This is a genomic window from Veronia nyctiphanis, assembly GCF_004116385.1.
Taxonomy (GTDB): Bacteria; Pseudomonadota; Gammaproteobacteria; order Enterobacterales; family Vibrionaceae; genus Veronia; species Veronia nyctiphanis.
In genome coordinates this window covers 1-57,671 of record NZ_PEIB01000025.1, presented here as the reverse complement: position 1 = coordinate 57,671, position 57,671 = coordinate 1, and the positions used below count along the sequence as shown (strand labels likewise).

Below are 57,671 nucleotides of genomic sequence, written 5' to 3'. Positions count from 1 at the left end.
TGTCAGAAAATGTTTCTTCACTTGGCCAAAAACGGATTCTCGTACCGGTTTCTTCTGTATCACCGATAGCTGAAAGCGGTTTTTCAGGTACACCCATTTTATAAATTTGTTGATGGATGTTACCGTGACGCCAGATAGTCAGTTCGAGTTTCTCTGACAAAGCATTTACAACAGAAACACCAACGCCGTGCAGACCGCCAGACACTTTATAGGAATTGTCATCAAACTTACCACCTGCGTGTAACACAGTCATGATAACTTCAGCGGCTGATATGCCTTCTTCTTCGTGGATATCAACAGGGATACCGCGACCGTCATCGCGGACTGAGACGGAACCATCTTCATGGATAGTGACAAGAATGTCGTTACAATGACCAGCGAGTGCTTCATCGATCGAGTTATCGACGACCTCAAAAACCATGTGGTGCAGACCAGTGCCATCGTCCGTGTCACCGATATACATCCCTGGACGTTTTCGAACGGCATCAAGGCCCTTTAGAACCTTGATACTTGATGAATCGTAATTGTTGGACATTGAGTTACTCTCGCTTAGTTTATCCTGCGGTTATTTTACCGTTTTCGACAACAAACATCTTACTATTTTCGTCGCACATTTCAGCGACTGATCAGCACTAATCGCACTGACAAAGACCTGTGCGCCTGTTATTTTGAGTTGCTCAGCAAGCAACGCTCTGCGGCTACTGTCGAGCTCAGACGCAAAATCATCAATAAGGTAGATACTTGCTTGTTAGTATCTTCTGTAAGCTGAAGTCCCTGCGCCAAACGTAATGCACAGACAAGCAGTTTTAACTGCCCTCGAGACAATACATCTTCAACGGGAGTCCCCGAGACACGTAGACGAAGATCAGCTTTGTGCGGGCCACTGACTGTGTAGCCCAATTGCTGATCACGCGAAAAGTTATCTCTTAATAACTCGGCATAATCAGCGTCTTTTTCCCACCCACGGGAATAAGACAGTGTAATTTCGTATTCAGGCAGAAACGCCCGGCAAAGTGTCTCAACACGCTCAGACAGTTTTTCAACGTAGCTCTGCGCCACATATCTATCTGAGTACAAAGAGGAACTAACTCAGCGTCCCAATAACTCAGTTCGCGATAACTTTTAGCCGTCTTCAACAGGGCGTTGCGCTGTTTGGTTAGGCGTTTAACACGAGACCAGCACGCATAAAACGTCTGTTCCACATGAAACACTCCCCAGTCAATAAATGGACGACGGCATTTAGGCCCGCCGGTTAAAAGCTCAAAGCCTTCAGGCGTAATGAGTTGCATGGGCAGTATTTCAGCAAGCTGAAATAGCTTTTGGCCCTTTTCTTCGCCAATTTTAACGTCAGTAGTACCATCGCGGTGTTTACGGAGGCCCACAGGCAACAAAGCACCGGACTGACTGACGCGTCCATGAACGGTAAGACTATCCTGCTGATGGCGGATCACCCTCCCCGTCAGCTGACTGCGAAATGAGCGGCCATGACCAAGGTAGTATATAGCTTCTAATACACTGGTTTTTCCGCTGCCATTGGCACCAATAAGAAAGTTGAAGCCTGATGACAGGCTAAAGTCACAGGCTTCGATATTTCTCAGATCATGTATCGTTAAACGGGACAACGTCATATTAGAGACGGTGTGGCATCACCACATACATGGCATCTTCATTATCACAATCTTCGATTAGCGCAGCAGAGGCGCTTTCTTTCATTGAGAAGCGAACATTTTGGCATTTAAGTGTATTAAGCACATCCAACACATAGCCGATATTAAAACCAATCTCGATCTCTTCGCCCTGATAATCCACATCTACCAGCTCTTCCGCTTCTTCCTGTTCAGGGTTATTGGCAGAAATACGAAGTAAGCCATTACTTACATTCATAGTCACGCTACGAAAGCGCTCGTTGGAAAGAATAGCTGCACGACTGAGTGCCTGCCTTAGTATCTCACAATCCGCGAGCATGACTTGCTCAGCGCCTTGCGGTAACACACGGCGATAATCAGGAAAGCGCCCATCAACAAGCTTTGATGTAAACACATACTGGCTAAGTTCAGCACGGATATTCGACTCGCCGACCTGCAACACGACAACTTCATCGGGCTCATCCAATAAGCGCATTAATTCGGTAATACCCTTACGTGGCACAATCACTTGCTTGATGTCGACCGCAGTATCCAGGCGAACTTCGGCAATCGCAAGTCGGTGACCATCTGTCGCCACTGAACGCAGTGTTTCCCCTTCTGTTTGCAGCTGCATGCCGTTTAAATAATAACGGACATCCTGATTGGCCATTGAAAAATGCGTACGTTCAATCAGCTGACGCAGCGCACCCTGTGTCAACGTCAAATCGATATCGCTTTGCCAATCTTCAATGTTTGGAAAGTCGTCAGCTGGCAAAGTAGAAAGGGTGAAGCGACTGCGTCCAGAACGAATTAACACCCTGTCCCCTTCGACAGAAAAGGAGATTGACGCTTCGCTCGGTAAACCGCGGCAAATATCAAGAAACTTACGCGATGGCACAGTAATTGCGCCTTCAACCGCATCGGCATCGACTGCGATACGTGCGATAAGCTCAACCTCGTGGTCAGTACAAGTAAGTGTTAACTCACCGCCTTCCACTTTGAGTAATATATTACCCAGGATTGGCAGTGATGGCCGTCCACTGATCGCACCTGCGACCTGCTGGAGCGGCTTCAATAATAATTCACGGCTGAGAGAAAATTTCATATTAGGATGACAAGGTCCGAATGAGGTTTGAATAGTCTTCTTTTATATCGTGGCTCTCTTCCCGCAGTTGTTCAATTTTTCTGCAGGCATGAAGCACGGTTGTGTGGTCTCTGCCACCAAATGCGTCTCCGATCTCTGGGAGACTGTGGTTTGTCAGTTCCTTTGAAAGTGCCATCGCGACCTGACGAGGACGCGCGACTGAACGGCTGCGACGTTTTGACAGCAAGTCTGCCATCTTAATTTTGTAATACTCGGCGACCGTCTTTTGGATGTTATCAATCGTCACAAGCTTCTCTTGCAAAGCAAGCAAGTCACGGAGAGCTTCACGCACAAAATCGATGGTGATCGCACGACCAGTGAAGTTAGCGTTCGCTATTACCCTATTTAACGCACCTTCAAGCTCACGAACATTTGAACGCAGGCGCTTGGCGATAAAAAATGCCACTTCGTCGGGCAGACGAATGGAGTGGTCTTCTGCTTTTTTCATCAAAATCGCAACACGGGTTTCCAGCTCAGGTGGTTCAATCGCCACCGTCAGACCCCAACCAAAACGGGATTTTAGCCTGTCCTCTACCCCACTGATTTCTTTTGGATAGCGGTCTGAGGTGAGAATAATTTGCTGATTGCCCTCGAGCAATGCATTAAAAGTGTGGAAAAACTCTTCCTGAGACCGTTCTTTATTGGCAAAGAATTGGATGTCATCGATAAGCAGTGCATCGACACTCCGGTAATACCGCTTGAATTCCTCAATGGCATTATTTTGCAGCGCTTTGACCATATCCTGAACAAAACGCTCAGAGTGCATGTACACAACGCGGGCATCTTTTTTGCGATCGCTTATGGCATTGCCCACGGCATGCAATAAGTGAGTTTTACCGAGGCCTGTTCCACCATAAAGGAAAAGCGGGTTATACGCTGCACCGGGGTTATCAGCTACCTGACGCGCTGCTGCAAGTGCGAGTTGGTTAGACTTACCTTCAACGAAGTTAACAAACTGGTGTTTCGGGTTCACATTTGAGCGGTGATTAACATCAGATTGCACAGGTGACGGCGCAGGCTCCCATGTTCTGCCCACTGGTTTTTCCACCGCAGGTGCCACAGGCGCTGCCGTGCTCGGAATGTTGGGTGGCGCCGTGGCAGCAATAGCTTACTGCCGACTTCAAAACGCAACATGGGAATATCAACACCACAGAACTCATTCAACAGCTGGTTAATGCTATTGAGGTACTTGTCACGCACCCAATCCAATACAAATCGGTTTGGGGCAAACAATGTCAGGGTATTGTCATTCAACTCCGCCTGAAGCGGTCGAACCCACATGCTAAATTCTGTTGCAGGAAGATCTTCCTGAAGGCGCTGAAGGCACTGCAACCAAAGCGAAGATGACACGTCTGACTCCACACTCATAAAAAGTTTCTGAAAAGGGGGTTAATTTTATACCGCTCGCCAGCGGATAGCTAGCGCCAAGATCCCTCTATCGGTGAATAAGATCGAAGTTATACACACACTTCACACAAAAATGGGTCATTAGGACACAGAATTCCCTCTAATTACTCACAGTTTTATTCCTAGATCGCCATCAATTTAAGATCCACGATCACACAAAGATGAAATATCACCCACATTCTCTTGGGGCCTACCGACTCGACAGATCGACGAAAAATGATCAGACAACGTGGATCAATTCACAGTTACACATTAATTGATCACAAAAAATTCACAGCACGCTAAAGGCCCGATCGGCGAAGGATCCTTGCGCTTATTTTCGTTAACCGTATAATTGCGCGCCCGGAGACTGGATAACAACCCACGGGTTTATGATTGACTAATCATCAGCCAGTGATTACAATCCGGCCTCTTTGTTGAGAGGCGTCGGACGAACAGTCCCACGTCGGGTTAACAAAACCTAAAAACTGATCAGTAATAAGGTAGAAACCATGAAACGCACTTTTCAACCTTCAGTTCTAAAGCGCAAGCGCACTCACGGTTTCCGTGCTCGCATGGCAACTAAGAACGGTCGCAAGGTTATTGGCGCTCGTCGCGCGAAAGGCCGTAAGCAGCTTTCAAAATAATCCATTGCGATTTTGAATAAGCTAGCTTTTCCTCGGGAGTTACGTCTGTTAACTCCCGAACACTTTAACTCTGTCTTCCAGCAACCTCATCGCGCTGGCAGTCCGCACTTAACTATTCTCGCCAGAAACAACAAACTTGGTCAGGCCCGACTCGGTCAAGCTGTGCCTAAAAAACAAATTAAGCTCGCTGTTGACAGAAATCGGTTCAAACGCCAGGTGCGGGAAAGTTTCCGTCTGCGTCAACATGAATTGCCTTCAAAAGATTTTGTGGTGATCGCTAAAAAAAGTGCCAACGACCTCAGCAACGACGAATTGAGGACGCTGCTCGATAAGTTATGGTTACGTTTATCACGTCCGCCGCGAAAACGCTGATAATCGGCTTCATCCGCTTTTATCAGTTGGCCATCAGTCCACTCATTGGACCACGATGTCGTTTTCATCCCACCTGTTCTCATTACGCGATAGAAGCGGTCAACCGTCACGGTGTGATAAAAGGTGTTTGGTTAGCCAGTAAACGTCTATTAAAATGCCATCCTTTAAACGCTGGTGGTTACGATCCTGTGCCACCTAACGAAAATGATAATCGAGACAATTAACAATGGATTCCCAACGTAATATCCTGTTGATTGCCCTACTTTTCGTCTCTTTCCTGCTTTATCAGCAGTGGAATGTCGAAACATCCCCTCAACCACAGGGACAGGGCGTAACACAGCAAGCACAAACCAGTGGTGATGTTCCAGTCGGCTCGGATGCCGTTCAGCCTATGGCCGACGCCGCAGTATCAGAAGATCTCATTACCATTGAGTCTGATGTTCTTAAGCTGACAGTGGATACCGAGGGTGGTGACGTTGTGCGTGCTGAATTGCGCCAGTACGACGATGAGCTGAATTCTGAGAAAAAATTTGTTCTGCTCAAATCTGAACCGGGTCATACCTTTACGGCACAAAGCGGCCTGATAGGCGCCAGCGGTATTGATACTCCACAAGGCCGTGCTCAGTTCAACGTCAGTGCTAAAGAGTTTGTGCTAGACAATGGACAAGACGAGCTGCGCGTTCCGATGACCATGGTAAAAGATGGCATCACTTACACCAAAACCTATGCGCTCAATCGTGGCAGCTACGCCATTGATGTGACTTATACCGTCGATAACCAGTCAGCTGAGACAGCAAGCGTAAAAATGTATGCTCAGCTAAAGCAGACCTTAATGGACGACGGTGGCAGCCTGACCATGCCAACATACCGTGGTGGCGTTTACTCGGCAGACAACCAGAAGTACGAGAAATACAGCTTTGATGATATGCAGGACAAGAATCTGAACCTGACTATCAGCGTGAACCCGTCTACCAAAGAAGAAGGCTGGGCTGCAATGATGCAGCACTACTTCGTCAGTGCTTGGATACCGCGCGAAGAGGGTGACACCAATCTGTTTACCCGTACCGAGAATGGCCAGGGTTTCATTGGTTTTCTTATGCCTCCGGTACAAATCGCACCAGGCACAGAAGACACCCTGAAAACTACGCTTTGGGTAGGTCCGAAGCTGCAAGACGAAATGAAAGCAACCGCGACTAACCTTGAGCTGACCGTAGACTACGGCTGGTTGTGGTTTATTGCCAGACCGCTGCACAGCCTGCTGACATTTATTCAGTCGCTTGTCTCTAACTGGGGTGTGGCAATTATCCTGATGACCATGGTTATCCGTGGTCTGATGTACCCACTGACAAAAGCGCAATACACGTCAATGGCGAAAATGCGCATGCTGCAACCTAAACTGCAGGAAATGCGTGAGCGCATTGGCGATGACCGTCAGCGCATGAGTCAGGAAATGATGGAGCTGTACAAGAAAGAGAAAGTAAACCCACTCGGTGGTTGTTTACCTCTGATACTACAGATGCCAATTTTCATTGCGTTCTATTGGTCGTTGATGGAGTCAGTCGAACTGCGTCATGCACCGTTTATGCTTTGGATTCAAGACCTGTCAGCACAAGACCCATACTACGTGCTGCCAGTCCTGATGGGAGCATCTATGTTCTTGATCCAGAAGATGAGTCCAAGCACCATCACAGACCCAATGCAGCAGAAGATCATGAACTTTATGCCAATCATGTTCACAGTATTCTTCCTGTGGTTCCCGTCAGGCCTGGTACTGTACTGGCTGGTGTCTAACATCATGACACTTATCCAGCAGTTTTTGATTTATCGCTCACTGGAGAAAAAAGGCCTACACAGTAGAGCTTAACCTTCTATGAGCCAGAAAAGGCGGCCATCGGCCGCCTTTTTTCGTATATCTCTGTGTATTGAATATGCTGTTGAGCACCGCATTACGATACACTTAACCGCAGTTTTGAATTGAACAGGTAATTAGCATGTTAGAGCACAATGACACCATCGTGGCGCAAGCAACACCGCCAGGACGAGGTGGTGTCGGGATCATTCGCGTGTCTGGCCCAAAAGCACGCGACGTTGCAGCGCAGGTTGTAGGCAAAGAACTCTCAGTCAGACACGCCGAATACCTCTCTTTCAATGATGCTGACGGCAAGGCTCTGGATCAGGGAATTGCCTTATACTTCCAAGCTCCCAACTCGTTCACTGGTGAGGATGTTCTCGAGCTTCAGGGACACGGTGGTCCTGTGCTTATGGACATGTTAATAAAGCGTATTGTGGCCATAGAAGGTATTCGCACGGCACGCCCGGGTGAGTTCTCTGAGCGCGCATTCCTCAACGATAAACTGGATCTGGCTCAGGCTGAAGCCATTGCCGACCTCATTGACGCTAGCTCAGAGCAAGCCGCAAAATCAGCGCTGCAAAGCCTACAGGGCGCCTTCTCTGGCAAAGTTAATGAATTGGTCGAAGGGCTGATTCACCTCCGCATGTATGTGGAAGCAGCCATTGATTTTCCGGAAGAAGAAATTGACTTTCTCTCCGACGGAAAAGTGTCCAACGACCTTAATTCGATTATCGAACAGCTTGAAGCCGTCCGCCGAGAGGCAAATCAGGGCGCTATCATGCGCGAAGGCATGAAGGTGGTCATCGCAGGCAGACCAAACGCAGGTAAATCCAGCCTGTTGAACGCACTGTCCGGAAAAGAGACCGCTATCGTCACTGACATTGCAGGCACAACACGTGATGTGCTTCGAGAACATATCCATATCGACGGTATGCCGCTTCACATCATTGATACCGCAGGTCTTCGTGATGCGTCTGACGAGGTGGAACGTATTGGTATTGAGCGTGCTTGGGATGAAATAGCCAATGCTGACCGGGTTTTATTTATGGTTGATGGCACCACGACCGATGCCTCTCGCCCCGAAGAGATCTGGCCTGAATTTATCGACCGTTTACCTGCGTCAGTCGGCATTACCGTGATCCGTAACAAAGCGGATCTGACCGATGAAACGCTCGGGATCTGTCATGCAAACAACCCTACGCTGATCCGGCTCAGTGCCATGACAGGAAAAGGGGTGGATGATCTTCGTGAACACCTTAAAGCCTGTATGGGGTTTTCAGGCGCAACAGAGGGTGGCTTTATGGCCAGACGTCGACACCTTGAAGCACTCGAAAAAGCGGCATCACACGTTTACACAGGAAGAGATCAGCTAGAAGGCTACATGGCTGGAGAAATCTTGGCAGAGGAACTTCGTCTCGCTCAGCAGCACTTAAATGAAATCACCGGTGAGTTCAGCTCAGATGATTTGCTGGGAAGGATATTCAGCTCATTCTGTATCGGTAAATAATTTCCATATCTGAGCCCTCAATGGGCTCTTTTTTTAGCACAAAGCACTGACCGCTTGTAGCCAAAAAACCGTCCGATTCGTTACCAATCATTGGGTTAGTTTTTATTTCAATAACAGAGTTGCCAATAAAGTTATTCACAGGTCGATATTTTATTCTGCCACAAAGATCTTCCCTTAAGCCCAGTAATCTCAGTAACTAACAGGATCTAGTTAAAATCTTCTCAAACTCTATAAACAGATCCATCCACAGATAAAAGTACGATCTTAATACAAACATATGGGTAAATACGCCTTTGCTAAACTCAAGCAAAGCTCATGTGATCGAGGCCTAGTTATGCAAGGCGTTCTGGATCCGATTACCAATATCGGTATCAAAAAATGTGATCGACAAGAATACGTCCATCTTCGGCTCACTAATCTCGTGGCTCTGATGAGTGTATTTATCTCGCTGATCATCAGTGCCGCGCTTCTATTAGCTTTCGGAAGCCCACAGGCAGCAATGACAAATGGCCTATTTCTTCTCCTCTATCCCATTACATGGATATTGAATTTAGAAGGATTGCGGAAACTGGCGTCGGGTTGGGTGCTGGTGGTTTTTTACAGCCATATAACCTGTCTCGCCCTACTTGTCTTTCCTCAGCAACTGCATACAGAACTGTTACTCGTTATTGGTCCAGTCGTAACAATGATTGTGTTCGGTAAATCACAGAAAGAATTGCTGTTTATTTCAACGGCTGCCACGGCGATATTGATGTTCTATTTATTCACCATGACAGACAATACCAAACTGCTTCCCCTCTCAGTAAAACCAACAAGCTTTGCGCTGTTTGTCGGTCTCTATCTAGCTTTTATGATTTTTCTTGTCTACTCCCATCTTTCTGAGCTTAACCACTTCCATCTCAGCGCTGAGCGAAATCTAGAGCGTGATCCACTCACAGACACGTTAAATGGCTATGAAATATATCGAAGAAGCACCACGCTGATAACTGGCCTCAACAGCACACTGTCAGTCATTGTCATTGATATCGATAAATTCCAGAACATCAATAACGAACATGGATGGGACAAAGGCGATTTGACCTTGGTGGACATAGCAAACCAACTGAGAGCGGACCTGGCTGATATCAACTGCCACATAGGAAGACTCCATGCCGACAGGTTCGTCATACTGCTTCCAGAACAAACACTTAGCGACGCGCTTGAACTCGCTGAAGCACTGAAAACCTCGATCAGAACCCGAACCTTACTTTTCGAAACAGGCGCGATTCAATTTAGCGCAGGTATTGGCGTGGCAACGCGCCAGACAGATATTGTCGACGGATACCGACTAATAGATGCGGCAAACAGCGCAGTCAGGCAGGCAAAGAAGTATGGCGATGGAAAAGTTAGCGTCGCTTCAAAACATCAGTTACAAAAAGCAGTGTCACCACTGTATCAGCCACACAGCTTGACTCCCCTTTCTAATAGACGGAATACTAGCCCACGTTACTAATCACACTTAGGGAAAGCGATGAAAGGAATAACCCTCATTACCGGTAGCACACTAGGTGGTGCCGAGTACGTGGCTGATCACTTATCAGAGATCCTTGAAAAACAAGGACTGAATACAGAGGTAATCAACGAAGCAGAGTTAAAAGATCTGTCTCTCAACGATCAATTACTACTCATTACATCAACACATGGTGCAGGCGATTTCCCAGATACCTTGGCGCCAATGATGGAAGAGTTAGAAAGCCAAAAACCAGATCTCTCAGCACTTAATTTTGCTGTCATTGCCATCGGCGATTCGAGTTACGACACGTTTTGCGGCGCAGGAAAAAAAGCAGATTCACTATTAGAGCAACTCGGCGCAAAACGCGTGGCTGATAGGCTCGACATCGATATCCTGGAAAACCCACTTCCAGAGGAGCCTGCCGAAGCATGGTTATCTCAGTGGAAATTAAAGATATGTGAATAACTCTCGAGAGTGCTGTTATAAAAACTTATTCAATTTAAAAAATCATACTGTGGATAACTATAGATCTAAACGGTGATCAACCTATAGTTATCCCTTTAATAGATCTAGTCCCTCTAACCCCCTGTGTATAAATAGCCATTTTGATCCCAAGCGATACAGTAGTTGATCCAAGCTCCCCCACAGAAAGTGATCCTTCTTAAATGCATGATCATGTTGATCAAATAACACTTATCCACATGGATCGCCTCCCTTAATAAAAGATCTAATAGAAGATCTATCTAAAAGATCTTTATATATTTTAAAGAGAAAAGGGTTCGATCAAAGATCACACTTTTTGTTCTCTCATGAAAGCAAACAGGGTAGAATATCCACCCTTTTGAACAAACCAATCGATCAACCTATTCCTTCGAGGTAACAACATGTTTTACCAGGATAACTTTGACGTCATCGTTGTTGGTGGTGGTCATGCAGGCACAGAAGCAGCGCTGGCCGCTGCACGTATGGGGCAACAAACCCTACTGCTGACACACAATATTGATACGTTGGGGCAAATGTCATGTAACCCTGCTATCGGGGGGATCGGAAAAGGACATCTGGTAAAAGAAGTCGATGCGTTGGGCGGTGTCATGGCTAGTGCTATCGACAAAGGCGGCATTCAATTTCGCACCTTGAACTCATCAAAAGGCCCAGCTGTTCGAGCCACACGGGCACAAGCTGACAGACTGCTGTACAAATCAGCCGTTCGTGAGACATTGGAAAATCAACCCAACCTCATGCTGTTTCAACAAGCAGTTACCGATTTGATCGTTGAGAACGATCAGGTCATGGGTGTTATCACTGAAATGGGGCTCAAATTCCGCGCACAAGCCGTTGTATTGACCGTGGGTACCTTCCTTGGTGGAAAGATCCATATCGGTCTAGAAAACTACTCAGGAGGCCGCGCAGGCGATCCTCCGTCGATTGCGCTTGCAGATCGTCTCCGAGCTTTGCCATTCAGGGTTGATCGATTAAAAACAGGTACACCGCCTCGTATTGATGCACGCACTGTTGATTTCTGCGTCATGCAAACACAACACGGTGATGATCCACGCCCGGTATTTTCATTTATGGGTGACAAGTCAGAGCACCCGAAACAGTTGCCATGTTTTATTACCTATACCAACGAAAAAACGCATGATGTGATCCGCAGTAATCTCGATCGTAGCCCCATGTATGCGGGTGTGATTGAAGGCATAGGTCCTCGCTACTGCCCATCTATCGAAGACAAGGTCATGCGGTTTGCGGACAAGGACCGCCACCAGATTTTCGTTGAGCCAGAAGGACTAACAACCCATGAGTTGTACCCAAATGGCATTTCAACCAGCCTGCCCTTTGATGTTCAAATGTCGATCATTCATTCGATCGAAGGTTTTGAGAATGCAGGGTGATCCGACCGGGTTATGCCATCGAGTATGACTTTTTCGATCCGAGGGATCTCAAGCAAACGTTTGAAACCAAATATATGAGTGGCCTCTTTTTTGCTGGCCAAATCAACGGTACAACGGGTTATGAAGAGGCAGCAGCGCAAGGCTTGGTTGCTGGCTGTAATGCTGCGCTGTTCTCGCAGGGCAAAGAGGGCTGGAGTCCACGTCGTGACGAGGCATATATGGGTGTCTTGATTGATGATTTATCGACCATGGGCACGAAAGAACCTTATCGGATGTTCACATCGCGCGCCGAATACAGACTGTTATTGCGTGAAGATAACGCTGATATTCGTCTAACAGAAACTGGCCGTAAACTGGGTCTGGTTGACGATGCTCGTTGGCAACGCTTCAGTGAAAAAATGGAAAATATTGAGCAGGAAAGGCAACGCCTGCGTGATACGTGGATCCACCCGACGTCAGAACATGCCGAGGCCATGAACAGCCATCTTAAATCTCCGCTCACGCGAGAAGCGAGCGGTGAAGATTTGTTGCGCCGCCCCGAGATGACTTACGATCAACTGGTCAGTAATCCTACCTTCGGGCCCGCTCACAACGATCAGCAAGCTCGCGAGCAAGTTGAGATTCAAGTTAAGTATGCGGCTATATCGACCGTCAGAAAGACGAAATCGCCAAATCACAACGTCATGAGAACACACAGTTGCCGACAGGGCTGGATTTCAAGCAAATCAAAGGACTGTCAAACGAAGTCGTTGCCAAGCTTGAAGATGCACGTCCAGAGACGATTGGCAAAGCATCACGCATTTCAGGCGTGACACCTGCCGCTGTCTCTATCCTTTTGGTTTACATGAAAAAACAAGGCATGCTCAAAAAAGGAGCGTGAACGTAAGTGAAAGAATATCTCGCACAACTCATTGAACAAGCAGAGATCGAGATCCCTGCACCGCAACAACAACAGCTGCTTGGCTATGTTGAAATGCTCAACAAGTGGAACAAAGCGTACAATTTGACGTCGGTACGCGAGCCAAAAGAGATGGTGGTCAAACATATTCTCGACAGCTTGGTCGTCAGTGAGCACTTGGATGGACAACGATTCATTGATGTTGGCACAGGCCCCGGATTACCGGGTATCCCGCTGGCAATCGTAAACCCTGAAAAATCGTTTACTCTTCTCGACAGTCTCGGCAAGCGGATCCGATTCATTCGACAGGTTATCCATGAGCTGAACATCGATAATGTCACGCCCGTTCAGAGCCGGGTTGAAGAATTTCGCCCAGAGTTAGGTTTTGATGGCGTGCTGAGTCGTGCATTCGCTTCAATTGACGATATGGTCAACTGGTGTCGCCATCTACCGGGCGAAAATGGGCGTTTTTATGCGCTGAAAGGCCAGTTGGATAATCTCGAGCTTGATAACCTTCCTACTGATTGTTCCGTGACCGATATCAAATCTTTGACTGTTCCGGCACTTGAAGGTCAGCGTCATCTAGTAATCTTGTCTTCAGAGGACTAAAAGACGAGGTGCTTGTGGGAAAGGTCATTGCGATAGCTAATCAGAAAGGTGGTGTAGGGAAAACCACAACCTGTGTCAATCTTGCCGCATCACTTGCAGCAACGAAAAGAAACGTATTGGTGATTGATCTGGACCCTCAGGGGAACGCGACCATGGCCAGTGGTGTGGATAAGTATAATGTTGCAGCGACGGCCTATGAGCTGCTTGTTGAAGATACGCCTTTTGAGCAAGTGGTGGTGACAGAAACATCAGGTGGCTACCACCTTATCGCTGCGAATGGCGATGTGACGGCCGCTGAAATCAAGCTCATGGAAGTGTTTGCCCGCGAAGTCCGCCTGCGAAATGTTCTAGAAAGCGTCAGGGATAAATATGATTTTATTTTCATTGATTGCCCGCCCTCGCTTAACCTATTGACCATCAATGCGATGACTGCCGCGAATTCAGTGCTGGTTCCAATGCAGTGTGAGTATTTTGCACTGGAAGGATTAACTGCCTTGATGGACACCATCAGTAAATTGGCTGGTGTGGTCAATGAAGACCTCCATGTTGAGGGCTTACTTCGTACCATGTACGACCCTCGCAACCGCCTGTCGGTTGAGGTCTCTGAACAAATCAAAAAACACTTCGGTGATAAAGTTTACCGGACGGTTATTCCCCGTAATGTTCGTCTTGCAGAAGCGCCAAGCCATGGACGCCCGGCAATGTATTACGATAAATACTCCAGCGGTGCCAAATCTTATCTGGCATTGGCCGGAGAGATGCTGAGGCGGGAGGAAATAGCCCGTCAGTCAGCAGACGTGCTAAATGCTTCTTAAGGACACACCATGAATGCAACAAAACGAGGTCTTGGAAAAGGCCTGGACGCCCTGCTCGCCACCAGTACCAAGGCGCAGGCGCGGGTTCACTTTGAAGCAGAGCCGCAAAAAAACACCGATTCTGAGAGTGAGCTGCAGTACTTACCTGTGCAACAACTCCAGCCTGGTGCTTATCAGCCAAGACAGGACATGGTCGAAGAAGCGCTGGAAGAATTGGCTGAGTCTATCCGCGCTCAGGGGATCATCCAACCGTTGGTGGTTCGCAAGCTGTCTGACAGCAACTACGAGATAATTGCAGGTGAACGACGTTGGCGTGCAGCCAAGCGTGTTGGTCTATCTGTTGTCCCGTGTCTGGTTCGGACACTGGACGATAAAGCGGCCAGTGCCGTGGCGTTGATTGAGAATATTCAACGTGAAGATCTTAACGCAATGGAAGAAGCGCAAGCACTGGAGCGTCTTGTTGCTGATTTTACCCTCACCCACCAACAGCTTGCCGATGCCTCGGTAAGTCCCGTACCGCGATCAGTAACCTACTGCGCCTGAATGGACTGGAGTCTGATGTTAAAACCCTGCTGCTTGAGCAGCAGCTCGATATGGGGCATGCTCGTGCCTTACTCGGACTTGAAGGCGAAAAGCAGGTAGAAGCGGCAAAAGAATCTGTTGAACGAAAATTAACCGTTAGGCAAACGGAGGCGCTGGTTAAGAAATACCTGACGCCACAAAAGCCCGCTCAGCCCGAAGAAAAGTCGCCTGAGCTGACAAAAATGGAAGATCGGTTCAATGAAAAGTTCGGCACACCCGTCCAATTGTCACAACGCAAAAACGGAAGTGGTAAACTAGTGATTAACTTCGAACAATCGCAGCAATTGATGCAAATTCTTGCAACGCTGGGTATAGAAGTGTGAACATGCATGTTTTAAGCTTTGTTACATTAATTTGCTAACTGTGATCAACCATACCTGTTGTAAAATTTAGTCTCCATTTTTGAGATGTTCAGATTGCATTCAATAATGTGAAACGTATAATTTTCGCAGTTTTCCCAGCACGGCAATTTTTTGTGCTAAGTGGAAAGGAATCGAGGAACTAATACATGGTATCGACGCTCGCACGATCTGGTCGCAGGCTCGCGAAAAGATTATTGCTTCTGCAGGCGTGCGTCGTGTTAGCAACGGCAATCACGATGGCTATGGTCATCAATGTCGACTGGGGAATATCAGCGCTCATCGGAGGAGGGATATTTGTTGTTGCAAATACCGCTTTTGCTGTGTGTGCTTTCCTGTTTAGTGGGGCTAGAGCTGCCAAATCGGTAGTGACATCATTTTACGGTGGTGAAGTCCTCAAAATCCTGCTTACAGTCAGCTTGTTTTCCGTTGTTTACCTGTATGCCGAGGTGGAACTCGTTCCCCTCAAACTGACCTATTTGCTGGTACTTGGGGTCAACATCCTTGCACCAGTTTTATTCATTAACAACAACAAATAGGATGAGTTATGGCTGCGTCAGGTGATGCGCTTACGTCAGAAAGTTACATCCAGCACCACTTACAACACTTGTCGACTGACAAGCTTGGTCTTGTGGAGCCAGGAAGTTTCTGGACGTTACATATTGATAGCCTGTTTTTCTCTGTCCTGCTCGGGCTCGGCTTTTTATGGCTGTTCCGTTCAGTAGCAAAGAAAGCAACCACAGGAGTCCCGGGTAAGCTTCAGTGCGCGGTTGAAATTCTGGTAGAGTTTGTGGATGAAAACGTCCGTGACACCTTCCAGGGCAAAAACCCGTTGATAGCGCCTTTGGCTCTGACGATTTTCGTTTGGATATTTCTGATGAACTTAATGGACCTCGTGCCCATTGATTTCCTTCCGTATCCAGCGGAACTGGCAGGCATTCCATACCTTAAAGTTGTTCCTTCAGCAGACGTCAACATCACTATGGGTATGGCCCTGAGTGTCTTTGCTTTGATGGTGTACTACAGCATCAAAATGAAAGGCCTTGGTGGCTTTGCAAAAGAGCTTGCTCTTCACCCATTCAACCATCCGATTGCTATACCTTTCAACCTGATGCTGGAAGTGATCTCGCTACTTGCGAAGCCACTCTCCCTCGGCATGCGTTTGTTCGGTAACATGTTTGCGGGTGAGGTGGTGTTTATCCTGTGTGCAGCATTGCTGCCATGGTGGGGACAATGGCTGGGATCATTGCCTTGGGCAATATTCCACATCCTGGTAATTACAATCCAGGCCTTTGTATTTATGATGCTTACCATTGTGTACCTGTCTCAGGCACACACAGTGGATGACCATTAATAATTTTAACTTTTTTTCTACTTTTCCGGCATAGTGCCGACAACAAGAAACTGGAGATAGTGATGGAAACTTTATTAGGCTTTTCTGCAATTGCCGTTGGCGTCATTGTAGGTCTTGCTGCACTGGGTACAGCAATTGGCTTTGCAATTCTGGGCGGTAAATTCCTGGAAGGTGCAGCGCGTCAACCAGAGATGGCTCCAATGCTGCAGGTGAAAATGTTCATCATCGCAGGTCTGCTGGATGCAATCCCAATGATCGGTATCGTTATCGCTCTGCTTATCATCTTTGCTAACCCGTTCGTTGGCCAACTTGCTTAAGTCGCTTGAACTTTTACCTGAAGCTAACTAGAAGGGAGGCGCTGTTGTGAATATCAACGCTACTCTGATTGGCCAGGCGATCGCATTCTTTATGTTCGTGGTGTTCTGCATGAAGTATGTATGGCCACCACTTATGCAAGCGATTGAGGAACGTCAGAAGAAAATTGCTGACGGTCTAGCGGCGGCTGATCGTGCCGCAAAAGACCTGGATTTGGCCCAGGCTAATGCTTCCGACCAACTGGCAGAAGCAAAGCGCGCTGCAACTGAGATCATCGAGCAGGCGAATAAGCGTAAAGCACAAATTATTGATGAAGCTCGCGATGAAGCAAATGCTGAACGTGACAATATCCTGACTCAGGGTAAAGCTGAAATCGATGCTGAACGCAATCGTGCTCGCGATGAACTGCGCAAACAAGTTGCAACTCTAGCCGTTATCGGTGCTGAGAAAATTCTGGAGCGCTCAATTGATGAGTCTGCTCATAAAGATATTCTCGATAAAATCACTGCAGAACTTTAATAAGGAGGGGCCGCCATGTCTGAACTGACAACTATTGCACGCCCCTACGCTAAAGCAGCATTTGATTTGGCGGTGGAGCAAAACGAGCTGGACCAGTGGTCTGAAATGCTCGCTTTCTCTGCCGAGGTTACTAGAAATGAAACCATTGCTGATTTACTGAGTGGCTCTGTCACTGCGGATAAATTAGCCAATATTTTTGTTTCAGTCTCTGGTGATCAGCTCAACGAAAAAGGTCAAAACCTTATTAAGGTATTGGCTGATAATGGCCGTTTAAAAGCGTTGCCGGAAGTGTGCACTCAGTTTATGGCGCTTCGCCGTGAACACGAAAAGCAGGTTGATGTTGAAGTCCTCTCTGCGGTTGTGCTTGAACAAGCGCAACTTGATGCCATTACCGTCAAGCTGGAAGCGCGCCTTGAGCGCAAAGTGAAGCTGAACTGTAGTGTAGACGAGACCCTGGTTGCCGGGGTTGTGATTCGAGCTGGAGACTTGGTCATCGATAACTCAGTAAGTGGCCGTATTCGCCGCCTGAGCGATGCATTGCAGTCTTGATTTGGGGAATTGGAGCATGCAACTTAATTCCACGGAGATTAGCGACCTGATCAAACAACGTATCGAAAAATTCGACGTTGTAAGTGAAGCTCGCAACGAAGGTACCATCGTGTCAGTCAGCGACGGTATCATTCGCATCCATGGCCTTGCTGACGCAATGCAAGGTGAAATGATTGAACTACCAGGCAACCGTTACGCACTGGCGCTTAACCTTGAGCGCGACTCTGTAGGTGCGGTTGTGATGGGCCCTTATGCTGACCTTCAGGAAGGCATGAAAGTAACAGGTACTGGCCGCATTCTGGAAGTGCCAGTAGGTCCTGAACTTCTGGGTCGTGTTGTTAATACTCTGGGTGAGCCAATCGACGGTAAAGGTCCGATTGAAGCTAAGCTGACTTCTCCAGTAGAAGTTATCGCACCGGGCGTAATCGCACGTAAGTCAGTAGATGAGCCAGTACAAACTGGTTATAAGTCTGTTGACTCGATGATCCCAATCGGCCGTGGCCAGCGTGAGCTGATCATCGGTGACCGTCAGACTGGTAAAACAGCGCTGGCGATTGATGCGATCATCAACCAAAAAGACTCTGGCATTTTCTCTATCTATGTAGCGATTGGTCAGAAAGCCTCTACCATTGCAAACGTTGTACGTAAGCTGGAAGAGCATGACGCACTGAAAAACACCATCGTTGTTGTTGCCTCTGCTTCTGAAGCAGCTGCTCTACAATACCTTGCGCCATACTCTGGCTGTGCAATGGGTGAATATTTCCGTGACCGCGGCGAAGATGCACTGATCGTATATGATGATCTGTCAAAGCAAGCTGTTGCTTACCGTCAGATTTCTCTGTTGCTGCGTCGTCCACCGGGCCGTGAAGCTTTCCCTGGTGATGTATTTTACCTCCACTCTCGCCTGCTTGAGCGTGCTGCTCGTGTTAGCGAAGATTACGTTGAGAAATTCACCAATGGTGAAGTGAAAGGTAAGACTGGCTCTTTGACTGCTCTTCCAATCATCGAAACGCAAGCGGGTGACGTATCAGCATTCGTACCGACCAACGTTATCTCAATCACTGATGGCCAGATCTTCCTGCAAACTGAATTGTTTAACGCAGGTATCCGTCCGGCAGTTGACCCAGGTATCTCGGTATCTCGTGTTGGTGGTTCTGCTCAAACGAAAATCATCAAGAAACTGTCAGGCGGTATCCGTACTGCACTTGCACAGTATCGTGAACTGGCAGCATTTGCTCAGTTCTCGTCTGATCTTGATGAGGCAACGAAGAAGCAGCTGGACCACGGTCAGAAAGTTACTGAGCTGATGAAGCAGAAGCAGTATGCACCAATGTCTGTATTTGAGCAGGCTCTGGTTATTTTCTCTGCGGAGAAAGGCTTCCTGACAGACGTTGACACTGACAAGCTGGGCGATTTCGAAGCCGCGCTGCTGGCGTTTGCTAAGTCACAACACGCCGAATTGGTTGCTCAGATTGATGAATCTGGTAACTACAACGGTGAAATCGAAGGTCAGCTAACCAAGCTGGTTGAAGATTTCAAGGCAACGCAAACTTGGTAATGCGCAGAGGGCCGCTTCGGCGGTCTTCTGGTAATGGAGAGTAACGATGGCCGGCGGAAAAGAAATTCGCAATAAGATTGGAAGCGTCGAAAATACGCAGAAAATCACCAAAGCGATGGAAATGGTGGCTGCTTCTAAAATGCGTCGTTCGCAAGAAGCTATGCAGTCATCACGTCCATACGCGGTCACTATGCGCAAAGTGATCGGTCATGTCGCACTTGGTAACCTCGAGTATCGCCATCCATATATGGAAGAGCGTGAAGCCAAGCGCGTCGGTTACATCATTGTTTCTACTGACCGTGGCCTGTGTGGCGGTTTGAACATCAATATGTTCAAACGTGCTGTTAAGGATATGCAGGAATGGTCTGATAAAGGTGTTGAAATCGACACTGCACTTATCGGGTCAAAAGCCATAGCGTTCTTTAACACCTACGGTGGAAACGTTTCAGCACAAGTTTCAGGTATGGGTGATAACCCGTCTCTGGACGAACTCATCGGTACTGTCGGTGTAATGCTGAAAAAATATGATGAAGGCCAGCTGGATCGCCTGTATCTGGTTTACAACAACTTTGTAAATACCATGACGCAGGAGCCAGTAATCGATCAATTGCTGCCTTTGCCTAAGTCAGAAGACGAAGACATGCAACGCAACCATGCTTGGGACTATGTCTATGAGCCCGAGCCTAAACCTCTGCTGGATACTCTGTTGGTTCGTTATGTCGAATCACAAGTGTACCAAGGGGTTGTTGAGAATCTAGCTTGTGAACAAGCTGCACGTATGGTTGCGATGAAAGCTGCAACAGATAACGCAGGAAATCTGATTGATGAACTGCAACTGGTGTACAACAAAGCCCGTCAGGCTGCAATTACTCAGGAGCTGTCGGAAATCGTTTCCGGTGCAGCGGCTGTTTAAGGCAAGGGCCAACGAACTATTTTAGAGGAATAACGATGGCTACAGGTAAGATCGTCCAGATCATCGGTGCGGTAGTCGACGTAGAGTTTTCACAAGAGTCTGTACCTCAGGTATATGATGCACTTAATGTGAAACGTGAAGGCGAGCGTCTGGTGCTGGAAGTTCAGCAACAGCTAGGTGGTGGTATCGTACGTACTATCGCTATGGGTTCTTCTGACGGTCTGCGTCGTGGACTGGAAGTAGAAAACACAGGTAAACCAATCGAAGTGCCAGTTGGTTCAGAAACTCTAGGACGTATCATGAACGTTCTGGGTGACTCTATCGACGAGCGTGGTGATATCGGTGAGAAAGAGCGTTACTCAATCCACCGTGAAGCACCAAGCTATGAAGACCAGTCTAATGCGACTGAACTTTTGGAAACTGGTGTTAAAGTTATCGACCTTATCTGCCGTTCGCGAAGGGGGGTAAGATCGGTCTGTTCGGTGGTGCAGGTGTAGGTAAGACCGTTAACATGATGGAGCTTATCAACAACATCGCACTTCAACACTCAGGTCTGTCAGTTTTCGCTGGTGTAGGTGAGCGTACTCGTGAGGGTAACGACTTCTACCACGAAATGCAGGAAGCGGGTGTTGTTAACATCGAAAATCCTGAAGAATCAAAAGTGGCCATGGTATACGGTCAGATGAACGAGCCACCAGGTAACCGTCTGCGCGTTGCACTGACTGGTTTGACGATGGCTGAGAAGTTCCGTGACGAAGGTCGTGATGTACTTCTGTTTGTCGATAACATCTATCGTTACACCCTTGCAGGTACTGAGGTATCGGCACTTCTGGGGCGTATGCCTTCAGCAGTAGGTTACCAGCCTACACTGGCTGAAGAAATGGGTGTTCTTCAGGAGCGTATCACGTCAACGAAGACGGGTTCTATCACATCTGTTCAGGCGGTTTACGTTCCTGCGGATGACTTGACTGACCCATCTCCAGCAACGACGTTCGCTCACTTGGATGCAACCGTTGTACTGTCTCGCCAAATCGCTTCTCTGGGTCTATACCCAGCGATCGACCCACTGGATTCAACGTCACGTATGCTTGATCCTTTGGTTGTTGGTCAAGAGCACTATGACATTGCCCGTGGCGTACAGAGCGTACTTCAGCGTTATAAAGAGCTGAAAGACATCATCGCTATCCTGGGTATGGACGAGCTGTCTGAAGAAGATAAGTTGACTGTTGCGCGTGCACGTAAGATTGAGCGTTTCCTGACGCAAAACTATCACGTTGCAGAAGTCTTCACTGGTCAAAAAGGTGTTTACGTTCCGCTGAAAGATACCCTGCGTAGCTTCAAGGGTCTCCTTGGTGGTGAGTACGACGATGTTCCAGAGCAGGCATTCATGTATTGCGGCTCTATCGACGAAGCACTCGAGAACGCGAAGAACCTGTAAGGTTTTTAGGAGGCGATATGGCAGCTAAAACCTTCCACCTGGATGTGGTCAGTGCCGAGAAAGAACTTTTCTCTGGCTCTACTGAGTCTATTCAGGTGACCGGTAGTGAGGGTGAGTTGGGTATTTTCCCTAATCACACCCCGCTGCTGACCGCCATCACGCCAGGCATGATCCGTATTACAAAGCATGACGGTCAGGATGAGGTTATTTATCTCTCTGGCGGTACGCTGGAAGTTCAACCAAGCGCAGTCACTGTGCTTGCGGACACCGCTATTCGTGGTGAAGAACTGGATCAGGCTAAGGCTGAAGAAGCGAAGCGCCGTGCTGAAGAGCAGATGCTTGATAAGCACAACGACATGGACTTCGCTCAGGCGTCCAGTGACTTGGCAAAAGCGATGGCTCAGCTTCGTGTTATCGAACTGACAAAACTCGTTCGCAAATAATTTGCCAGCAACAAAAAAAGCGACCTTATGGTCGCTTTTTTTATGACATTTGTATTTCTAAGTAGTCGTTTATGACTGCTTTTTTGGGCTTTTTGTCGCCCTTTTTTGTCGTTTACCTGCCTTTTGAACCTTTTTCGTTTAGACTGTTCCGCAATTTTTGTTTCAAGGAACTGTCAACCATGAATTTTAGCGCAGTTATTCTTGCTGCTGGCAAAGGTACCCGTATGTACTCTAACCTGCCCAAAGTCCTTCATACTTTGGCGGGTCGACCAATGGTTAAGCACGTTATCGATACGTGTAACTCTGTGGGTGCGGATAATCTCCATCTTGTTTACGGGCATGGTGCTGAGCAAATGCAGACTGCGCTGGCTGTAGAGACGTTAAACTGGTACTGCAAGCAGAACAATTGGTACAGGCCATGCCGTTGATCAAGCCTCTGGGGAATTTCGCGACGAAGAGCAAATTCTGGTGCTCTATGGCGATGTGCCTCTTATCAGTGACCAAACGATTGAGAACCTTCTAGAAGCGCAGCCAGACGGCGGAATTGCACTTTTAACAGTGGTGCTCGATGATCCTTCTGGCTATGGCCGTATCATTCGCCGAAATGGCCCTGTGGTCGCGATTGTTGAAGATAAAGACGCCTCACAAGAACAAAAGCTAATAAAAGAGTGTAATACTGGTGTGATGGTCGCTACCGGACGAGACTTACGCCGTTGGTTATCACTTCTTAACAATAACAATGCACAGGGTGAATACTACCTGACTGATGTTATTGCATTGGCGCATGATGAGGGTCGTGCTGTCGAAGCTGTTCATCCTGTATCAACCATTGAAGTGGAAGGGGTGAACAACCGTGTGCAACTTGCCCGTTTAGAAAGGGCCTTCCAAGCTCAACAGGCCGAAAACTTGCTCATCAGCGGTGTGATGCTTCGTGACCCAGCACGTTTTGATTTGCGTGGTACCTTGCAGTGTGGTGTGGACACTGAGATTGACGTTAATGTCGTCATCGAGGGAAATGTCTCTATCGGCGATAATGTAGTGATTGGTGCCGGTTGTGTGCTTAAAGATTGTGAAATCGATGATAATACAATTGTTCGCCCTTACAGTGTCATTGAAGGTGCATCCATCGGCGAAGATTGTACTGTTGGGCCGTTTACCCGTCTAAGACCCGGTGCAGAGCTTACTGAAGATAGTCACGTGGGTAACTTTGTCGAAGTTAAAAACGCCAAGTTAGGAAAAGGGTCAAAAGCCAATCATCTCACTTATCTGGGCGATGCTGTGATTGGTGAGCGCGTCAATGTGGGGGCAGGGACGATTACCTGTAACTACGATGGTGCAAATAAACATCAGACTATCATTGAGGATGATGTCTTCGTCGGCTCTGATACTCAGCTGGTGGCACCTGTTACCGTCGGAAAAGGTGCGACAATTGGTGCAGGGACAACGGTAACCTCAAATGTCGGTGAAGGCCAGCTTGCTATCACTCGCGCTAAATCGCGTCACATTGACGGTTGGCAACGCCCGGTCAAAAAGTAAATAAGCCCTAAATCACGCGAGGCGTATACTGTGATTTATGGCAAAAAGGGTGTTTTTTCTCTTTGTTTGGTTAAAAGCTAAGCAAACGAAAAATAGGGGGTTGACGCCTTTCTGAATCCACCCTATTATACGCGCCTCAGTTGGGGTATCGCCAAGCGGTAAGGCAACGGGTTTTGATCCCGTCATTCCCAGGTTCGAATCCTGGTACCCCAGCCAACGCGTCCGTAGCTCAGCTGGATAGAGTACCTGGCTACGAACCAGGCGGTCGGAGGTTCGAATCCTCCCGGACGCGCCATCTTACTCCCTACCAAGAGTATGATGAAAAATTAGGTGTGCGGAAGTGGCGGAATTGGTAGACGCACCAGATTTAGGTTCTGGCGCCGCAAGGTGTGAGAGTTCAAGTCTCTCCTTCCGCACCATTCATTTGAATAACGTGCTTGAGAGCGTGTTATTATTGGGGTATCGCCAAGCGGTAAGGCAACGGGTTTTGATCCCGTCATTCCCAGGTTCGAATCCTGGTACCCCAGCCATTAATTTAGGTTGGCTACGTAGCTCAGTTGGTTAGAGCACATCACTCATAATGATGGGGTCACAGGTTCGAATCCCGTCGTAGCCACCACTTATTCAGAAAGTGCAAGCTTTCGACAGACGAAACAGACCTACCATCTGTTTAACTGAAAAGTACGTCTGAAATTTTGCGGCGGTGGCGGAATTGGTAGACGCGCTAGCTTCAGGTGCTAGTGTCCGAAAGGATGTGAGGGTTCAAGTCCCTCCCCCCGCACCAAACAGTGCCAATAGCAATTGCTATTCGGACAACAATTTGCGGAAGTGGCGGAATTGGTAGACGCACCAGATTTAGGTTCTGGCGCCGCAAGGTGTGAGAGTTCAAGTCTCTCCTTCCGCACCATATTAAAAGCAGGCCGGAAGGCCTGCTTTTTTTCTATCTAAACGAAATAAACCTGCCTCTTTGTCTCTTTTTTCGCCCTATCTACTGTATTTCCATACTCACGTATAATTTGCGATATAAAATAAGCGCATAGACGCTTTGCATGTCTTGATCTTTTTTCAATCTATAATATTATCTTTCGAAACGAAAGTTTGGTGGTTACATGTCGAAACGTAATACCCAGCAAAGACGGCATGCCATTATGGCTATGTTATCGGAGCAGGGAGAAGTAAGCGTTGATAAGCTATCCTCTTTGTTTGAAACCTCAGAAGTGACTATCCGTAAGGATCTGGCTGAGCTAGAGAAAAACGGTATTCTGTTACGTCGGTACGGTGGTGCAGTCCCCGTTCCTGCTGAAATGGTTTCGGAAAGTGTGGTTAAAGTTTCGGAACGAAAGAAACGTATCGCTATCGCCGCGGCTTCGCGTATACGCGACCATAATCGTGTTGTGATAGACAGCGGTTCGACGACTGCTGCGCTCATTCCTCTGCTTGCTGAAAAGCATGGGTTAGTGGTGATGACTAACTCGCTGAAAGTGGCTAACTCGATTACTGAACTCGAGCGTGAAGTGACACTTTTGATGACGGGAGGAACATGGGACCCACATTCAGAGGCATTTCAGGGGCAAGTAGCTGAACAGGCACTTCGGGCGTACGACTTCGATCAACTTTTCATTGGCGCTGATGGTATCGATGCAGAGCGCGGTACGACAACCTTCAATGAGTTGATTGGCTTGAGTCGGGTGATGGCTGAAGTATCACGAGAAGTGGTGGTAATGGTAGAGTCCGAAAAGATTGGACGAAAGATCCCTAACCTTGAACTTCCGTGGCAAGCGATCACGACGCTTGTGACAGACAGCGGGATTGACGACAACACCAAACAGGCGATTGAACAACGAGGCATAACCGTAATCTATGCCTCAGATTAGGACATCTGACGATAAGGTAATTTATGTGCGGAATAGTTGGGGCAGTAGCTCAGCGTGATGTTGCCGAGATTCTGGTTGAAGGCTTAAAGCGACTCGAATATCGAGGGTATGACTCCGCAGGGCTTGCGGTATCAGACAGCGATGGGAATTTACATCGTTTGCGCCGCTTAGGGAAAGTAAAAGCGCTTTCAGATGCAGTCGCTGATACTTCTGTAATCGGAGGAGCGGGTATCGCCCACACGCGTTGGGCCACGCATGGTGAACCCAGTGAGGCTAATGCTCATCCACATATATCAGGCCAGTATATTGTTGTTGTTCACAATGGGATCATCGAAAACCATCAGATCCTTCGTGAAAAGCTTCAACAACGTGGTTACGCATTCAGCTCTCAAACTGATACAGAGGTCATAGCGCATCTTGTGGACTGGGAACTCAGCCAGAAGGACGATGACCTTTTGGAGGCATTTAGGCGCGCAATAAGCCAACTTGAAGGAGCCTATGGTACCGTTGTCATGGACAAGCGCCAGCCTGACCACCTCGTTGCCGCACGCTCTGGCAGCCCTTTGGTCATTGGCTTAGGCATAGGTGAAAACTTTCTCGCTTCTGACCAGCTTGCTCTTTTGAACGTTACCCGTCGATTTATGTTCCTTGAAGAAGGAGATATCGCCCGCGTCACCCGCCGTGAGATTGAGGTATTTGATAACACAGGCACGCCAGTCGAACGAGAGGTTCAAGAATCATCAATCAACCACGATGTGGCAGATAAAGGCCAGTATCGCCACTACATGCAAAAAGAAATCTTTGAACAGCCGTCTGCGTTGATCAATACACTGGAAAATCGGCTTGGTAATAAAACCGTGCTGGTGGAGAGCTTTGGGCAGAACGCTGAAGAGATTTTTGCTAAAGCGCAGCATATTCAAATTATCGCTTGCGGGACGTCGTACAATGCAGGAATGGTTGCCAGATACTGGTTCGAATCATTGGCAGGAATAAGCTGCGATGTAGAAATAGCTTCTGAATTCCGTTACCGCAATTTTGTCAGCCGTCCAAACAGCCTGTTGCTGACTATCTCGCAATCTGGCGAGACCGCTGACACTCTGGCTGCGCTGAGACTGGCCAAGCAACGTGCTATATGGCAGCCATGACCATCTGTAACGTGCCTGGTTCATCGTTGGTTCGCGAATCGGATTTGGCCTTTATGACCCGCGCTGGTGCTGAAATTGGTGTTGCTTCAACCAAAGCCTTTACCACCCAGCTGGCTTCATTGTTAATGCTGGTGACTGCTGTAGGCAAAGTACAGCACACTATCGATGAGGCCCTCGAAGCGCAAATTGCTAAAACATTGCACCGCTTACCGGCAACGCTGGAGAAAGCGTTGGCGTTTGATAAAGACATCGAAGCATTGGCAGAGGATTTTGCCGAGAAGCACCACGCACTGTTTCTTGGCCGCGGGGAGTTCTACCCAATCGCCATAGAGGCTGCGCTCAAGCTCAAGGAAATTTCCTATATCCATGCTGAGGCCTACGCAGCGGGTGAGTTAAAGCACGGCCCTCTGGCGTTGATTGACGCTGATATGCCAGTCATTGTTGTCGCTCCTAATAATGAATTGCTCGAAAAACTGAAATCAAATATTGAGGAAGTGCGTGCTCGTGGTGGTCAGCTCTACGTATTCGCGGATAAAGATGCCGGTTTTGTTGAGTCGGAAAACATGAAGATCATCGCCATGCCGCATGTAGACGATATCGTGGCACCCATTTTCTATACACTCCCTATGCAGCTTCTGTCTTACCATGTTGCGCTTATAAAGGGGACTGACGTTGATCAGCCTCGTAACCTCGCAAAAGCTGTAACAGTCGAGTAGCCATCAGGCTATATCGTCTCTAATACCATTTAACGGACACTCGGAGAGTAATCACTACTCTCCGTTTCTTTTTTTGCAAAATGCCTTCCCAGCTTTTATCTGCTGTCTGTCGAAATAGTCAGATACTGTCTCATTTGCAAAAAAGTAAATTCGCAATTTGCAAATCATTTCGCAGTTATTATCGTACACCACGCCCAGATTTATTTACAGTATGTCATTCCCATTACATAAGATTATGATTTACATTAAGTATTCCATTGTCTAAATAGTTGGCGCGCATTGTGCATAATGGTGCCCAAACAGCAAAAAAAACAAGACTGTACGTTTTAGGGAGTGAGATATGATCGATTCAAAATCGCAAGTTGCGAAAAGAATAAAAGAAGCCCGTGAGTGGAAAGGAATTACTCAAGTCAAAATGGCCAAGTTACTGGCTGTTGCGAGACAAACTTACTTGGATATCGAGACTGGCAAGACCGAGCCGCGTGTTCGTATGTTGTCAGAAATCGCCGACATTACAGAACGCCCGCTGGTATGGTTTGTTTACGGTGATGCTGACGTCGAGCTTCATGATGTTCAGTACAAACAAGACGTAAACCGACTGCTGGAGCACTTTTCTAAACTGCCCCACGAAGCGAGAACTGCAATATTGAATCAAAGCGTAAACATGGCTTCATTTTTGGTGAATTATTCAAAATCCGCACAACGGAATTGAGTGCTTACTTACTGTATGAGCTTGATAATACGCCATGCCTGTGAAAGTAGGTTTATGACTTAAAGCCTGTCATTACCCTTGGGCAACGTAAGTTTTTCCTCACAAATTAGGGATGTTTTCCCATGTGTCACTCAGACGTCCGTGCATAATGCGGTGTTTGCAGTAGGGCTTGCCGATGTATAGCGACGGTCGCTGTACGAGGCTTTAATGCTTGGGATAATAGCTTATGGTGATTGTAAAATCGCAGGTTGCTCAGCGTATACGACAAGCAAGAGAGTACAGAAATTTTACACAGATGGAGGTGGCGCAGCGCTTGGAAGTTGCTCGTCAAACCTATTTGGATATTGAGTCTGGCAAGACTGAACCGAAGATCTCTTCATTGGTTACCATTGCAGAGATCACTGGGCGTCCATTGAATTGGTTTCTGTATGGCGAGAGCAGCCGTGGAGATATTGCCTTCACCTACCGTGAAGAGCTGGGTACCTTGATGGCGTTAATAGGCCAACTTCCTGTCTCTGCGCGTGATTTGGTTGTCGAACAGGCACTCGGTATGGCCGAATATTTATTGGCATACCCGTCTAGCTCAGATCGCTGACAGTCGTCAGGTTTGGGCAAAGAAAAACCGGCTTTCGCCGGTTTTTTTAGTTTCGTAGCCCTAGTTTGCAAGGAAGAAGTTGTAAGAGGGGGTTTTACTGACGTCTTTCCATTGATACCCCAGATCTCTCAGGTGAGAAGTAAACTCCATCAAGTCATTATCTTCAAGCTCAAAACCACACAATACTCTCCCGTAATCAGAGCCGTGATTGCGGTAATTAAACAGACTGATGCTCCAGTGCGTCCCCAGCGTGTTTAAAAACTTAATCAAAGCCCCGGGGTATTCCGGAAACTCAAAGCTATACAGCTTCTCATTGAGCGGTTTAGACGGCTTACCACCTATCATATAGCGAACATGTATCTTTGCCATTTCGTCATCAGAGAGGTCGACCACGGGATAGCCAGCTTGCTGGAGATCAACAATAATCGAATCCAACTCTTCCTGACCATTGAGCAAACGGACACCGACAAAGATATTGGCTTCCTCATTGTCACTGTGGCGGTAGTTGAATTCCGTCACGGCACGACCGCCAAGTATATGACAGAAATCCAAAAAGGCCCCAGTGCGCTCAGGGATCGTCACAGCCAGTAAACCCTCACGCTTTTCGCCAAGCTCAGCACGCTCTGAAACATAACGCAGAGAATGGAAGTTGGTATTGGCGCCAGAAAGCACATTGACGAGGTTTTTACCTTTGAGCTCATGGGTTTCGACATATTGCTTGAGGCCAGCCAATGAAAGAGCACCAGACGGCTCTGAAATCGCCCTTGTGTCTTCGAAAATGTCTTTGACCGCAGCGCATATTTCGTCGCTGGAGACAGTAATGACATCATCTAGGTATTGGTGGCAAAGACGGAAGGTCTCGTCACCAATGCGTTTGACTGCCACACCGTCGGCAAAGGTGCCGACATTTTCCAGCACCACAGGGTGACCTGCATCCATCGCTGCTTTCAGGCACGCAGACTCTTCCGCTTCCACACCAATGACTTTAATCTGTGGCATCAGTTGCTTGATAAGCACGGCGACACCTGCCGCAATACCGCCACCGCCAACAGGCACGAACACATAATCCATGTGGCCGTTTTGTTGCAATATTTCCATCCCCAGCGTTCCTTGTCCCGCAATGATTGAGGGATGATCGAAAGGGGGGATAAACGTGTAGCCGTGTTGGTCGGACAGCATCTGTGCTTGGCTTTGGCTTCGTCAAAGTTACTGCCGTGCAAAACGACTTTGCCACCGAAGCTTCTGACTGCATCGACTTTGATATCCGGCGTCGTACGTGGCATCACGATAGTGGCATCAATACCCAGCTGGTGGCCTGACAGGGCCACCCCCTGCGCGTGATTACCCGCTGATGCGGCAATGACACCGGCATTTTTTTGTGCATCGCTGAGTTGGGCCATCATGTTATAGGCACCACGCAGTTTAAAAGAATGCACAGGTTGTCTGTCTTCACGTTTAAGCTGTACCTTGTTATCAAGGCGCGCCGACAACCTTGGCATGTCTTGCAGAGGCGTAACGATAGCCGCTTCATAAACAGGCGCCCTGAGAATTTCTCTCAGATAGTCTGCGCCGGTAGGAAGTGCGTTTTCATCTCTGCGTGTTGCCTGACTCATGATTTAATCCTCGAGCTTGCTCTTGTCTCTTACTGCGCCTTTGTCGGCGCTGGTTGCCATGCTGGCATAGGCTTTGAGGGCAAAGGAGACTTCACGCTCGCGGCTCGCAGGTTTCCATCCAGTTTCATTCAGGCGTTGTGTGCGGCGAGCGAGCTCGTCGTCAGCAACTTCTAGAACAATACTGCGTTTAGGAATATCGATAGCAATGATATCTCCGCTTTCAACCAAGGCGATGGTGCCACCGTTGGCCGCTTCAGGAGAAACGTGACCAATCGACAGACCGCTGGTCCCGCCAGAGAAACGGCCGTCAGTCAGCAGAGCACAGGCTTTACCAAGACCCATCGATTTTAGGTAAGTCGTTGGGTACAGCATTTCCTGCATACCCGGGCCACCTTTCGGGCCTTCGTAACGAATAACCACGACTTCACCGGCTTTCACATCACCCGCAAGGATACCGCTCACCGCATCTTCCTGGCTTTCGAAAACATGAGCTGGGCCACGGAAAGTCAGGTTGTCTTCATCAACACCTGCGGTTTTGACGATACAGCCATCCAACGCGATGTTACCCGAGAGTACGGCAAGGCCGCCGTCTTGGCTGAATGCATGTTCTTTACGGCGGATACAGCCGTTTTCACGGTCATTATCCACCGTATCCCAACGACATTCTTGTGAGAACGCTTTGGTGGTGCGAATGCCCGCAGGGCCAGCACGGTAGAAGCTGTCGATGGCTTCGTTTTCGGTCACCATGATGTCGTATTCGTTAAGTGTTTCTGCCAGCGTCTGTCCCAATACATTGTGAACGTTATTGTTCAGGAGGCCTGCGCGGTTTAATTCACCCAAAATACCGTATACTCCGCCAGCACGGTGAACATCTTCCATGTGATATTTCTGCGTGGAAGGCGCCACTTTACAAAGGTGCGGCACGATGCGAGACATACGGTCAATGTCTTCCATGGTGAAGTCTATTCCACCTTCCTGTGCGGCAGCGAGCAGATGCAATACGGTATTGGTTGAGCCGCCCATCGCTATATCGAGCGCCATTGCATTCTCAAAGGCCGTTTTGGTCGCGATATTACGCGGAAGCGCAGTTTCGTCATCTTGCTCGTAGTAGCGCTTGGTCAGTTCAACAACACGTTGGCCTGCGGTTTTAAACAACATTTCACGGTCGGCGTGTGTCGCTAGCAGTGAACCGTTACCTGGCTGAGAGAGGCCCAGCGCTTCGGTCAGACAGTTCATCGAGTTGGCGGTGAACATACCTGAACAAGAACCACATGTTGGACACGCTGAACGTTCTATCTGCTCGCTTTGCTCATCGGAGACATTAGGATCGGCACCTTGGATCATCGCATCAACCAGATCGAGCTTTAGGATCTGATCCGATAATTTGGTTTTACCTGCTTCCATTGGGCCGCCTGAAACAAAGATCGCAGGGACGTTGAGGCGCATAGCTGCCATCAGCATTCCCGGGGTGATTTTGTCGCAGTTTGAAATGCAGACCATAGCATCGGCGCAGTGTGCGTTGACCATGTATTCAACAGAGTCAGCAATCAGCTCTCGTGATGGCAAGCTGTAGAGCATGCCGCCGTGGCCCATTGCGATACCATCATCGACGGCAATGGTGTTGAATTCTTTGGCGATACCGCCAGCTGCTTCAATTTCTCTGGCCACCAGCTGACCGAGGTCTTTCAGGTGAACGTGACCCGGAACAAATTGCGTGAATGAGTTAACAACAGCAATGATTGGCTTGCCGAAGTCTTCATCTTTGACGCCAGTCGCACGCCATAGTGCGCGGGCTCCGGCCATATTACGGCCATGTGTGGTGGTGGACGAACGGTATTTAGGCATCTTCTCTCTCCCTGATTATTTTGAGGCGTCAGGGGAAACAGGATCGAGCCAGCCCCATTTGTCTTCTGTCTGACCATTAAACAGGCCAAAAAATGCAGATTGCAGCTCTTCAGTGATAGGACCTCGCTTGCCGTTACCCACTTCAATTTGGTCAACGCTGCGAACAGGCACCATCTCTGCCGCTGTGCCCGTCATAAAGACTTCATCAGCCAGGTACAAGGCTTCACGTGCGATCGGCTCTTCACGAACCTCGTAGCCAGCTTCACGGGCTAAAACCATGATGGTGTCACGAGTGATGCCCGGCAAAATAGCACTGGTTGCTGGTGGCGTGTATATCACACCGCCTTTGACCATAAACAGGTTTTCACCTGCACCTTCTGACAGGTAGCCGCGAACATCCAAAGCGATACCTTCGGCATAGCCATGACGACGTGCTTCACCGCCTACCAGCAAGCTCGAAAGGTAGTTACCTCCCGCTTTTGCCGCGGTAGGGATAGTATTTGGTGCTGCACGGTTCCAGCTTGATACCATGGCATCGACGCCGTTCGCCAGCGCTTCTTCACCCAGGTATGAACCCCATGCGAACGCTGCAATGATCAAGTCCATTTTGGTTTCTGGTGGCGGGCAAACACCCAGACCGACATCGCCAACGAAGCCAAGTGGGCGAATGTATGCGGAGTCAAGTTTGTTTGCTCTCAGCGTTTCACGGCATGCTTCCATTAGCTCATCAACGCTGTAAGGAATAGGGAAACGATAGATTTTCGCACTGTCTTTCAGGCGCTGCATGTGCTCACGGTGACGAAACACCACGGGGCCGTTTGGCGTGTCATAGCAGCGGATCCCCTCAAAAACTGAGGTGCCGTAGTGTAGGGCGTGTGACAGTACGTGCACCGTGGCTTGATGCCAAGGGACCAGCTCTCCATTCGACCAGATAAATTCCGAAGTGTTTGCCATTTGTTGTAGTCCTTTTTATTTTTTAGTCCAGCTATTCAACTTGCTGGGACGCTGATCTTACTTGGGTTATGTCCCATAACTTGTCCAGTTGATGATAAAGCGTGTCAATCGACCGCGTACTTTCAACTGTCAGACGAATTTGTACGTTGTTCTCACCATCCTGTCGATGGTGCATATCCAATGTTCTTAGCGTAAAACCACGGTGACGGACAACGCGGAGAATACGCTCAACCAGTTCAGGCTTGTCATGCGCATCTATAACAAGTGTATGTTTTTCTCTCATGTTGTCTCCAGCATATCTTGGTTCGCTGCACCGGGTGGTACCAAAGGCCACACGTTTTCTTCCTCAGAGATTTGAACATGCAGCAGGTAAGCTGTCTCACTGTTCAGCATTTCTTCCAGCGCAGGTTGTACTTCTTCCTTGCGCGTGATGGTTTTACCCGGAATATCAAAGGCGCTCGCCAGTTTCACGAAATCCGGATTATCTGAGAGGTTGGTTTCACTGTAGCGTTTTTCGAAGAAAAGCTCTTGCCACTGACGAACCATGCCCAGACGCTGGTTATCGAGCAGGACAATTTTAACCGGGATACCGCGACGCTTTAATGTGCCGAGTTCTTGCACGTTCATCATGAAAGAACCATCGCCAGAAACCAGCACAACCTGATCATCAGGGCGGGCAACCTTGGCCCCCATGGCGGCAGGTAATCCGAAGCCCATGGTGCCAAGGCCCGCAGATGTCAGCAGGTTTTCTGGGCGACGTGGACTGACATGCTGTGCCACCCACATTTGATGCTGACCAACGTCAGTACTGACAACCGTGCTGTCCGGCATGGTTTCTGACAGTTGCTTGAGCAGAAGCGGGGCAAAAATGGCTTCGCCCGGGTGGTCATAACGCCAGCCGAAATCGCCAAGCATCGTTTTCACATCGGTTTGCCATTGGCTGATGTCAGTCGGCTCACCCAGATGTGGGATCACTTCGTTGAGTTCGCCACGCAGTGCCACGTTAACACGGCGGAGCTTGTTAAATTCAGCGGCATCAATATCGATATGGATGATTTTTGCGTGTGGCGCGAAGGTATCAAGTTTACCTGTTACTCGGTCATCAAAACGTGCGCCAATGGCAATCAATAAGTCTGATTGCTGAACGGCTAAATTGGCAGTTTTTGTTCCGTGCATACCCAGCATACCCAAGTGGTAGTCATAAGCTGGGTCAAGCGTACCTAGAGCCTTCAAGGTGGTGGTCGCAGGCATCTTGGTATGGGCCAGGTATTCGCGAAGTGTGTCAGTGGCATCGGCCATCTGTACGCCACCACCGACATAGACCACCGGACGCTCGCTGGCAGAAATCAGAGCATTGGCCTGTTCAAAGCTGGTTAGTTCAGGAAGTGGTAAGGTTGGTAAAACGACAGGCTCGGCAGCATCCTGTCCGATAGGCGCAAGCTGCACATCTTTTGCAATATCGACCAAAACCGGGCCCGGGCGGCCTTCTTTGGCAACAGCAAATGCTTCAGCAAGAACGGACGTCAGCTCTGAAGGGTCAGTGACCAGATAGCTTTGTTTTGTACAGGCAAGAGAAAGACCGAGAACGTCAATTTCCTGAAATGCGTCGGTGCCGATAAGTGGGCTGGCAACCTGGCCTGTAATAGCAACAACAGGGACGGAATCAAGCATTGCATCAGCAAGGCCAGTAATGAGGTTTGTCGCACCCGGTCCGGATGTTGCCAGACACACACCGATATCGCCTGTTGAGCGGGCGTAACCGATGGCAGCAATGGCTGCGCCTTGTTCATGACGGCAGAGTATGTGCTCTACGCCGCCGTCGTAAAGCGCATCGTAAACGGGCATGATCGCACCGCCCGGATAACCAAAAATTGTTGATACGCCCTGTTGCCGCAATGCGGCGACAACATGCTGCGCTCCTGTCATGCTCATGCTGCCCCCTTCGGGTGATTGTCAGCATCCGTCGATGCTGGTAATGCGTTGTGCTTTGTTTCCATTCGCCCACTTCCTTTTACTGCTTGAATGGCTATAAAAAAGCCCCCGGACCTTTTGGGTGCGGGGGCTGTTTGCAATTCTTTGTTTACCGTTTGCCTGAGCCAGCCCCTCGCGGTATCACCACCACGATAATTGAGATAATAATCACTAGAGCCAGGTTCAGATGTTTCATTGAGATTGAATCAACTTTTGGTTGTTTTGCATTCTTATACTGTAACAACTATCACAGACATCGGTCGCATGACAAGTAAAAAGTGATCGAAATGTCATTCTCTTTCTAGCTTAATGCATGACTAATATTCATTTTGTTTCATATTTGATAACAATAAGTGAGTGCCTGTTATGACATTAGCGATTGTCCAAAGCCGCGCCAGCATTGGTGTTAACGCCCCTCAGGTGACGGTGGAGGTCCACATCAGTAACGGGCTCCCTGCATTTACCCTGGTTGGGCTGGCAGAGACCACGGTAAAGGAAGCCAGAGACCGGGTTCGAAGCGCAATTGTGAATTCAGGATTTGAATTTCCATCCAAACGTATCACGGTAAATTTAGCCCCGGCCGATCTGCCAAAAGACGGGGGCCGCTTTGATTTGCCTATCGCCCTTGGCATTCTTGCCGCCTCTGGGCAGCTGCCTATGACCAGGTTGGAACAGCATGAATTTATTGGTGAGCTAGCGTTGTCAGGACAACTTCGGGCTGTGAGTGGTGCAATTCCTGCTGCTGTCGCCACCAAAAACCACCGTCGCATGTTGGTGGTGCCGGATAACAATGGCTCACAGGTGGCGTTAGTCGGCAGAGATTTACATGTCTCTGCACCCGATCTTATTGCTGTCTGCCAGTACCTTTGTGGACAGAAGCAATTACAGCTTCATGAGGATACCCAGAGCGAAGACGAACCCGAGGTTGACCCAAACCCACGCTGCCTGAGCGATATTATTGGTCAGCATCAAGGCAAGAGGGCGTTGGAGATAGCTTCTGCTGGGAACCATAATGTGCTGTTTTTAGGGCCTCCCGGAACAGGCAAGACCATGCTTGCATCCAGAATGCCAGATTTACAGCCGCCAATGAATCATGAAGAAGCGCTGGAAACTGCCGCCGTAACTTCTCTTACCCACCAGCGACTGAATGAAAGTAACTGGCGCAAACGTCCTTTTCGCACGCCGCATCATTCGTGTTCAATGGCAGCATTGGTCGGTGGGGGCAGTCAGCCTAAGCCCGGTGAAATATCGCTGGCACACAACGGCATTCTCTTTCTGGACGAGCTACCGGAGTTCGAGCGAAAGGTACTTGATTCGTTGCGTGAGCCTCTCGAGTCTGGAGAAATCATTATATCTCGTGCTAACGGCAAGACTTGCTTCCCAGCGCGCTTTCAGCTAGTTGGCGCGCTGAACCCCAGCCCAACAGGCCATCATGATGGCCCATTGGCGCGCTCAAACCCACAGACAGTGTTGCGTTATCTGAACCGATTATCTGGGCCGTTTCTCGATCGCTTTGATTTATCGATTGAGATCCCAGCGTTACCAAGAGGAACGCTAGCGGATGGCGGTGATAGGGGGGAGCCTACGGATAAAGTCCGCCAGCGGGTGGCTGAAGCGCGTGACCGGATGATACAGCGACAGAACAAAGTGAATAGCCTTCTGAGCAGCCGTGAGATTGAGCAGTATTGTCATTTGTCGCGCGATGATGCGGATTTTCTTGAAACGGCGCTTCACCGACTTGGCCTTTCAATCCGCGCCTATCACCGAATCATAAAAGTGGCGCGAACCATTGCGGATTTAAATAGTGAAGCTCACATCAGTCGTGCGCATCTTGCTGAAGCGCTTGGCTATCGCGCGATGGACAGATTGATGAAACAACTTGCTGAATTGGCCAGTTAATTACACATTTTGCGACGTGAAAAGCATATTCAAGGCTATTTTGACAACACAAAATCAGGCTACTTGAATGGTGTTTTATAAATTGAAACAGTATTATTCCCGGTCATTCGTTAGATTGCACTCAACGAGATTTATCGGGAAGTAATTGTGATTTTTGTCATTAACATTTTTTTGGTGTGTCTGAATACCGCTGTCAGTTCTCTGCTGATATGTGTGTTGGCACTGATTAAAGCGGCGCTGCCCGTTCCGCGTTTGCGTAAGCAGATCACCCGTGCCTGTCACCAGATTATGTGGGCATGGAGTACGCTAAATCACCGATTGATAAACGCAACGTCTAGGGATCTTGAGTGGGATGTGCAGGGCGGTGAGGGGCTGTCGAAAGACGGCTGGTACCTGCTGATAGCTAATCATCTTAGCTGGGCCGATATCGTGGTGATTTACTGCACGTTTCGAAATCGCATTCCGATGGCCAAGTTTTTCATGAAGCAGGAGCTGATTTATATTCCGTTTCTTGGGCTGGCTTGTTGGGCGGTAGATATGCCGTTTATGAAGCGCTACTCGCGAAGTTATTTGCACAAACATCCCGAAAAGCGTGGCGAGGACATGAGCACCACCCGTCGTGCGTGTGCGAAGTTTAAAGATACGCCGACCACAGTCGTTAACTTCGTTGAAGGCACCCGATTCACCACAGAAAAGCAGCAGGCAGCCAAGTCTCCTTACTCTCATCTTTTGCCTGCTAAAACCGGGGGCATCTCCTACACCTTGGGTGCTATGGGCGATCAGTTCAGTAATATTGTGAATGTAACCATTGCCTATCCTGACAATCAGGCGTTCCCGTTCAGGGACTTAATTGCTGGTCGTATGAAGCGAATCGTCGTGAGAATAGAGACCCTGCCTGTTAACGAGGCGATGGTTGGCGATCATCTCAACGAAAAGGGCGCTAAGCGCGAATTTAGGCAGTGGCTCGATGCAATCTGGCTGAGAAAAGATCAAGAGTTGGATGTGGTGTACGGCGAGGCAGAAAAGTTACCGAAAGGTGAAACGGTGGTACAGCACTGACACCTTGCGCAATAAAAAAGGAGCCGCTGGCTCCTTTTTTGTCTGGTGTGTTTGACCATTACTTTTTAAGCAGAAAATCAACCAGCTCAACATATTCATCAAGGGACTTGATGGTTTTTGGTGTCAGGTAGTATTTGCCGTTCACAATTACTGCCGGCACGCCTGTCAGGCCTGTTGTTTCAAATGCTTTATCAAAGCGTGCAACCATTGAGTTGACAGCAAAGCTGTTGATCACGCCATCAAACTTCTTCGCATCGACACCGTTATCCAGAAACATCTGACGAACCTCTTCTGCCGAACGTGGTGGCTTGCGTTGGCTATGGATGCGCTCGAAAATCACTGGGATCATTGTGTCATCGACTTTTAAAAGTTCAGCTGCGGCCAGCGCTTTGCTGAGCTCAGGGCCCATTTTTCCGCCCATGAAAGAGACATGCTGTTTGATGATGCGGGTGTTTTCAGGCAGTTTTGGCTCCAGCGCGTCCATCAGCGCCTGATTACGAAAACAGTGCGGGCAATAGAAAGAGAAGAACTCAGTTACTGACGGTGAGTTATCACTGTACAGTGGCGTAGCCATTTCCAGCACTTGGTAGTCTTCTCCCGCTTTAAAGCGCTCTGCGTGGGCAGAGAAGGCGATGAAAGCCATCGAGAAAAGGACGATCAGTTTTTTTAGCATTGTCGGGTTTCTCCGTAGACGCATCAGGCTGTTACCACTGTGGTGACAGCGAAAGTGGTGGCTCCTCAAGAGCCGCCAATTGTTCTTTGAAGCCAAGTACCTGGCCTTCCCAGTATTTTGCATCAGCAAACCATGGAAATGCACGCGGAAATGCAGGGTCTTGCCAGCGTCTGGCTAACCATGACATGTAGTAAACCATCCGTAACCCGCGCAGTACTTCTATCATTGGCAGTTGTGCACTCGGGAAATCATGAAATTCGTTGTAGGCTTCAACTAAGGTATCGAGCTGCGCTGTTCGCTCATTGCGATCGCCGCTGAGCATCATCCATAAATCCTGCACCGCAGGGCCATTGCGTGCATCGTCAAGATCGACGAAAAACGGGCCGTCACGCCAAAGGATGTTACTCGGGTGGCAATCACCGTGCAGTCGGATCATCTCAACGTCAGGTTGCCAGCGCGAACTGAGCTCATTGATCAGACGATCCAGATCGGCAAAAAAGCTATTTTCTAAGTGCGAAGGAATAAAGTCGCTTTGCTGCAGCAGTTCACGCGGGGCATACAGATATTCGTCGAGTGACATGGTAGGGCGATGCTGAAAAGATTTTTGGCTGCCAATTTGATGAATACGGCCAAGGTATCGGCCTGCCATCTCCAACTGGTCCCAGTTATCGACCTCAAAACTTCTGCCGCCAACGCTTGGGAAAAGGGCAAACGCATACCCCTGATAATGGAAGATGCTCTCTCCGTCACGTTTTATTGGCGTAACGACAGGCACCTCGGCGTCTTCGAGATCAAACGCAAAGTCATGCTCTTCCTGAATTTGTGCATCGCTCCAGCGTTGTGGGCGATATATTTTTGTCACGTAGCGTTTCTGATCTTCAGCCAGAAACTGATAAACGCGGTTTTCGTAACTGTTAAGGGGAAGCAGGCCAGACTCTGGCCGCACACCGACAGACTCCAGTGCATTTAGCAACATATCTGGCGTGAGTTGATCGAAGGTAAACTGGGCTTGGCTCATAGTATGAGTTTTTATTTGGGTGATGCTCTGATGGTATCAGAATGTGGCGGTGCGTGTGATTGAAAACCGGAGCCTTATGGGAGGCCCCGGCTTGCAGGCCAAGGTGTTTGCTCACAGCTTGCCGATAAATCGGCTTTCGGTCTCGATACGCTTTTTGCTGTCACCAGACTCTCGCTCTAGCACGAAATAGATGGTCACGATCGGCTTTTCCATTTCGTAAGGGTCGACGCCAAGGCTGATCGGTAAGTCGAAGATTTCGCCTGCATCGACAGTCACTTGTTGTTTGCCATACCATTCAATGCTCTCAATACCTTTCACTGACAGCCGATAGGTTTCCGGTTGCTGGGTTTTGTTGAGTATTTTCAGGGTGTAGGTGTTCTCCACCAGCCCTTCGACATTAGTTCGGGATAGCTGAGCGCGATCTCTCAGTACATCGAGTGCCATCGGTTGCAGCGACGCTATCTGGAACATAAAGAATCCGGCGATGACCAGCAATACTGCCCCATAACCCAGCAGTTTAGGACGCATGATATCGGTATTCTGGCCACTCAGTTTGTGTTCAGTGGTATAGCTGATAAGCCCTTTCGAATAGTTCATTTTGTCCATGGTATGGTCGCAGGCATCAATACAGGCGCCGCAATTGATGCATTCATATTGCAGCCCATCGCGGATATCAATGCCAGTCGGACACACCTGCACACACAGATTACAGTCGACACAATCACCGAGCCCCAGAGCTTTGTGATCTTGCTTTTTCGATCTTGGGCCACGTGATTCACCGCGTTGTTCATCGTAGCCGACGATAAAGGTATCTTTGTCGAACATCACGGACTGAAAACGGGCATAAGGGCAAATGTGAAGACACATGATGGAGCGCATCCAACCTGCATTCCCGTAGGTACACGCCGAGAAGAAAATGACCCAAAACCCGGTCCAGAAGGTGGTGCTGGCAGTAAAGAATTCCAGTGTCAGCGTTTTGATGGGAACAAAGTAACCAACGAATGTCAGTCCGGTAACCAAAGATACGCTCAACCAGCCAAGGTGCTTTAGGGTCTTTCGGCCGATAAGTTCAGCGGAGAGAGGCTTTTCATCTTGCTTTCGCCTTTTGTTTGCCGGGCCTTCGAACTTTTCTTCAAACCAGATAAAGATAAAGGTCCAGACCGTTTGCGGGCAGAGATAACCGCACCAGACGCGGCCAAGAAAGGTCGTCGCAAAAAACAGGCCGAACGCGCCGAGCACAAAAATGGTGGCCAGCAAGGTCAGATCCTGTGGCCAGAGTGTGGTGCCGAAAATATTGAATTGTTGATTCCCGATATCCAGCAGGATGGCTTGCCTGTCGCCGAAGGGAACCCATGGGATCAATAAAAATAGCAGCATAAACAGCCAGCCCATCTTCTGCCGGAGTTTTTGATAGACGCCTGTCATCGCACGGACGTAGATGCGATTGCTGGGGTTGAAACGGTCACCGCCGGTATTATGTGTTTTGGGTTTATCGCGTGTTGTGCTGACGTTTTTAACGTCGATGTTATCCTCGCTCATCTTTGCTTTCCTTGGAGTACGGACTGCGTCCGTGGGATGCAAATGTATGCCAGTTCGTTGCTGACATCGCTTTAATAATAGACTGGCGAGTATATATCAGATGTGGTTAATCAGTAGCCGATGAAGTCAAAGATACGCTGTTTTTCTGGCACAAAAGCAGCGTTTATCTGGTTTGCAACAGGTGCCGTGCAGGGCTTTTTCAGCAGAAAGGACTGCTGCCTGTGCGGGAATTACTGTGCCGGTCGGATCAGGGCGATTGTAGCGTGAAGATCCTGTTTATTACCTGTACGGGCAAACGCGGCAGGGCGACGTCGAGACGGAGACGGCAGCTGGCGATGTGGACGGGCAAATATGGGTTGCATGATGTTCTCTCTAAACAACCATTCCGTGGTGGGGTGAATAAAGTGAGCACAGCATCCTGTTATTGGCTCAATACGTGTATTTACGCGCGGAATGTAGCAAAATACGGTTGGTGAAAAAAGCATCGTTTGCTGTTTTTTGTTAATTCAGAACTGTAAAAATAAGCTGACGGTGAAATACCACTTTTGAGAGTATGAAACCTTGCCATCACTGAAGAGTAAAAACTCTTATTTTTGTAACTAGGCTATGACATACTCAAATTGTTGATTACCTAAACAGGCACATACTATGGCGACAGCAACAGCGGGTTACTCGGTCAAAGAGGAAGTGGCGAGCAGTATTAGTCATGGACTGGGTATTGTTTTTGGTATCGTTGCACTGGTTTTAATGCTGACAACGGCGCTAAATAACAATGCCAGTGGCCTTGCGATCACCAGTTACAGTATTTACGGTGCAAGCATCATTGTGCTTTATTTGGCATCGACCCTTTACCACTCCATTCCTTTTGAGAAAGCCAAACGGGCGCTCAAAACGTTCGATCATTGCGCGATTTTCCTGCTGATTGCGGGAACTTATACCCCGTTTATGCTGGTTAGCCTCGGAACCACACTGGCTTTGTGGGTGATGGGTATCATCTGGGCATTGGCGTTGATTGGTATTATCGGTAAGGTGGCTTTCGTTTATCGCTTCAAAACGATGTCATTGGTGACCTATCTTGCGATGGGATGGTTGTCGCTGGTGGTGATATATCAGCTCTACCTGTCATTGGAAACAGGAGGGTTGGTTCTGCTTGCGCTTGGCGGGCTGGTGTATTCACTTGGCGTCATTTTCTATGTCAAACGCACCATCCCCTTCAATCACGCAATTTGGCACCTGTTTGTACTCGGCGGCACCGTGCTTCACTTCTTTGCTGTTTACCTTTATGTGGTAAAAGGCTAATGAAATGCTCTGGCGCGTTAATCGCGCCAGAATGCTGGAAACAGCAGTACCAATACGGTCAGAATTTCTAACCTTCCCATTAACATCCCAAGGCTCAACACCCACTTAGCGGTATCGGACAATTCCGCAAAATTCCCTGTCGGTCCGATAATTGGTCCCAGACCCGGCCCTACGTTGGCGACGGCAGTCATGGAGGCACTCATGCTGGTGATCCCATCAAGCCCGGTGGCTGCCAGAATCATCGCGATCACCAAAATGGTAATGAAGTAGGTGATCGCAAAAGCCACAACAGAACGGACAATTTCTTCATTCACCGGACGTCGGTTGTAGCGCTGCACAAACACACCGGATGGGTGAACCAGTTGGTTGATGTGTTTACGCAACAGGGCAAAGGCAACCTGAAATCGGAATATTTTGGCACCACCTGCCGTCGAGCCCGAGCAGCCACCGACGATCATCATGAAGGCGAAAACGACCGAGGTAAAAGGTCCCCATGCTGTGAAGTCGTCAAGGCCAAAGCCAGTTGATGTGACCACGGAGATGATATTGAACAGCGAGACGCGCACCGCATCATCGATTTCATACCCCTGCTTGGTCACCAGCCAAATAGCCACCAGCGCACTGGTGAAAACAACCAGCTTGGTGAAGCCGCGGATTTGTGCATCGCCCAGTAAATCTCTAAGTGTCTTGCGGCGCATTGCCTGAATGAAGATAAGAAACGGTAAGCCGCCGGCAAACATAAATACAACAGCAACCCAGTGTGCCGCGTGGGAGAAATGATTCATTGAGCCGTCAGACGTCGAATATCCGCCAGTAGAGAGGGTGGTCAGCGCATGATTCACCGCCTCAAACGCCGTCATACCCGTCATCCAGTACGCAATAAAACATAGCAGCGTCAGCAATACGTACACCGTCATAATGCTGGTGGCGACACTTTTGGTGCGAGGGCTTGATTTAGCTGACCAGTCGGATGATTCGGTGTGGAATAGCTTCATGCCGCCGACGTTGAGAAAAGGCAATATCGCCACACCCATCACGATAAACCCGATACCGCCAAGCCACTGAAGTGTTGAGCGCCAAAGTAAAATGCTGGCGCCATGTTATCAAGCCCGCTCAATACGGTCGACCCTGTGGTAGTGATCCCCGACATGGTCTCGAAATAGGCATTGGTAAAGCTGATGTGATTGATGAACACAAAGGGGAGCGCGGCGAATGCGCTGGCAATGATCCACACCATGGTGGTCAGCAAAAACATCTCTCTGGTATTTAGGCGAAAGTCTCGGGTTTTTCCGAGTGTGAGGCACAAAAAGGCAACAGAGTGAGTGATGGTAACCGCCAGTGCAAAGCTCAGAAAGCCGGGCGTCCCGGTTGCCAGCGCCAGTATGGTCGGTACATACATGAACAGGGCGATCTTAGATAAGACCAGCCCGATAACAAATAAGACAGGTTTAAAATTAACCATGTTTGGATGACGTCTGTCAGGTTATAAAAAGAACGGACTTGGCTGGAACAGCCTCTCCACGTCAGGGATATATTTCTTGTCCACCAAAAACATCACCACGTGATCATCCTGTTCAATGACGGTTTTGTCGTGTGCGATAAGCACTTCTTCGCCGCGTACAATCGCCCCGATGGTGGTGCCTGCTGGAAGCTTTATTTCGCCGATTGCGCGTCCAACTACTTTTGAGGTGGTGGCGTCGCCGTGTGCGACAGCTTCAATGGCTTCTGCAGCGCCACGGCGCAGGGACGATACGTTGACGATGTCGGCCTTACGCACGTGAGTTAGCAGCGCCGAAATCGTCGCTTGCTGTGGTGAGATTGCCACATCAATGGTGCCGCCCTGAACGAGATCTACGTAAGCACCGCGCTGGATGAGTACCATGGCTTTCTTGGCACCGAGTTTTTTCGCCAGCATGGCTGACATGATGTTGGCTTCGTCTTCATTGGTAACCGCAATAAACACATCAATTTGATCGATATGTTCTTCGCTTAAAAGCTCCTGATCGGATGCATCACCGCAAAACACGATGGTGTTCTCAAGAATCTCGGAAAGCTGCTCAGCACGGCGGGGGTTGCGCTCAATCAGTTTAACGCTATATGCCCGCTCAAGGCTTTTGGCGAGACCCGCGCCGATGTTACCGCCGCCGACAATCATGATTCGCTTGTAGGGGTTTTCGAGTCGCTGCAGCTCACTCATTACGGAGCGAATATGGTTACTTGCTGCCACGAAAAAGACTTCATCATCGGCTTCAATGATGGTGGTGCCTTGCGGACGGATAGGACGGTCCCGACGGAAAATAGCCGCCACCCGGGTATCGATGTGCGGCATGTGCTCACGTAGTGCGGACAAGGCATGACCAACCAGAGGCCCACCGTAGTAGGCTTTAACAGCAACTAGACCGACTTTCTCATCGGCAAAGTTAACCACCTGAAGCGCACCGGGGTACTCAATCAGGCGATGAATATAGCGGGTCACCAAGTCTTCCGGTGCAATCAGGTGATCGACCGGGCAAGCTTCGGTTTGGAAGAGTTGCTTTTTGACCGCCAGATACTGAGGGCTTCGGATCCGGGCCACCCGGTTTGGTGTGTTATACAGGCTAAACGCAACCTGACAAGCAATCATATTGGTTTCATCAGAGTTGGTGACGGCAACCAGCATATCCGCATCTTGTGCCCCTGCTTCAAGCAGAGTTGACGGGTGACTGGCATAGCCCTGAACAACACGAAGATCGTACTTGTCCTGCAATTCACGGAGACGCTCGGGGTCGCGGTCAACGATAGTGATGTCGTTGTTCTCGCCAACCAGATTTTCTGCAAGCGTACCGCCAACCTGACCTGCACCCAAGATGATGATTTTCATATATTCTGTCTGAAACCTCTGTTTCGATAGCGCAGCCGAAACACGCTATGCATTTGCTGCGCTTGCTCTTATCTACAGTTAAGCCTGTTTTTGCAAAACGGCGTAGTAAAAGCCGTCCATGTCATCCTGCCCGGGGAGAATTTGGCGTCCTGGGTTCTCCGCATCACCAGTGTGCAGTTCAGCGTCGTCATGTCGCGCCAAAAATGCTTTCACTTGTTCAGCATTTTCCTGAGGCGTTACAGAGCAAGTTGCATACACCAGCGTGCCACCGCGTTTGAGCTTTTGCCACATTGCGTCGAATATCTCTGCCTGCAGTGTGACCAATTGTTCAATATCATCTGCACGGCGGAGCCATTTGATATCAGGATGGCGGCGTATTACGCCTGTTGCCGAGCAGGGAGCATCCAGCAAAATCCGGTCAAAGTCTTCACCTTGCCACCACTTGTCAGGAGAGCGTGCGTCGCCACAAATGACGTCGGCATTCAGGTTCAAACGGCTAAGATTTTCTTCAACACGGGTCAGACGGTTTGCGTCAGCATCAATCGCCACGACTTTTGCGTCAGGCTGATGTTCGAGAATATGGCAAGTCTTACCGCCGGGAGCAGCGCAACAGTCGAGGATAAGCTCGCCCGCCTGTGGCTGCAGATAATTGACGGAAAGCTGCGCGGCTGCATCCTGCACAGATACCCAACCTTTCTCAAAGCCCGGTAATTTGGTGACATCACACGGTGAGGCCAACCTGATAGCATCGTGTGCCTCTGGGTGAGGATCGCCTTCAATGCCTTCGGCGTTCAGAAGATTGAGGTACTCATCGCGACTGTGATGCGTGCTATTAACCCGCAGCCACATCGGCGCTTTTTGGTGGTTACTGTCAACAATTTGCTGCCAGCTGTCCGGATAAGCATTTTGCAGTAACTTCAAAAGCCAGCCCGGATGACCATAGCGTCCGGCATCATGGCTGATTGCTTTCTCGTTCAGCGCATCTTGTTCACGTTGATAGTTGCGTAAAACGGCATTCACCAAGCCGCGCAATTGTGGTTTTTTCAGCGGTTTGGTGGCGTTCACGGTTTCTGCCACTGCCGCATGGGCGGGCACACGCATGTAGTTCAGCTGATACAGGCCAACCAAAATCAGGTGATGGAAAACGCGTTGTTTCCCTGTCAGTGGCTTTTCCATCAGGGACTGGGTGATAGCTTCCAGTCGTGGTAGCCAGCGCAGAACGCCGTAACAGATTTCTTGCAGCAGCGCGCCATCGCGGTCAGCGATTTGTTGTTGGGCTTTGGGTAAGACGGCCGTTAGAGACTGACCCTGATCGACAACCTGAAAAATGACCTTTGCGGCCATAGCTCTCACGTTCATGGTTACACCTTAGACAGACCCGGACATGGCTGCCGGGTGTTAAAACAAGAAGGCCAGCAGAAGGGCTGGCCTTGGAATTACAGCGTATTGCCGACTTCAAACCAATCGCGGCGGGCATTAAGAATATCTGCCGCCGACATGGCTTTCTTACCCGGTGGTTGCAGTGACGTCAGCGATAACACGCCTTCACCAGTTGCGACGTCAATACCACGTTTGCTGGTGGCGATGACCGTACCCGGTGCTTCGCTTGTTTCGCCATCTGTGACCTTTGAAGCCCAGACTTTGACGTTATTGTCGCCGACCGTAAAGTAGCTCATCGGCCATGAATTGAACGCGCGAATACAGCGCTCAATTTCGACAGCAGACAGTTGCCAGTCGATACGGGCTTCCTCTTTGCTGAGCTTCTTGGCATGGGTTGCCAGTGCATCATCTTGTTTGACGGCTTCAGCTTTGCCTGCAGCGATATCATCAAGACATTCCACCAATGTCTGCGGCCCTATATCTGCCAGACGCTGGTAAAGAGACGCGCTGGTTTCCTGTGGGTCAATGTCAACACGGGTGATTTTCAACATGTCTCCTGTATCTAACCCTTCATCCATCTGCATGATGGTGACACCCGTTTCTTTGTCGCCAGCCCAAACAGCACGCTGAATAGGTGCCGCCCCGCGCCATTTTGGCAAAATAGAGCCATGAACATTGATACAGCCGAGGCGAGGTGTGTCGAGCACGGCTTTGGGTAGAATCAGACCATAGGCAACCACCACCATAATGTCGGCGTCAATCGTTGCCAGCTCCTGCTGCGCCTCTTCATTTTTGAGGCTGACAGGCTGATAAACCGGAAGGTTGTGCTCAACAGCGAGCGCTTTAACGTCGCTCGGTGTCAGTTTCTTACCTCGGCCTGCCGGGCGGTCAGGCTGGGTATAAACCGCCACAACCTCATGGTGTGAAGACAATAAAGCCGCCAAATGGCTGGCAGCGAAATCCGGTGTACCGGCAAATATAATTTTCAGTGACTGGCTCAATGGAAACCTCTAGCTGGCTTTCTGGCTGGCGCGTTTGATTTTTTCGAGTTTCTGCTTGATGCGTTGACGCTTGAGGGGAGACAGATAATCGACGAATAACTTACCCATCAGATGGTCCAGCTCGTGCTGCACGCAAATAGCCAGCAGGTCGTCGGCGTCAAACTGGTACTTGTTGCCGTCGCGATCCAGCGCTTTTACTGTGACTTCTGCCGCGCGAGGAACCAATGCCTGTGACCCCGGTACTGACAGACAGCCCTCTTCAATACCGTCTTCGCCACGCTTTTCAATGATCTCTGGGTTGATCAGCACCATCGGCTCGTCGCGGGTTTCTGATACATCAATCACGACGATACGCTGATGAATGTCTACCTGCGTGGCAGCCAGTCCAATGCCGTTTTCTTCGTACATGGTTTCCAGCATGTCGTCGACAATTTTTTGAATTTCCGGGGTGACGCTTTCCACTGGCTTGGCGACAGTCCGCAGGCGCTCATCCGGAAAGGTTAAAACTTGCAATACGCTCATAATCTCTTCTAAATCTTGAACTGTGCCGTATCCGGCATTGTCTGGTTGGCCTAATTCTAGACATTTTGCAACCCAAATGACAGCATCTCCGCTGTTAGTCTGGTTTTAGGGACATCCAATGCTTAAAAACTTATTCATGGCAGGGGTTGCAGGACTGCTTTCATTTCAGGCTGCTGCGGCAGTCACCTTATCTGATACTGCGCCCGACACCTATGTCGTGAAAAAAGGCGACACGCTTTGGGATATTTCTGCACTCTATCTCGAAAAGCCTTGGAACTGGCCAGCGCTTTGGAAGCAAAACCCAGACATCAAAAACCCCCACCTGATTTATCCCGGAGACACGCTGTCTTTGGTGTGGCACAACGGTGAGCCACAGTTGGTGAAAACCAATGCAGGTAACTCATTGACGCCGCTACAGGCACTCGGAAAAGCGTTAATGACGCCTTACCTTGAATCTGATGCTTTAATCAGTCAGGCCGAACTGGCGTTAGCGCCGAAAGTCATGGGGTCGCCGGATGGGCGTCAATACTTTACGGGTCGTGAAGCCGTCTATATAGATACAGAGCTTTCCTTACCTGAATGGGAAGTCTATCGTCCGGTTTCCGGATTTAACCGAGAACTTGGCGAACATACTGCCAGTGTCAGCAGTCTGAAGCACATCGCCTCTGCTAAGGTTGTCGCGGCTGGCGATGGCAGAGCCAAGGTCAAGCTGAGCAATATCTCTCGTGAAGTCAAAGCAAACGATATTCTCCTTCCTAAGCTTATGTCGGAAGAGGATAAGGTGTTCTATCCCAAGCCCGCCTCGGAAGGTATTGATGGTCGTATGATTGGTCATCTTTACGGCAGCCGTTATGTCGGTATTCGTCAGGTTGTCGTCATCGACCGCGGTGAGGAAGACGGATTGTCGGCAGGCCACACGCTGGCAATTAACGAGCAAGGTGCTGCGGTTTCTTCAGCGAAAGGCAACTTCGATTATTCTGACGAGAAAGATGCTGAGTCATTACCCGGTTGGCAGATTGGTACGCTGATGGTGGTGAAGCCTTATTCTCACTTTAGCCTTGCTGTGGTGATGGAAGCTGAAAAGCCGCTCAGCGGCGATTTACCGATAAGCAGCCCAAAATAAATTATGACTCAGGCCTCGCTGGAGAGTTGGATACGGCTGTCTGCCGTGCCAAGGTTGGGTGGGCAAAAGCTCAGCAAGCTGCTGAGCCATGCGTCACCTGAACAACTGCTCTCTATGCATCCTCAGCAATTGCGCGCGTTGGGGCTCAGCGAGGCGCAGGTTGCGAGCTTTCGTCAGCCAGAGTCAGTGGCATGGGAAAAGTGTCGGCGATGGCTCGACAACCCCGGCCATCATATCCTTCCTTTAACCGACCCACGTTATCCTTATCTGCTTCGTCAAATATCATCGCCTCCTCCTGTTCTGTTTATAAGAGGCAATCCTGATGTGCTGTCACTGCCACAAATAGCGATGGTGGGCAGCCGCAATGCCAGTCATGAGGGGCTGACGTTGGCAAGACAGTTTGGCGCTGACTTCGCTAAGAATAACTTGGTGGTTACGAGTGGTCTTGCCTTGGGTATTGATGGCCGAGCGCATCGCGGTGCGCTGGATGCAGATGGAATCACGATCGCAGTTCTGGGCTCTGGCTTGATAATCTCTATCCCAAACACCATATATCACTGGCAGGGGAGATTACGGAGCGTGGTGCGCTGGTTTCAGAGTTCTGGCCATGGTCACCGCCCAAAGCCGCCTTTTTCCCGAAACGTAACCGTATAATCAGCGGTTTATCTTCTGGGGTATTGGTGATTGAAGCGGCTTTCAAAAGTGGCTCGCTGATCACCGCAAGGTGCGCGTTGGAACAAGGGCGTGATGTGTTTGCCCTGCCGGGTTCGATCCACAACCCACACGCACAAGGAAGCAATGGTCTTATTAAACAGGGTGCGTATCTTGTTGAGTCTGTTGAGGATGTCTTATCGCAGACGGGCATTTTGTCGAATTGTGCAATTAATCACCTAATCGAAATAGCACCGGGCTCAGAGCAGCAAGAAGAATTGCCATTTCCTCATCTGTTAGCTAACGTAGGAAATGAGGCAACATGTGTAGACGTGCTTGCTGAAATCTGCGATCAACCCGTACACGAAATTATGATGCAGTTGTTAGAGCTTGAGTTACAGGGTTTTGTATCAGCAGTACCCGGTGGCTATGTCAGAACGAGGAGGGGCTAGCCATGATGGACATTCTTATGTACCTGTTTGAAACCTACATCCACAGCGATGTGGAATTGATGGTTGACCAGGATGAATTGGCCGATGAACTGTCCAGGGCCGGATTTCATCAAGAAGACATCTATAAGGCGCTTGCATGGCTTGAGAAGCTGGCACTGTTGCAAGATGCCGATCAGAATCCTTATCTGACAGGTAGTGCGCTTACCGCAATGCGCATTTATACCCCAAAAGAAATGGAGCGACTGGATACTGAAAGTCGAGGCTTCATTATCTTTTTGGAGCAAATGAAGGTGTTAACACCAGAAACCCGTGAAATGGTGATTGATCGTGTCATGGAGCTGGATGCACAGGATTTTGCATTGGAAGATCTGAAGTGGGTGATCCTGATGGTACTGTTCAATGTACCGGGCAACGAGAGTGCCTATGACCAAATGGAAGAATTACTGTACGATGTGGGTGATGAGTACGTGCACTGAGTGCATGGGTTCGACCTAATGTCTGAGGTTTTTTCATTTTGGCGAGAAAAATAGACCAGTCACTGTTTCCTGAATCGCAAAAGCGACCCGAAATTCAAGAGCACTGCCCGGAATGTGGCAGTGCTCTTTTAATTCGTCACGGCAAACGTGGCCCTTTCAAAGCATGCAGCAGTTACCCTGACTGCGATTACTCCCAAGCGCTCAATAATTACGACGGCCACGTCGTCAAAGAGCTTGGCCTGCCTTGCCCTGAATGTGGGGACGAGCTTGTGTTGCGTCAGGGCCGTTTTGGTATGTTTATTGGTTGTTCGGCATACCCGAAATGCCAGCACATCGAGAAACGCGAAAGTCAGCCACGTGAGGCGGAAAGTGCAATATCCTGCCCCGAGTGTGGTTCGGGCATACTGACCGAGCGTAAATCGCGTTATGGCAAAACCTTTTATGCTTGTGATGCTTATCCGAAGTGTAAGTTTGCCGTCAATCAAACGCCGATTCAGGGTACATGCGAGGCTTGCGGCTTTGGTTTGCTCGTGGAGAAGAAATCGGCGAATGGCAACTATAAACAATGTGCCAGCCGTAAGTGCCAGCAGCGACAGTCTGAGACTGAATCAGAGGCATAAAAAAACCGACTTTCAGTCGGTTTTTTCAATTTGATTTAACCCTATCAACGCAGGCGTTCGGCAGCTTCTTTTACAGCCGGAAACTCTGTGCTATCGAGTGCTTGGCTCAGTGTAGTGAGCTGCTCCGCCAGTGCCTCGCGGCTTGCCGCTGTTACATTGATATGGCCAATTTTCCGCCCCGGACGAGGTGCTTTGTCATACCAATGCAGGTGGCAGCCCGACATGATCGCTTGTGGCACATTGACGTGCCCGACCATGTTGATCATCGCTGTTGGTGCAACACGCGAAGTATCACCCAATGGTAAGCCACACACTGCTCGCAGATGGTTTTCAAACTGACAAACCCAGGCACCCTGCTGGGTCCAGTGGCCAGAGTTGTGAACGCGCGGTGCGATCTCATTGACCATCAGTGTGCCGTCCACATCAAAGAACTCGATAGCCAGCACGCCAACATAATTCAGTGCATCCGCGACAGCTTTGAACATCTGCTCTGCCTGTTGCTGAAGCGCGTGATTATCGTCAGCGGCTACGGATACGCTCAGTATGCCGTCGGTATGAATGTTCTCTGTCAGCGGGTACATGGCGGTATCACCGTTAGCACCGCGCACGCCAATAAGCGATACCTCGCGGTCAAACGGGATAAAGGTTTCAGCAATCACGCATTGTCTGTCATCGGCGTCGGCCAAAAAGGCTTCAACACTTTGCCACGTCGCCTCGACATCCTCAGTGCTTTTAATGCGCCACTGACCTTTTCCGTCGTAGCCATCCAGCGCACTTTTCAGGATCAAAGGCAGACCGAGCTTGCTGATAGCCGCATCGTAATCTTCACGCTGATTAATGACATTATAAGGCGCATTATTGACTCCGGCTTTATCGAGCACGGATTTCTCAATGCGACGATCACCACCTGTGAGGATCGCCTCTGCACCGGGGAGAAACTTACCGCTGGCCTGACATTGCTCAAGAATATCTGGTGCGATATGTTCAAATTCTGCTGTGATGACATCAGCACGTTCAATCGCTGAGGCGAGGCCCTGACCAAGTACTTCACGTGTTAACGGATGTACCGTGTTGCCTGAGTTCACATCGAAGGCGGAAATATGAAGATTAAGAGGAGCACCAGCCAGAGACATCATACGTGCTAGCTGGCCTGCACCGAGAATCAATACATTCATGAATTACTCCACCGACGGATCTGGGTGGGCCAGTACGGTTTCAGTCTGGTTCGCGCGGAATGCATCAACTTTCTTCATCAGCGCATCATCACTGGTTGCCAAAATCTGCGCCGCCAGTAAACCCGCATTGGCAGCTCCGGCATCACCAATTGCCAGCGTACCGACTGCAACGCCCTTTGGCATTTGAACAATAGACAGTAACGAGTCCATTCCTTTCAGGGCGCGGGACTGAACCGGAACACCAAGTACTGGCAGGCTGGTAAAGGCTGCAGTCATACCTGGTAGGTGCGCTGCGCCACCGGCACCAGCAATAATGACGCGAATGCCACGCTCAGCGGCAGCACCTGCATAATCCGCAAGCAGCTGGGGCGTGCGGTGAGCAGAAACCACTTGAGTTTCGTACGCGATACCAAAGTGATCCAGCATGTCTGCTGCGTTTTTCATGGTTGGCCAATCCGATTTTGAACCCATGATGATGCCGACTTTCATTAACTGCTCCTGTTACTGCCGAGTGTGCATTCAATTTTGAGACGTCATTATATCGGCAAAAAATCGTAGGGAAAACGTTTGCGTCACCTGTTTTTCTGATATCGCTTGGTGATTGGCCGTAGAAACTGTCTGCTGATTGACCAGAAAATGGAAATATATTGAGTTGATGCGGCAAAATTAGTCATAGTATGGCGCAAAGAGAAACAAATCTGCGGAGAATAGTGGTGGCAAATGTAGAACAGTGCGTTGAGGCGTTGCGTCGTGGTGAGGTGATTGCTTACCCTACTGAAGGCGTATTCGGCGTGGGCTGTGACCCGGATGATAGCAGCGCCATTGAGGCGTTGCTGGCGGTGAAAGACAGGCAGAAGGCCAAAGGACTGATACTGATTGCAGCAAGCCTTGAACAACTCAATGGCTATATCGATATGTCGCAGTTGCCTGATTCGGTGAAAGAACAGGTGAAAGCCAGCTGGCCTGGCCCGGTGACTTGGGTGATGCCAAAGGGTGAGAAAGTCACATCATGGGTAAGCGGCCAATTTGATACTGTTGCGGTCCGAGTATCCGATCATCCGGATGTACAGGCGCTTTGCCAGGCGTTTGGTAAGCCTATTACGTCTACCAGTGCCAATCTTGCCGGTGAGCCACCGTGTATGTCAGTCGCTGATGTTGAGCTGCATCTGGCAGAGCGTGTCAAAACAGTCTTTGATGGAAAGACAGGCAACCGTGACAAGCCGACTGAAATTCGTGATGCACTGACAGGTAATATTTTACGTCAGGGATAAGGATGCTAATTAAGGAATGAGCGTGCAGAACCAGACCAATCAGGTAAATAAAGAACAGGTTAAAGCTTTCCTGCTTTCATTGCAGGATACTATCTGTCAGGCACTGGAGCAGGAAGACGGTGCGGCCAGTTTCAAGCAAGACAGCTGGGAGCGTCAGGAAGGCGGTGGTGGACGTAGCCGTGTCTTGCGCGATGGTGCGGTGTTTGAGCAGGCGGGCGTCAATTTCTCTCATGTATTTGGCGATAAAATGCCTGCATCGGCGACAGCGCACCGCCCCGAGTTGGCTGGCCGCAGTTTCGAAGCCATGGGAGTATCCTTAGTTGTGCACCCGAATAACCCTCATGTGCCAACGTCTCATGCTAATGTCCGCTTCTTCATCGCTGAAAAAGAGGGTGAAGCACCTGTCTGGTGGTTTGGCGGCGGATTCGATCTAACACCGTTTTATCCTGTCGAAGAGGATTGCGCGCACTGGCATCAGGTTGCCAAGTCGTTGTGCGAGCCTTTCGGTGATGACGTATATGCAGAACATAAGGCATGGTGCGATCGTTACTTCTTCCTTCCTCATCGTCACGAGACCCGTGGTGTTGGCGGCTTATTCTTTGATGACCTAAATGGATGGGGATTTGAAAATAGCTTTGCCTACATTCGAGCGGTAGGGCTTGGTTACCTTGATGGCTACCTGCCGATCGTCGCCAAACGCAAAGACACTGAGTTCGGTGAAAAGGAGCGTGCCTTTCAGCTATACCGACGTGGTCGTTATGTTGAGTTTAATCTGGTGTATGACCGAGGCACCTTGTTTGGTTTACAAAGTGGAGGCCGAACCGAGTCCATCCTGATGTCTATGCCACCCATGGCCCGTTGGGAGTATTGCTATGAACCGGAAGCAGGCTCGCCGGAAGCAAGATTATACGAAGAATTTTTAACCCCTCGGGAGTGGTAACCAATCATGTCAGGGACAGATCAATATTTGGTGGTTGGCAATCCAATCAATCACAGTAAATCACCGTTTATCCACGCCGAGTTTGCAAAAAGCACTGGCGAAGTGCTGACCTATGAAAAACTGGAAGTCGCAAAAGACGGTTTCGTTGACACCATGTCGGCGTTTTTTGCTGGCAACGGAAAAGGCTGTAATGTCACCGTGCCTTTCAAGGAAGAGGCTTATCAGTTTGCAACGACACTGACTGAGCGAGCTAGGTTAGCGGGCGCAGTAAATACGCTAAAGCTGATGGATGACGGCAGTATTCTTGGTGACAACACAGATGGACAGGGTCTTGTTGCTGACTTGCTCGATCATGATGTTGCGCTTACAGGGGCACGAATCTTACTTATCGGCGCGGGTGGTGCAGCAAGAGGCGTTATCCTTCCTCTTTTGGCCCATCAGCCAAAAGAAATCATCATTGCCAACCGTACTGCCAGTAAAGCTGTTGCTTTGGCGGAAAGCTTCAATGTGCATGCTAAATCTCACCAAAGTCAGATCACAGCCTGTGAAATGTGCGCGCTTGAAGGAGAGTTCGATGTGATCATCAACTCGACCGCTGCCAGTCTCAGTGGAGAACGCCCGGCTATTGATGCTGACACTATTGGCTCAACCACAGTGATGTATGACATGGCATATGGTGTGGGCGAAACGTCTAGTAACCAGTGGGCCCGTGAGCAAGGCGCCAAGCAGGTCATAGATGGTCTGGGGATGCTGGTGGGTCAGGCCGCTGAAAGTTTTTATGTCTGGCGTGGTGTCAGGCCAGAAACGCAAAGGGTCTTATCTGCGCTTAGGCAGTCACTGGCATAGTGATATGTTGAAACTCGGTAACTCAATCAAATGAACCAAAGTATTTTATTTCCTGATCAGCAAACTTATAACGTCACAAGAGAGGCTGTTGCTTTTCCGGCTCAGTCCTCTGGCGCGTTGATCCCTTGTTTTGTCTCTGTGGATTGGCTGCAAAGGCAGACAGGAAATAGCCTCAATGCTGAGAGTGAAGTGTTGGCAGCGTTCAATCAATGTCGGTTTGATCTTGAAGACGCTGCCGAAGCGGCGATTGAAGACGAAGACTTCAATCAGCAAGGTGAGGTGTGGATCAGCTAGCTTCGTTCAGATAATCATTTTTTGTCTGAACATAGTTGCTTGATGACTTCTTAAGAAAAGCCACTTCTTCATCTTTCAAAGGACGGGCTTGTTTCACCGGGCTGCCAACATACAGGTAGCCCGACGCCAGCATCTTACCCGGAGGAACTAAACTGCCTGCGCCAATCACCACATCATCTTCAATCACCGCACCGTCGAGAACAATCGCCCCCATACCGACGAGAACACGATCTCCAATGGTGCACCCATGCAACATTACCTTGTGGCCCACTGTCACATCATCACCAATAATAAGAGGGTAACCATCAGGGTTCTCGGCGTTTTTGTGAGTCACATGCAGGACTGAACCATCCTGTACGTTAGTTCTGTTTCCCACCTTAATAGAATTGACATCTCCGCGTGCGGCGACCAAGGGCCAGATACTGGCGTCATCACCGAGTGTGATGTCTCCGGTTAATACTGCGGTTCTATCAATGTAAACACGCTCACCAAGAGTTGGCGTAATGCCTTTGTAGGGGCGTACATCTGCTTCCATGAATATGTCCTATCTTCTATTTGTTCTTCCAAGCCTATATTGGCAAGTTATCCGGTGCAATAATTGAACGAAAAAACACCAAAATGTGTTGTTTTGGGTGAAAAATGGTCAAACGCACCGCTTTGCCGTAAAAAACACAAAAAAGGGGTTGCTAAGAATTGTGACCTCCCTATAATGCCGCCTCACCGACACGGAGCGCACTGCCTAACACGCAAACGCACCGAATCGGTACGGCGAAAATGGCCTGCAAAATTGATGAAAAATAAGTGCTTGACGCGCTGGTTTGAATCAGTAAAATGGCCGCCCGCTTCAACGGAAAAAGCCAGTAGCTATCCCGGGTTGAGGCAAGTCAACAAGGTGTTTTGAGGGTTGCGACAGCAACACTGAAAAATCTCAAAATAACTTCTTGACTTAAACGTCGGACAGCGTAACATACGCAGCCCTGACCTACTGAAGCAACGCTTCACAAGTCAACGCTCTTTAACAATTTGACCTATGCAATCTGTGTGGGCACTCGTGAATGATAGACAAAAAGATTTATCAATGTTTACTGAGTGACCAAACGAAATAACTTCGGTTATATCGGCACAGTCAATTCGTTTTGCTTCTGCTTTTTAAAAGTGGAGACAAAACACAACAGTATTTCATTGAGCCGTTATCTTCGGATAACAACAAAATTCTAATTGAAGAGTTTGATCATGGCTCAGATTGAACGCTGGCGGCAGGCCTAACACATGCAAGTCGAGCGGAAACGAGAAGGTGCTTGCACCTTCGGCGTCGAGCGGCGGACGGGTGAGTAATGGCTGGG

General features: G+C 49.1%; 47 protein-coding genes, 7 tRNA genes, 1 rRNA gene and 11 pseudogenes (1 of these 66 running past the window's edge). 45 read left to right on the top strand and 21 right to left on the bottom strand.

Going from position 1 to position 57,671, the window contains the following annotated elements; all coding sequences use genetic code 11:
* The 4 genes and pseudogenes from gyrB to dnaA form a co-directional block, all read right to left on the bottom strand.
* Nucleotides 1-535 (bottom strand): annotated as a pseudogene (gene gyrB, locus CS022_RS17395) (DNA topoisomerase (ATP-hydrolyzing) subunit B) (it extends 1,882 nt beyond the left edge of the window).
* A 391-nt stretch (nt 536-926) separates the two neighbouring features.
* Complete coding sequence (recF, locus tag CS022_RS17390; protein WP_235869573.1) at nt 927-1,628, bottom strand: DNA replication/repair protein RecF; 702 nt, start codon at nt 1,626-1,628, stop codon at nt 927-929.
* Nucleotide 1,629: 1 nt separating this feature from the next.
* Nucleotides 1,630-2,730 carry a DNA polymerase III subunit beta gene (gene dnaN, locus CS022_RS17385; RefSeq protein ID WP_129123344.1) on the bottom strand — a complete coding sequence of 367 codons (1,101 nt, stop codon included), beginning with the start codon at nt 2,728-2,730 and terminating at the stop codon, nt 1,630-1,632.
* A gap of 1 nt (nt 2,731) precedes the next feature.
* Nucleotides 2,732-4,119: pseudogene (gene dnaA, locus CS022_RS17380) on the bottom strand (chromosomal replication initiator protein DnaA).
* A 548-nt stretch (nt 4,120-4,667) separates the two neighbouring features.
* Between dnaA and rpmH the strand changes: the two are divergent.
* From rpmH to CS022_RS17220, 32 genes and pseudogenes are all read left to right on the top strand, one after another.
* On the top strand, nt 4,668-4,802 hold the full coding sequence (gene rpmH, locus CS022_RS17375) for a 50S ribosomal protein L34 (protein WP_129123343.1): 135 nt from the start codon (nt 4,668-4,670) through the stop codon (nt 4,800-4,802).
* Nucleotides 4,803-4,814: 12 nt separating this feature from the next.
* Complete coding sequence (gene rnpA, locus CS022_RS17370) at nt 4,815-5,174, top strand: ribonuclease P protein component (RefSeq protein ID WP_129123342.1); 360 nt, start codon at nt 4,815-4,817, stop codon at nt 5,172-5,174.
* Nucleotides 5,138-5,398, top strand: a complete 261-nt coding sequence (yidD, locus tag CS022_RS17365) for a membrane protein insertion efficiency factor YidD (RefSeq protein WP_129123341.1) — start codon at nt 5,138-5,140, stop codon at nt 5,396-5,398. The genes rnpA and yidD overlap by 37 nt, the downstream gene beginning before the upstream one ends.
* A gap of 2 nt (nt 5,399-5,400) precedes the next feature.
* Nucleotides 5,401-7,038 carry a membrane protein insertase YidC gene (gene yidC, locus CS022_RS17360; protein ID WP_129123340.1) on the top strand — a complete coding sequence of 546 codons (1,638 nt, stop codon included), beginning with the start codon at nt 5,401-5,403 and terminating at the stop codon, nt 7,036-7,038.
* A gap of 127 nt (nt 7,039-7,165) precedes the next feature.
* Entirely contained in the window at nt 7,166-8,533 is a 1,368-nt protein-coding gene (gene mnmE, locus CS022_RS17355) for a tRNA uridine-5-carboxymethylaminomethyl(34) synthesis GTPase MnmE (RefSeq protein ID WP_129123339.1), read from the top strand.
* A 334-nt stretch (nt 8,534-8,867) separates the two neighbouring features.
* Nucleotides 8,868-10,025 (top strand): GGDEF domain-containing protein, encoded by a 1,158-nt coding sequence (locus tag CS022_RS17350; RefSeq protein ID WP_161569662.1) that lies wholly within the window; start codon nt 8,868-8,870, stop codon nt 10,023-10,025.
* Between the two features lie 18 nt (nt 10,026-10,043).
* The gene (gene mioC, locus CS022_RS17345) at nt 10,044-10,490 is read left to right on the top strand and encodes an FMN-binding protein MioC (protein WP_129123337.1); all 447 of its coding nucleotides are present in this window, start codon (nt 10,044-10,046) and stop codon (nt 10,488-10,490) included.
* 419 nt (nt 10,491-10,909) lie between these two features.
* Nucleotides 10,910-12,797 (top strand): annotated as a pseudogene (mnmG, locus tag CS022_RS17340) (tRNA uridine-5-carboxymethylaminomethyl(34) synthesis enzyme MnmG).
* Nucleotides 12,798-12,803: 6 nt separating this feature from the next.
* A complete protein-coding gene (gene rsmG / locus CS022_RS17335; protein WP_129123336.1) occupies nt 12,804-13,424 on the top strand; it encodes a 16S rRNA (guanine(527)-N(7))-methyltransferase RsmG in 621 nt (206 codons plus the stop codon).
* Nucleotides 13,425-13,438: 14 nt separating this feature from the next.
* Nucleotides 13,439-14,239 carry a ParA family protein gene (locus CS022_RS17330; protein ID WP_129123335.1) on the top strand — a complete coding sequence of 267 codons (801 nt, stop codon included), beginning with the start codon at nt 13,439-13,441 and terminating at the stop codon, nt 14,237-14,239.
* A 9-nt stretch (nt 14,240-14,248) separates the two neighbouring features.
* Nucleotides 14,249-15,144, top strand: a pseudogene (locus CS022_RS17325) (ParB/RepB/Spo0J family partition protein).
* Nucleotides 15,145-15,329: 185 nt separating this feature from the next.
* Nucleotides 15,330-15,719 (top strand): F0F1 ATP synthase subunit I, encoded by a 390-nt coding sequence (locus CS022_RS17320; protein ID WP_129123334.1) that lies wholly within the window; start codon nt 15,330-15,332, stop codon nt 15,717-15,719.
* A gap of 8 nt (nt 15,720-15,727) precedes the next feature.
* A complete protein-coding gene (atpB, locus tag CS022_RS17315) occupies nt 15,728-16,534 on the top strand; it encodes a F0F1 ATP synthase subunit A (protein ID WP_129123333.1) in 807 nt (268 codons plus the stop codon).
* Between the two features lie 62 nt (nt 16,535-16,596).
* Nucleotides 16,597-16,851, top strand: coding sequence for a F0F1 ATP synthase subunit C (gene atpE, locus CS022_RS17310; protein WP_129123332.1), 255 nt, complete (start codon nt 16,597-16,599; stop codon nt 16,849-16,851).
* A 46-nt stretch (nt 16,852-16,897) separates the two neighbouring features.
* Complete coding sequence (atpF, locus tag CS022_RS17305; protein WP_129123331.1) at nt 16,898-17,368, top strand: F0F1 ATP synthase subunit B; 471 nt, start codon at nt 16,898-16,900, stop codon at nt 17,366-17,368.
* Between the two features lie 15 nt (nt 17,369-17,383).
* A complete protein-coding gene (atpH, locus tag CS022_RS17300) occupies nt 17,384-17,917 on the top strand; it encodes a F0F1 ATP synthase subunit delta (RefSeq protein WP_129123330.1) in 534 nt (177 codons plus the stop codon).
* Between the two features lie 16 nt (nt 17,918-17,933).
* Nucleotides 17,934-19,475, top strand: coding sequence for a F0F1 ATP synthase subunit alpha (gene atpA / locus CS022_RS17295; protein ID WP_129123329.1), 1,542 nt, complete (start codon nt 17,934-17,936; stop codon nt 19,473-19,475).
* Nucleotides 19,476-19,521: 46 nt separating this feature from the next.
* Entirely contained in the window at nt 19,522-20,388 is an 867-nt protein-coding gene (gene atpG, locus CS022_RS17290; protein WP_129123328.1) for a F0F1 ATP synthase subunit gamma, read from the top strand.
* 35 nt (nt 20,389-20,423) lie between these two features.
* Nucleotides 20,424-21,826 (top strand): annotated as a pseudogene (gene atpD, locus CS022_RS17285) (F0F1 ATP synthase subunit beta).
* A gap of 17 nt (nt 21,827-21,843) precedes the next feature.
* A complete protein-coding gene (locus CS022_RS17280) occupies nt 21,844-22,269 on the top strand; it encodes a F0F1 ATP synthase subunit epsilon (RefSeq protein WP_129123327.1) in 426 nt (141 codons plus the stop codon).
* Between the two features lie 179 nt (nt 22,270-22,448).
* Nucleotides 22,449-23,805: pseudogene (glmU, locus tag CS022_RS17275) on the top strand (bifunctional UDP-N-acetylglucosamine diphosphorylase/glucosamine-1-phosphate N-acetyltransferase GlmU).
* A gap of 141 nt (nt 23,806-23,946) precedes the next feature.
* A tRNA-Gln gene (locus CS022_RS17270) sits at nt 23,947-24,021 on the top strand.
* A gap of 2 nt (nt 24,022-24,023) precedes the next feature.
* Nucleotides 24,024-24,100 (top strand) — tRNA-Arg (locus CS022_RS17265).
* Between the two features lie 39 nt (nt 24,101-24,139).
* Nucleotides 24,140-24,224: transfer RNA gene (locus CS022_RS17260), tRNA-Leu, on the top strand.
* A 36-nt stretch (nt 24,225-24,260) separates the two neighbouring features.
* Nucleotides 24,261-24,335: transfer RNA gene (locus CS022_RS17255), tRNA-Gln, on the top strand.
* A 12-nt stretch (nt 24,336-24,347) separates the two neighbouring features.
* Nucleotides 24,348-24,424: transfer RNA gene (locus CS022_RS17250), tRNA-Met, on the top strand.
* 78 nt (nt 24,425-24,502) lie between these two features.
* Nucleotides 24,503-24,589, top strand: a tRNA-Leu gene (locus CS022_RS17245).
* 38 nt (nt 24,590-24,627) lie between these two features.
* Nucleotides 24,628-24,712, top strand: a tRNA-Leu gene (locus CS022_RS17240).
* A 202-nt stretch (nt 24,713-24,914) separates the two neighbouring features.
* On the top strand, nt 24,915-25,679 hold the full coding sequence (locus tag CS022_RS17235; protein WP_129123326.1) for a DeoR/GlpR family DNA-binding transcription regulator: 765 nt from the start codon (nt 24,915-24,917) through the stop codon (nt 25,677-25,679).
* 23 nt (nt 25,680-25,702) lie between these two features.
* Nucleotides 25,703-27,540: pseudogene (gene glmS / locus CS022_RS17230) on the top strand (glutamine--fructose-6-phosphate transaminase (isomerizing)).
* Between the two features lie 340 nt (nt 27,541-27,880).
* The gene (locus CS022_RS17225; RefSeq protein WP_129123325.1) at nt 27,881-28,252 is read left to right on the top strand and encodes a helix-turn-helix transcriptional regulator; all 372 of its coding nucleotides are present in this window, start codon (nt 27,881-27,883) and stop codon (nt 28,250-28,252) included.
* A 226-nt stretch (nt 28,253-28,478) separates the two neighbouring features.
* Entirely contained in the window at nt 28,479-28,847 is a 369-nt protein-coding gene (locus CS022_RS17220) for a helix-turn-helix domain-containing protein (protein ID WP_129123324.1), read from the top strand.
* Nucleotides 28,848-28,907: 60 nt separating this feature from the next.
* On the opposite strand, the pseudogene ilvA reads toward CS022_RS17220, so the two are convergent.
* The 5 genes and pseudogenes from ilvA to ilvG form a co-directional block, all read right to left on the bottom strand.
* Nucleotides 28,908-30,460, bottom strand: a pseudogene (gene ilvA, locus CS022_RS17215) (threonine ammonia-lyase, biosynthetic).
* A gap of 3 nt (nt 30,461-30,463) precedes the next feature.
* Nucleotides 30,464-32,305: a dihydroxy-acid dehydratase gene (gene ilvD / locus CS022_RS17210; RefSeq protein ID WP_129123323.1), complete on the bottom strand. Its 1,842-nt coding sequence runs from the start codon at nt 32,303-32,305 to the stop codon at nt 30,464-30,466.
* A 15-nt stretch (nt 32,306-32,320) separates the two neighbouring features.
* On the bottom strand, nt 32,321-33,259 hold the full coding sequence (locus CS022_RS17205) for a branched-chain amino acid transaminase (protein ID WP_129123322.1): 939 nt from the start codon (nt 33,257-33,259) through the stop codon (nt 32,321-32,323).
* Between the two features lie 31 nt (nt 33,260-33,290).
* The gene (gene ilvM, locus CS022_RS17200) at nt 33,291-33,542 is read right to left on the bottom strand and encodes an acetolactate synthase 2 small subunit (RefSeq protein ID WP_129123321.1); all 252 of its coding nucleotides are present in this window, start codon (nt 33,540-33,542) and stop codon (nt 33,291-33,293) included.
* Nucleotides 33,539-35,185: an acetolactate synthase 2 catalytic subunit gene (gene ilvG, locus CS022_RS17195; RefSeq protein ID WP_129123354.1), complete on the bottom strand. Its 1,647-nt coding sequence runs from the start codon at nt 35,183-35,185 to the stop codon at nt 33,539-33,541. Before ilvG ends, ilvM begins: the two co-directional genes overlap by 4 nt.
* A 411-nt stretch (nt 35,186-35,596) precedes the next feature.
* Between ilvG and CS022_RS17190 the strand changes: the two genes are divergently transcribed.
* Together CS022_RS17190 and CS022_RS17185 are read left to right on the top strand one after the other, a co-directional pair.
* Nucleotides 35,597-37,129, top strand: a complete 1,533-nt coding sequence (locus tag CS022_RS17190) for a YifB family Mg chelatase-like AAA ATPase (RefSeq protein ID WP_129123320.1) — start codon at nt 35,597-35,599, stop codon at nt 37,127-37,129.
* Nucleotides 37,130-37,276: 147 nt separating this feature from the next.
* Nucleotides 37,277-38,188, top strand: coding sequence for an acyltransferase (locus tag CS022_RS17185; RefSeq protein ID WP_129123319.1), 912 nt, complete (start codon nt 37,277-37,279; stop codon nt 38,186-38,188).
* 58 nt (nt 38,189-38,246) lie between these two features.
* On the opposite strand, the gene CS022_RS17180 is transcribed toward CS022_RS17185, so the two are convergent.
* The 4 genes from CS022_RS17180 to CS022_RS17165 all read right to left on the bottom strand — a co-directional run bounded on the left by CS022_RS17180 (nt 38,247) and on the right by CS022_RS17165 (nt 41,903).
* Nucleotides 38,247-38,861: a thiol:disulfide interchange protein DsbA/DsbL gene (locus tag CS022_RS17180; RefSeq protein WP_129123318.1), complete on the bottom strand. Its 615-nt coding sequence runs from the start codon at nt 38,859-38,861 to the stop codon at nt 38,247-38,249.
* 31 nt (nt 38,862-38,892) lie between these two features.
* Nucleotides 38,893-39,879 (bottom strand): serine/threonine protein kinase, encoded by a 987-nt coding sequence (locus CS022_RS17175; RefSeq protein ID WP_129123317.1) that lies wholly within the window; start codon nt 39,877-39,879, stop codon nt 38,893-38,895.
* Nucleotides 39,880-39,990: 111 nt separating this feature from the next.
* Nucleotides 39,991-41,418 carry a cytochrome c oxidase accessory protein CcoG gene (gene ccoG, locus CS022_RS17170; RefSeq protein WP_129123316.1) on the bottom strand — a complete coding sequence of 476 codons (1,428 nt, stop codon included), beginning with the start codon at nt 41,416-41,418 and terminating at the stop codon, nt 39,991-39,993.
* Nucleotides 41,419-41,648: 230 nt separating this feature from the next.
* Entirely contained in the window at nt 41,649-41,903 is a 255-nt protein-coding gene (locus CS022_RS17165; protein ID WP_129123315.1) for a hypothetical protein, read from the bottom strand.
* 163 nt (nt 41,904-42,066) lie between these two features.
* On the opposite strand from CS022_RS17165, the gene trhA reads away from it, so the two are divergent.
* A complete protein-coding gene (gene trhA / locus CS022_RS17160) occupies nt 42,067-42,717 on the top strand; it encodes a PAQR family membrane homeostasis protein TrhA (protein ID WP_129123314.1) in 651 nt (216 codons plus the stop codon).
* 17 nt (nt 42,718-42,734) lie between these two features.
* Here trhA and CS022_RS17155 read toward each other — a convergent pair.
* The 5 genes and pseudogenes from CS022_RS17155 to def all read right to left on the bottom strand — a co-directional run bounded on the left by CS022_RS17155 (nt 42,735) and on the right by def (nt 48,480).
* Nucleotides 42,735-44,179 (bottom strand): annotated as a pseudogene (locus CS022_RS17155) (TrkH family potassium uptake protein).
* 21 nt (nt 44,180-44,200) lie between these two features.
* Nucleotides 44,201-45,607: pseudogene (gene trkA, locus CS022_RS17150) on the bottom strand (Trk system potassium transporter TrkA); the annotation flags it as partial.
* Between the two features lie 48 nt (nt 45,608-45,655).
* Entirely contained in the window at nt 45,656-46,936 is a 1,281-nt protein-coding gene (gene rsmB, locus CS022_RS17145; RefSeq protein WP_129123312.1) for a 16S rRNA (cytosine(967)-C(5))-methyltransferase RsmB, read from the bottom strand.
* A 77-nt stretch (nt 46,937-47,013) separates the two neighbouring features.
* Nucleotides 47,014-47,958: a methionyl-tRNA formyltransferase gene (gene fmt, locus CS022_RS17140; RefSeq protein ID WP_129123311.1), complete on the bottom strand. Its 945-nt coding sequence runs from the start codon at nt 47,956-47,958 to the stop codon at nt 47,014-47,016.
* 9 nt (nt 47,959-47,967) lie between these two features.
* Nucleotides 47,968-48,480, bottom strand: coding sequence for a peptide deformylase (gene def, locus CS022_RS17135; RefSeq protein WP_129123310.1), 513 nt, complete (start codon nt 48,478-48,480; stop codon nt 47,968-47,970).
* A gap of 118 nt (nt 48,481-48,598) precedes the next feature.
* Between def and CS022_RS17130 the strand changes: the two genes are divergently transcribed.
* The 5 genes and pseudogenes from CS022_RS17130 to CS022_RS17115 all read left to right on the top strand — a co-directional run bounded on the left by CS022_RS17130 (nt 48,599) and on the right by CS022_RS17115 (nt 51,802).
* A complete protein-coding gene (locus CS022_RS17130; RefSeq protein WP_129123309.1) occupies nt 48,599-49,603 on the top strand; it encodes a LysM peptidoglycan-binding domain-containing protein in 1,005 nt (334 codons plus the stop codon).
* A 3-nt stretch (nt 49,604-49,606) separates the two neighbouring features.
* Nucleotides 49,607-50,376 (top strand): annotated as a pseudogene (gene dprA / locus CS022_RS17125) (DNA-processing protein DprA); the annotation flags it as partial.
* Nucleotides 50,353-50,706 carry a DprA-like winged helix domain-containing protein gene (locus tag CS022_RS28205; protein WP_408057259.1) on the top strand — a complete coding sequence of 118 codons (354 nt, stop codon included), beginning with the start codon at nt 50,353-50,355 and terminating at the stop codon, nt 50,704-50,706. The pseudogene dprA and the gene CS022_RS28205, both read left to right, overlap by 24 nt.
* Nucleotides 50,707-50,708: 2 nt before the next feature.
* Nucleotides 50,709-51,182, top strand: a complete 474-nt coding sequence (locus tag CS022_RS17120; RefSeq protein ID WP_129123308.1) for a DUF494 family protein — start codon at nt 50,709-50,711, stop codon at nt 51,180-51,182.
* A 38-nt stretch (nt 51,183-51,220) separates the two neighbouring features.
* A complete protein-coding gene (locus CS022_RS17115; RefSeq protein ID WP_129123307.1) occupies nt 51,221-51,802 on the top strand; it encodes a DNA topoisomerase family protein in 582 nt (193 codons plus the stop codon).
* 44 nt (nt 51,803-51,846) lie between these two features.
* On the opposite strand, the gene CS022_RS17110 is transcribed toward CS022_RS17115, so the two are convergent.
* Nucleotides 51,847-52,977 (bottom strand): 5-(carboxyamino)imidazole ribonucleotide synthase, encoded by a 1,131-nt coding sequence (locus tag CS022_RS17110; protein ID WP_129123306.1) that lies wholly within the window; start codon nt 52,975-52,977, stop codon nt 51,847-51,849.
* Between the two features lie 3 nt (nt 52,978-52,980).
* Complete coding sequence (gene purE, locus CS022_RS17105) at nt 52,981-53,466, bottom strand: 5-(carboxyamino)imidazole ribonucleotide mutase (RefSeq protein WP_129123305.1); 486 nt, start codon at nt 53,464-53,466, stop codon at nt 52,981-52,983.
* Nucleotides 53,467-53,690: 224 nt separating this feature from the next.
* Between purE and CS022_RS17100 the strand changes: the two genes are divergently transcribed.
* Genes CS022_RS17100 through CS022_RS17085 form a run of 4 tightly spaced genes read left to right on the top strand, consistent with a single transcriptional unit; the run spans nt 53,691 to nt 56,328 of the window.
* On the top strand, nt 53,691-54,248 hold the full coding sequence (locus CS022_RS17100) for an L-threonylcarbamoyladenylate synthase (RefSeq protein WP_129123304.1): 558 nt from the start codon (nt 53,691-53,693) through the stop codon (nt 54,246-54,248).
* A 22-nt stretch (nt 54,249-54,270) separates the two neighbouring features.
* The gene (hemF, locus tag CS022_RS17095) at nt 54,271-55,188 is read left to right on the top strand and encodes an oxygen-dependent coproporphyrinogen oxidase (RefSeq protein WP_235869572.1); all 918 of its coding nucleotides are present in this window, start codon (nt 54,271-54,273) and stop codon (nt 55,186-55,188) included.
* Nucleotides 55,189-55,191: 3 nt separating this feature from the next.
* The gene (gene aroE / locus CS022_RS17090; RefSeq protein WP_408057258.1) at nt 55,192-56,034 is read left to right on the top strand and encodes a shikimate dehydrogenase; all 843 of its coding nucleotides are present in this window, start codon (nt 55,192-55,194) and stop codon (nt 56,032-56,034) included.
* A 30-nt stretch (nt 56,035-56,064) separates the two neighbouring features.
* Complete coding sequence (locus CS022_RS17085; RefSeq protein WP_129123301.1) at nt 56,065-56,328, top strand: DUF1488 family protein; 264 nt, start codon at nt 56,065-56,067, stop codon at nt 56,326-56,328.
* Here CS022_RS17085 and CS022_RS17080 read toward each other — a convergent pair.
* Complete coding sequence (locus CS022_RS17080; RefSeq protein WP_129123300.1) at nt 56,321-56,863, bottom strand: gamma carbonic anhydrase family protein; 543 nt, start codon at nt 56,861-56,863, stop codon at nt 56,321-56,323. The two genes, CS022_RS17085 and CS022_RS17080, sit on opposite strands and share 8 nt — an antisense overlap.
* A 680-nt stretch (nt 56,864-57,543) precedes the next feature.
* On the opposite strand from CS022_RS17080, the gene CS022_RS17075 reads away from it, so the two are divergent.
* Nucleotides 57,544-57,671: ribosomal RNA gene (locus tag CS022_RS17075) — 16S ribosomal RNA — on the top strand; the annotation flags it as partial.

Excerpts from the sequence above, each read along its gene's own strand:
- def (WP_129123310.1), bottom strand. The coding sequence starts at position 48,480 with ATGAGCGTATTGCAAGTTTTAACCTTTCCGGATGAGCGCCTGCGGACT.
- CS022_RS17120 (WP_129123308.1), top strand. The coding sequence starts at position 50,709 with ATGATGGACATTCTTATGTACCTGTTTGAAACCTACATCCACAGCGAT.
- CS022_RS17280 (WP_129123327.1), top strand. The coding sequence starts at position 21,844 with ATGGCAGCTAAAACCTTCCACCTGGATGTGGTCAGTGCCGAGAAAGAA.
- CS022_RS17350 (WP_161569662.1), top strand. The coding sequence starts at position 8,868 with ATGCAAGGCGTTCTGGATCCGATTACCAATATCGGTATCAAAAAATGT.
- yidC (WP_129123340.1), top strand. The coding sequence starts at position 5,401 with ATGGATTCCCAACGTAATATCCTGTTGATTGCCCTACTTTTCGTCTCT.
- CS022_RS17175 (WP_129123317.1), bottom strand. The coding sequence starts at position 39,879 with ATGAGCCAAGCCCAGTTTACCTTCGATCAACTCACGCCAGATATGTTG.
- CS022_RS17110 (WP_129123306.1), bottom strand. The coding sequence starts at position 52,977 with ATGAATGTATTGATTCTCGGTGCAGGCCAGCTAGCACGTATGATGTCT.
- atpE (WP_129123332.1), top strand. The coding sequence starts at position 16,597 with ATGGAAACTTTATTAGGCTTTTCTGCAATTGCCGTTGGCGTCATTGTA.
- mnmE (WP_129123339.1), top strand. The coding sequence starts at position 7,166 with ATGTTAGAGCACAATGACACCATCGTGGCGCAAGCAACACCGCCAGGA.
- CS022_RS17320 (WP_129123334.1), top strand. The coding sequence starts at position 15,330 with ATGGTATCGACGCTCGCACGATCTGGTCGCAGGCTCGCGAAAAGATTA.
- ilvG (WP_129123354.1), bottom strand. The coding sequence starts at position 35,185 with ATGACAGGAGCGCAGCATGTTGTCGCCGCATTGCGGCAACAGGGCGTA.
- ilvD (WP_129123323.1), bottom strand. The coding sequence starts at position 32,305 with ATGCCTAAATACCGTTCGTCCACCACCACACATGGCCGTAATATGGCC.
- CS022_RS17085 (WP_129123301.1), top strand. The coding sequence starts at position 56,065 with ATGAACCAAAGTATTTTATTTCCTGATCAGCAAACTTATAACGTCACA.
- recF (WP_235869573.1), bottom strand. The coding sequence starts at position 1,628 with ATGACGTTGTCCCGTTTAACGATACATGATCTGAGAAATATCGAAGCC.
- trhA (WP_129123314.1), top strand. The coding sequence starts at position 42,067 with ATGGCGACAGCAACAGCGGGTTACTCGGTCAAAGAGGAAGTGGCGAGC.
- atpA (WP_129123329.1), top strand. The coding sequence starts at position 17,934 with ATGCAACTTAATTCCACGGAGATTAGCGACCTGATCAAACAACGTATC.
- CS022_RS17235 (WP_129123326.1), top strand. The coding sequence starts at position 24,915 with ATGTCGAAACGTAATACCCAGCAAAGACGGCATGCCATTATGGCTATG.
- atpB (WP_129123333.1), top strand. The coding sequence starts at position 15,728 with ATGGCTGCGTCAGGTGATGCGCTTACGTCAGAAAGTTACATCCAGCAC.
- CS022_RS17080 (WP_129123300.1), bottom strand. The coding sequence starts at position 56,863 with ATGGAAGCAGATGTACGCCCCTACAAAGGCATTACGCCAACTCTTGGT.
- CS022_RS17220 (WP_129123324.1), top strand. The coding sequence starts at position 28,479 with ATGGTGATTGTAAAATCGCAGGTTGCTCAGCGTATACGACAAGCAAGA.
- purE (WP_129123305.1), bottom strand. The coding sequence starts at position 53,466 with ATGAAAGTCGGCATCATCATGGGTTCAAAATCGGATTGGCCAACCATG.
- CS022_RS17205 (WP_129123322.1), bottom strand. The coding sequence starts at position 33,259 with ATGGCAAACACTTCGGAATTTATCTGGTCGAATGGAGAGCTGGTCCCT.
- rsmB (WP_129123312.1), bottom strand. The coding sequence starts at position 46,936 with ATGAACGTGAGAGCTATGGCCGCAAAGGTCATTTTTCAGGTTGTCGAT.
- CS022_RS17225 (WP_129123325.1), top strand. The coding sequence starts at position 27,881 with ATGATCGATTCAAAATCGCAAGTTGCGAAAAGAATAAAAGAAGCCCGT.
- ilvM (WP_129123321.1), bottom strand. The coding sequence starts at position 33,542 with ATGAGAGAAAAACATACACTTGTTATAGATGCGCATGACAAGCCTGAA.
- CS022_RS17165 (WP_129123315.1), bottom strand. The coding sequence starts at position 41,903 with ATGCTTTTTTCACCAACCGTATTTTGCTACATTCCGCGCGTAAATACA.
- atpG (WP_129123328.1), top strand. The coding sequence starts at position 19,522 with ATGGCCGGCGGAAAAGAAATTCGCAATAAGATTGGAAGCGTCGAAAAT.
- CS022_RS17180 (WP_129123318.1), bottom strand. The coding sequence starts at position 38,861 with ATGCTAAAAAAACTGATCGTCCTTTTCTCGATGGCTTTCATCGCCTTC.
- yidD (WP_129123341.1), top strand. The coding sequence starts at position 5,138 with ATGGTTACGTTTATCACGTCCGCCGCGAAAACGCTGATAATCGGCTTC.
- dnaN (WP_129123344.1), bottom strand. The coding sequence starts at position 2,730 with ATGAAATTTTCTCTCAGCCGTGAATTATTATTGAAGCCGCTCCAGCAG.
- CS022_RS17130 (WP_129123309.1), top strand. The coding sequence starts at position 48,599 with ATGCTTAAAAACTTATTCATGGCAGGGGTTGCAGGACTGCTTTCATTT.
- CS022_RS17190 (WP_129123320.1), top strand. The coding sequence starts at position 35,597 with ATGACATTAGCGATTGTCCAAAGCCGCGCCAGCATTGGTGTTAACGCC.
- mioC (WP_129123337.1), top strand. The coding sequence starts at position 10,044 with ATGAAAGGAATAACCCTCATTACCGGTAGCACACTAGGTGGTGCCGAG.
- rpmH (WP_129123343.1), top strand. The coding sequence starts at position 4,668 with ATGAAACGCACTTTTCAACCTTCAGTTCTAAAGCGCAAGCGCACTCAC.
- ccoG (WP_129123316.1), bottom strand. The coding sequence starts at position 41,418 with ATGAGCGAGGATAACATCGACGTTAAAAACGTCAGCACAACACGCGAT.
- atpH (WP_129123330.1), top strand. The coding sequence starts at position 17,384 with ATGTCTGAACTGACAACTATTGCACGCCCCTACGCTAAAGCAGCATTT.